General features: G+C 59.8%; 52 protein-coding genes and 2 pseudogenes (2 of these 54 cut by a window edge). 30 read left to right on the top strand and 24 right to left on the bottom strand.

The annotated features are described in order from the left end of the window. From FBZ99_RS19120 to FBZ99_RS19065, 11 genes are all read left to right on the top strand, one after another. Window positions 1–2,288 carry the 3' portion of a SpoIIE family protein phosphatase gene (locus FBZ99_RS19120; RefSeq protein WP_113353331.1) on the top strand. Its footprint begins 73 nt before the window's first position, so only the last 2,288 of its 2,361 coding nucleotides appear in the window; its start codon lies beyond the left edge, outside the window; its stop codon occupies window positions 2,286–2,288. 4 nt (window positions 2,289–2,292) lie between these two features. Beyond that, entirely contained in the window at window positions 2,293–2,847 is a 555-nt protein-coding gene (locus tag FBZ99_RS19115) for a slr1658 superfamily regulator (RefSeq protein ID WP_145634313.1), read from the top strand. An 18-nt stretch (window positions 2,848–2,865) separates the two neighbouring features. Next, window positions 2,866–3,204 carry a slr1659 superfamily regulator gene (locus tag FBZ99_RS19110; RefSeq protein ID WP_069615114.1) on the top strand — a complete coding sequence of 113 codons (339 nt, stop codon included), beginning with the start codon at window positions 2,866–2,868 and terminating at the stop codon, window positions 3,202–3,204. Window positions 3,205–3,783: 579 nt separating this feature from the next. Continuing rightward, window positions 3,784–4,797, top strand: coding sequence for a UDP-glucuronic acid decarboxylase family protein (locus FBZ99_RS19105; RefSeq protein ID WP_113353332.1), 1,014 nt, complete (start codon window positions 3,784–3,786; stop codon window positions 4,795–4,797). Next, on the top strand, window positions 4,797–5,783 hold the full coding sequence (gene galE / locus FBZ99_RS19100; protein WP_113353333.1) for a UDP-glucose 4-epimerase GalE: 987 nt from the start codon (window positions 4,797–4,799) through the stop codon (window positions 5,781–5,783). Before FBZ99_RS19105 ends, galE begins: the two co-directional genes overlap by 1 nt. Continuing rightward, a complete protein-coding gene (locus tag FBZ99_RS19095) occupies window positions 5,780–7,609 on the top strand; it encodes a glycosyltransferase family 2 protein (RefSeq protein WP_246661136.1) in 1,830 nt (609 codons plus the stop codon). The genes galE and FBZ99_RS19095 overlap by 4 nt, the downstream gene beginning before the upstream one ends. A 38-nt stretch (window positions 7,610–7,647) precedes the next feature. Next, window positions 7,648–9,066, top strand: a complete 1,419-nt coding sequence (locus FBZ99_RS19090) for a UDP-glucose dehydrogenase family protein (RefSeq protein ID WP_145634311.1) — start codon at window positions 7,648–7,650, stop codon at window positions 9,064–9,066. Further along, the gene (locus tag FBZ99_RS19085; protein WP_113353335.1) at window positions 9,063–9,602 is read left to right on the top strand and encodes a DUF995 domain-containing protein; all 540 of its coding nucleotides are present in this window, start codon (window positions 9,063–9,065) and stop codon (window positions 9,600–9,602) included. The genes FBZ99_RS19090 and FBZ99_RS19085 overlap by 4 nt, the downstream gene beginning before the upstream one ends. Before the next feature lie 17 nt (window positions 9,603–9,619). Next, window positions 9,620–10,567 carry a glycoside hydrolase family 26 protein gene (locus FBZ99_RS19080; RefSeq protein WP_113353336.1) on the top strand — a complete coding sequence of 316 codons (948 nt, stop codon included), beginning with the start codon at window positions 9,620–9,622 and terminating at the stop codon, window positions 10,565–10,567. A gap of 30 nt (window positions 10,568–10,597) precedes the next feature. Next, window positions 10,598–11,095 (top strand): DUF995 domain-containing protein, encoded by a 498-nt coding sequence (locus tag FBZ99_RS19075; protein ID WP_145634309.1) that lies wholly within the window; start codon window positions 10,598–10,600, stop codon window positions 11,093–11,095. A gap of 956 nt (window positions 11,096–12,051) precedes the next feature. Then, window positions 12,052–13,182 carry a helix-turn-helix domain-containing protein gene (locus tag FBZ99_RS19065; RefSeq protein WP_113353339.1) on the top strand — a complete coding sequence of 377 codons (1,131 nt, stop codon included), beginning with the start codon at window positions 12,052–12,054 and terminating at the stop codon, window positions 13,180–13,182. A gap of 146 nt (window positions 13,183–13,328) precedes the next feature. Here the strand turns inward: FBZ99_RS19065 and FBZ99_RS19060 are convergent, their stop codons facing one another. Next, the gene (locus FBZ99_RS19060) at window positions 13,329–14,336 is read right to left on the bottom strand and encodes a LacI family DNA-binding transcriptional regulator (protein ID WP_113353340.1); all 1,008 of its coding nucleotides are present in this window, start codon (window positions 14,334–14,336) and stop codon (window positions 13,329–13,331) included. A gap of 320 nt (window positions 14,337–14,656) precedes the next feature. Between FBZ99_RS19060 and FBZ99_RS19055 the strand changes: the two genes are divergently transcribed. From FBZ99_RS19055 to FBZ99_RS19045, 3 genes are all read left to right on the top strand, one after another. After that, window positions 14,657–15,643: a sugar ABC transporter substrate-binding protein gene (locus FBZ99_RS19055; RefSeq protein WP_113353341.1), complete on the top strand. Its 987-nt coding sequence runs from the start codon at window positions 14,657–14,659 to the stop codon at window positions 15,641–15,643. Between the two features lie 161 nt (window positions 15,644–15,804). Beyond that, window positions 15,805–17,331, top strand: coding sequence for a sugar ABC transporter ATP-binding protein (locus FBZ99_RS19050; RefSeq protein WP_371864841.1), 1,527 nt, complete (start codon window positions 15,805–15,807; stop codon window positions 17,329–17,331). Further along, window positions 17,315–18,337, top strand: a complete 1,023-nt coding sequence (locus FBZ99_RS19045; RefSeq protein ID WP_112338060.1) for an ABC transporter permease — start codon at window positions 17,315–17,317, stop codon at window positions 18,335–18,337. Before FBZ99_RS19050 ends, FBZ99_RS19045 begins: the two co-directional genes overlap by 17 nt. 44 nt (window positions 18,338–18,381) lie before the next feature. Here FBZ99_RS19045 and FBZ99_RS19040 read toward each other — a convergent pair whose 3' ends face one another. Together FBZ99_RS19040 and FBZ99_RS19035 are read right to left on the bottom strand one after the other, a co-directional pair. After that, complete coding sequence (locus tag FBZ99_RS19040) at window positions 18,382–21,408, bottom strand: alpha-mannosidase (protein ID WP_145634307.1); 3,027 nt, start codon at window positions 21,406–21,408, stop codon at window positions 18,382–18,384. Window positions 21,409–21,661: 253 nt separating this feature from the next. Further along, complete coding sequence (locus tag FBZ99_RS19035; RefSeq protein WP_113331799.1) at window positions 21,662–22,561, bottom strand: LysR family transcriptional regulator; 900 nt, start codon at window positions 22,559–22,561, stop codon at window positions 21,662–21,664. 110 nt (window positions 22,562–22,671) lie between these two features. Between FBZ99_RS19035 and FBZ99_RS19030 the strand changes: the two genes are divergently transcribed. The 4 genes from FBZ99_RS19030 (at window position 22,672) to FBZ99_RS19015 (ending at window position 26,405) form a co-directional block, all read left to right on the top strand. Next, window positions 22,672–23,754: a 4-oxalomesaconate tautomerase gene (locus tag FBZ99_RS19030; RefSeq protein ID WP_145634304.1), complete on the top strand. Its 1,083-nt coding sequence runs from the start codon at window positions 22,672–22,674 to the stop codon at window positions 23,752–23,754. Between the two features lie 47 nt (window positions 23,755–23,801). Next, window positions 23,802–24,803 carry an ABC transporter substrate-binding protein gene (locus FBZ99_RS19025; RefSeq protein ID WP_145634301.1) on the top strand — a complete coding sequence of 334 codons (1,002 nt, stop codon included), beginning with the start codon at window positions 23,802–23,804 and terminating at the stop codon, window positions 24,801–24,803. A 74-nt stretch (window positions 24,804–24,877) separates the two neighbouring features. After that, window positions 24,878–25,648 carry an ABC transporter ATP-binding protein gene (locus FBZ99_RS19020; RefSeq protein WP_173002534.1) on the top strand — a complete coding sequence of 257 codons (771 nt, stop codon included), beginning with the start codon at window positions 24,878–24,880 and terminating at the stop codon, window positions 25,646–25,648. Then, entirely contained in the window at window positions 25,632–26,405 is a 774-nt protein-coding gene (locus FBZ99_RS19015; RefSeq protein ID WP_113331803.1) for an ABC transporter permease, read from the top strand. Before FBZ99_RS19020 ends, FBZ99_RS19015 begins: the two co-directional genes overlap by 17 nt. Window positions 26,406–27,141: 736 nt before the next feature. Here FBZ99_RS19015 and FBZ99_RS19010 read toward each other — a convergent pair. Further along, complete coding sequence (locus FBZ99_RS19010; RefSeq protein WP_113420715.1) at window positions 27,142–27,498, bottom strand: avidin/streptavidin family protein; 357 nt, start codon at window positions 27,496–27,498, stop codon at window positions 27,142–27,144. A 125-nt stretch (window positions 27,499–27,623) separates the two neighbouring features. Next, window positions 27,624–27,821 carry a DUF2934 domain-containing protein gene (locus FBZ99_RS19005; RefSeq protein ID WP_113353347.1) on the bottom strand — a complete coding sequence of 66 codons (198 nt, stop codon included), beginning with the start codon at window positions 27,819–27,821 and terminating at the stop codon, window positions 27,624–27,626. A gap of 284 nt (window positions 27,822–28,105) precedes the next feature. Here FBZ99_RS19005 and FBZ99_RS19000 point away from each other — a divergent pair, with 284 nt between their 5' ends. From FBZ99_RS19000 to FBZ99_RS18990, 3 genes are read left to right on the top strand one after another with little or no spacing between them, the layout of a single operon-like run. Continuing rightward, on the top strand, window positions 28,106–28,537 hold the full coding sequence (locus FBZ99_RS19000; protein WP_113353581.1) for a CBS domain-containing protein: 432 nt from the start codon (window positions 28,106–28,108) through the stop codon (window positions 28,535–28,537). A gap of 27 nt (window positions 28,538–28,564) precedes the next feature. Beyond that, the gene (locus FBZ99_RS18995; RefSeq protein WP_113353348.1) at window positions 28,565–28,831 is read left to right on the top strand and encodes a hypothetical protein; all 267 of its coding nucleotides are present in this window, start codon (window positions 28,565–28,567) and stop codon (window positions 28,829–28,831) included. Window positions 28,832–28,887: 56 nt separating this feature from the next. Beyond that, window positions 28,888–29,823 carry an NADP-dependent oxidoreductase gene (locus FBZ99_RS18990; protein ID WP_246661135.1) on the top strand — a complete coding sequence of 312 codons (936 nt, stop codon included), beginning with the start codon at window positions 28,888–28,890 and terminating at the stop codon, window positions 29,821–29,823. A 358-nt stretch (window positions 29,824–30,181) separates the two neighbouring features. Here the strand turns inward: FBZ99_RS18990 and FBZ99_RS18985 are convergent, their stop codons facing one another. From FBZ99_RS18985 to FBZ99_RS18955, 7 genes are all read right to left on the bottom strand, one after another. Beyond that, window positions 30,182–31,039 carry a transporter substrate-binding domain-containing protein gene (locus tag FBZ99_RS18985; protein WP_113353349.1) on the bottom strand — a complete coding sequence of 286 codons (858 nt, stop codon included), beginning with the start codon at window positions 31,037–31,039 and terminating at the stop codon, window positions 30,182–30,184. Between the two features lie 32 nt (window positions 31,040–31,071). Continuing rightward, on the bottom strand, window positions 31,072–31,839 hold the full coding sequence (locus FBZ99_RS18980; protein WP_113353350.1) for an ABC transporter ATP-binding protein: 768 nt from the start codon (window positions 31,837–31,839) through the stop codon (window positions 31,072–31,074). Further along, window positions 31,836–32,576: an ABC transporter permease gene (locus FBZ99_RS18975; protein WP_113420714.1), complete on the bottom strand. Its 741-nt coding sequence runs from the start codon at window positions 32,574–32,576 to the stop codon at window positions 31,836–31,838. Before FBZ99_RS18975 ends, FBZ99_RS18980 begins: the two co-directional genes overlap by 4 nt. Continuing rightward, entirely contained in the window at window positions 32,576–33,295 is a 720-nt protein-coding gene (locus FBZ99_RS18970) for an ABC transporter permease (RefSeq protein WP_145634297.1), read from the bottom strand. Before FBZ99_RS18970 ends, FBZ99_RS18975 begins: the two co-directional genes overlap by 1 nt. An 81-nt stretch (window positions 33,296–33,376) precedes the next feature. After that, window positions 33,377–34,231, bottom strand: coding sequence for a transporter substrate-binding domain-containing protein (locus FBZ99_RS18965; RefSeq protein ID WP_145634295.1), 855 nt, complete (start codon window positions 34,229–34,231; stop codon window positions 33,377–33,379). 58 nt (window positions 34,232–34,289) lie between these two features. Then, window positions 34,290–35,966, bottom strand: a complete 1,677-nt coding sequence (locus FBZ99_RS18960; protein WP_113353352.1) for a M28 family peptidase — start codon at window positions 35,964–35,966, stop codon at window positions 34,290–34,292. Continuing rightward, complete coding sequence (locus FBZ99_RS18955; protein ID WP_113331780.1) at window positions 35,959–37,383, bottom strand: M20 family metallopeptidase; 1,425 nt, start codon at window positions 37,381–37,383, stop codon at window positions 35,959–35,961. The genes FBZ99_RS18960 and FBZ99_RS18955 overlap by 8 nt, the downstream gene beginning before the upstream one ends. Before the next feature lie 177 nt (window positions 37,384–37,560). Between FBZ99_RS18955 and FBZ99_RS18950 the strand changes: the two genes are divergently transcribed. Next, window positions 37,561–38,202, top strand: a complete 642-nt coding sequence (locus FBZ99_RS18950) for a GntR family transcriptional regulator (protein WP_113420712.1) — start codon at window positions 37,561–37,563, stop codon at window positions 38,200–38,202. 102 nt (window positions 38,203–38,304) lie between these two features. Here FBZ99_RS18950 and FBZ99_RS18945 read toward each other — a convergent pair whose 3' ends face one another. Next, on the bottom strand, window positions 38,305–39,480 hold the full coding sequence (locus tag FBZ99_RS18945; protein ID WP_113353355.1) for an MFS transporter: 1,176 nt from the start codon (window positions 39,478–39,480) through the stop codon (window positions 38,305–38,307). 105 nt (window positions 39,481–39,585) lie between these two features. Then, a pseudogene (locus tag FBZ99_RS33880) lies at window positions 39,586–39,693 on the bottom strand (IMP dehydrogenase); the annotation flags it as partial. A gap of 175 nt (window positions 39,694–39,868) precedes the next feature. Between FBZ99_RS33880 and FBZ99_RS18935 the strand changes: the two are divergent. Beyond that, window positions 39,869–40,762 (top strand): LysR family transcriptional regulator, encoded by an 894-nt coding sequence (locus FBZ99_RS18935; protein WP_145321310.1) that lies wholly within the window; start codon window positions 39,869–39,871, stop codon window positions 40,760–40,762. Window positions 40,763–41,014: 252 nt separating this feature from the next. Here FBZ99_RS18935 and FBZ99_RS18930 read toward each other — a convergent pair whose 3' ends face one another. The 3 genes from FBZ99_RS18930 to madL all read right to left on the bottom strand — a co-directional run bounded on the left by FBZ99_RS18930 (window position 41,015) and on the right by madL (window position 43,135). Then, window positions 41,015–41,683, bottom strand: coding sequence for a GntR family transcriptional regulator (locus FBZ99_RS18930; protein WP_145634293.1), 669 nt, complete (start codon window positions 41,681–41,683; stop codon window positions 41,015–41,017). 253 nt (window positions 41,684–41,936) lie between these two features. Further along, entirely contained in the window at window positions 41,937–42,701 is a 765-nt protein-coding gene (gene madM, locus FBZ99_RS18925; protein ID WP_145634291.1) for a malonate transporter subunit MadM, read from the bottom strand. Window positions 42,702–42,712: 11 nt separating this feature from the next. Further along, window positions 42,713–43,135 (bottom strand): malonate transporter subunit MadL, encoded by a 423-nt coding sequence (gene madL, locus FBZ99_RS18920; protein WP_145321305.1) that lies wholly within the window; start codon window positions 43,133–43,135, stop codon window positions 42,713–42,715. A 174-nt stretch (window positions 43,136–43,309) separates the two neighbouring features. Between madL and mdcA the strand changes: the two genes are divergently transcribed. From mdcA to FBZ99_RS18885, 7 genes are read left to right on the top strand one after another with little or no spacing between them, the layout of a single operon-like run. Further along, window positions 43,310–44,959 carry a malonate decarboxylase subunit alpha gene (gene mdcA / locus FBZ99_RS18915; protein ID WP_145634288.1) on the top strand — a complete coding sequence of 550 codons (1,650 nt, stop codon included), beginning with the start codon at window positions 43,310–43,312 and terminating at the stop codon, window positions 44,957–44,959. A gap of 9 nt (window positions 44,960–44,968) precedes the next feature. After that, window positions 44,969–45,280 carry a malonate decarboxylase acyl carrier protein gene (gene mdcC, locus FBZ99_RS18910; RefSeq protein ID WP_145634286.1) on the top strand — a complete coding sequence of 104 codons (312 nt, stop codon included), beginning with the start codon at window positions 44,969–44,971 and terminating at the stop codon, window positions 45,278–45,280. Beyond that, window positions 45,277–46,188: a biotin-independent malonate decarboxylase subunit beta gene (locus tag FBZ99_RS18905; protein WP_145634284.1), complete on the top strand. Its 912-nt coding sequence runs from the start codon at window positions 45,277–45,279 to the stop codon at window positions 46,186–46,188. Before mdcC ends, FBZ99_RS18905 begins: the two co-directional genes overlap by 4 nt. Beyond that, window positions 46,175–46,897 (top strand): biotin-independent malonate decarboxylase subunit gamma, encoded by a 723-nt coding sequence (locus FBZ99_RS18900; protein ID WP_145634282.1) that lies wholly within the window; start codon window positions 46,175–46,177, stop codon window positions 46,895–46,897. The genes FBZ99_RS18905 and FBZ99_RS18900 overlap by 14 nt, the downstream gene beginning before the upstream one ends. After that, a complete protein-coding gene (gene mdcG, locus FBZ99_RS18895) occupies window positions 46,890–47,531 on the top strand; it encodes a malonate decarboxylase holo-[acyl-carrier-protein] synthase (RefSeq protein WP_145321299.1) in 642 nt (213 codons plus the stop codon). The genes FBZ99_RS18900 and mdcG overlap by 8 nt, the downstream gene beginning before the upstream one ends. Then, the gene (gene mdcB, locus FBZ99_RS18890; RefSeq protein WP_145321297.1) at window positions 47,528–48,382 is read left to right on the top strand and encodes a triphosphoribosyl-dephospho-CoA synthase MdcB; all 855 of its coding nucleotides are present in this window, start codon (window positions 47,528–47,530) and stop codon (window positions 48,380–48,382) included. Before mdcG ends, mdcB begins: the two co-directional genes overlap by 4 nt. Beyond that, window positions 48,379–49,299 carry an ACP S-malonyltransferase gene (locus FBZ99_RS18885; RefSeq protein WP_145634278.1) on the top strand — a complete coding sequence of 307 codons (921 nt, stop codon included), beginning with the start codon at window positions 48,379–48,381 and terminating at the stop codon, window positions 49,297–49,299. Before mdcB ends, FBZ99_RS18885 begins: the two co-directional genes overlap by 4 nt. Before the next feature lie 98 nt (window positions 49,300–49,397). On the opposite strand, the gene FBZ99_RS18880 is transcribed toward FBZ99_RS18885, so the two are convergent. The 7 genes and pseudogenes from FBZ99_RS18880 to FBZ99_RS18850 all read right to left on the bottom strand — a co-directional run. Further along, entirely contained in the window at window positions 49,398–50,462 is a 1,065-nt protein-coding gene (locus FBZ99_RS18880) for an ABC transporter ATP-binding protein (RefSeq protein ID WP_113420705.1), read from the bottom strand. 81 nt (window positions 50,463–50,543) lie between these two features. Then, the gene (locus tag FBZ99_RS18875) at window positions 50,544–51,842 is read right to left on the bottom strand and encodes a D-tagatose-bisphosphate aldolase, class II, non-catalytic subunit (RefSeq protein WP_145321293.1); all 1,299 of its coding nucleotides are present in this window, start codon (window positions 51,840–51,842) and stop codon (window positions 50,544–50,546) included. Next, window positions 51,839–52,792 (bottom strand): SIS domain-containing protein, encoded by a 954-nt coding sequence (locus tag FBZ99_RS18870; protein WP_145634276.1) that lies wholly within the window; start codon window positions 52,790–52,792, stop codon window positions 51,839–51,841. The genes FBZ99_RS18875 and FBZ99_RS18870 overlap by 4 nt, the downstream gene beginning before the upstream one ends. Window positions 52,793–52,804: 12 nt before the next feature. Continuing rightward, window positions 52,805–53,661 (bottom strand): annotated as a pseudogene (locus FBZ99_RS18865) (carbohydrate ABC transporter permease). Then, window positions 53,661–54,578: a carbohydrate ABC transporter permease gene (locus tag FBZ99_RS18860; RefSeq protein WP_145321289.1), complete on the bottom strand. Its 918-nt coding sequence runs from the start codon at window positions 54,576–54,578 to the stop codon at window positions 53,661–53,663. The pseudogene FBZ99_RS18865 and the gene FBZ99_RS18860 overlap by 1 nt, the downstream one beginning before the upstream one ends. Next, window positions 54,575–55,831, bottom strand: a complete 1,257-nt coding sequence (locus FBZ99_RS18855; RefSeq protein ID WP_145634274.1) for an ABC transporter substrate-binding protein — start codon at window positions 55,829–55,831, stop codon at window positions 54,575–54,577. The genes FBZ99_RS18860 and FBZ99_RS18855 overlap by 4 nt, the downstream gene beginning before the upstream one ends. Further along, window positions 55,824–56,435, bottom strand: partial view of an N-acetylglucosamine kinase gene (locus FBZ99_RS18850; RefSeq protein WP_145634272.1) — the 3' portion only. The gene runs 387 nt beyond the window's last position; the window shows 612 of its 999 coding nt (coding positions 388–999); its start codon lies off the right edge, out of view; its stop codon occupies window positions 55,824–55,826. Before FBZ99_RS18850 ends, FBZ99_RS18855 begins: the two co-directional genes overlap by 8 nt.

Here is a 56,435-nt window from a genome sequence, read left to right as displayed (position 1 = left end):
GGGGTGCCGTTCTTTTCGACCTGCTCGTCAGCGGCGGCCTTGCGCTCTGGAACGTCCAGCGTCTTTCGCGCAACGCCACGACGGAAGTGGGACAAGGCCTGGAGAAGGCGAGCCAGGATTACATTCGCTCCTATGCGGATTCGACCGCCGCGGAGGTCGGCCTGCTGATCGACCAGGTCCATTCCGACGTGAAGGCGCTGGCGGGCGTGCTGCAGGGACAGATCGACAACCCCGCGCGAAGCGTGGATGTGGGGGCCGCCATGAGCAGGGCGTCCCCGGGTGCCGTAACGGTGTCCTACGACCCGGTTGGCCAGTGGTCACAGAACTTGCCCGGCACGCCCTCCGTCATCAGTGTCTGGGGGTACCTGCTCGATAAGGATCACCATCCCCTGCCCCAGGTACAGGCAGACATAGAGTGGAGCGCGGTGCTCGATCTGGTCGCCCCTTCATTGCTGCATAACGGCGCGTCGAAGCTGCAGATGTATTATATCGGCCCCAGGGAGCGTCCGATTTTCCGGACCGCTCCCTATACGACGCAGGCACAGACCTTCGACCGGCTCTATCCCGGCCATAACAGCGCCGATTTTTGGACATTCTTCTTTCCGGGCCTCTACGAATCCTGGCAGCAATGGGCTTCCAACCCGTCATCACGGCCGGTTGCCGATTACATCACCCAGACCGCTCCCTATACCGACGCCATCACCGGCAAGCTGATCGTCAGCTTTTTTCATCCGCTCTGGACGCCGGATCGGCATCAGGTGGCCGGTGCCGCTGGCGCTGATATCACGCTCACGCAACTTGCCGAAATCGTCGAGCATGTGAAAGTCGCCCAGACCGGCTTCGGCTTCCTTGCCATGTCGAATGGAAATGTCGTCGCGATCAATCCCGTGGGCGAGAAGGTCATCGGCTTGCGTGCCGCCAATGATGCCGCCGCCAAGGGCGTCACCGGCGTCGATCGATCCTTGCGCAACAGCACGCAAACGGCAATCACCACGCTGCCACTCGAGGCCGACGGCGTGATCCAGCATATTACCCTTAGCCAGCAGGGAGAGGATGTTCCCTACCTCGTGGTCGTCAAGCAATTGCACCCGACCAATCTTTGGGTGGATGGACCGGTGCAACGCGAGGTCATGTCGCTCGGGATAGTCGTGCCCGAGCGCGAGATCTACGCCTCGCTCATTGCCGCCAAGGATGAGATATCGCGGGCGACCAACCGCATCCTGCTTTATCAGATCATGGCGGTCCTTGTGTCGCTGATGATCGTCACAGCGGCGGTCTTCGCTGCTTCGAAACGCGTCACCAGCGGCATCAGCGCGCTGGCGAGCGCCGCCAAACGCATACAGGCGAAGGATTATTCGGTCCGGGTCGATATCTCGACCAGGGACGAGGTGGCTGAGGCCGGCATCGCATTCAACCGGATGGCGGAGGATATCAGCTTCCACACCGAAAACCTCGAAAAGCTCGTCTCGGACCGGACCAAGGAGATCGAGGCCGCCAAGGAAGAGATTTCCACCCTCAACAGCCAATTGAAGAACGAAAATCTGCGGCTGGGTGCCGAGCTCAATGTCGCCAAGCAAATCCAGCTCATGGTCCTGCCGCGGGCCAAGGAACTGACGGCGATCAAGCATCTGGAGATCGCCGCCTACATGCGCCCAGCCGACGAAGTCGGCGGCGATTACTATGATGTTCTGCAGAACGGAAACAACCTCAAGATCGGCATCGGCGACGTGACCGGCCACGGGCTGGAGAGCGGCGTGCTGATGCTAATGGTGCAATCGATCGCCCGCGCCCTGCAGGAAGCAGGCGAGATGGATCCGGCAAAATTCCTGACCGATCTCAACCGCGCCATCTTCAAGAACATCGAACGGACACGGACGGACAAGCATCTCACCTTGTCGTTCCTCGACTATGACGGCGAGAGATTGACCATATCCGGCCAGCACGAGGACATGATCATCATTCGCCAGGACGGCAAGGTGGAGCGGATAGATACAGGCGATCTCGGTCTTCCTGTTGGCCTCGAGCCCGACATAGCTCCCTTTATCGATACGCGGCAAGTATCCTTCGAGAAGGGCGACATGGTAGTCCTGCATACAGACGGTGTCACCGAAGCGGAGAATTCGAAGGGCGAACTGTTCGGCTTCGACAGGCTTTTGGAGGATGCCCGCCGGCTACATGGCGGGACTGCGGAAGAAGTCGTCGAGGGCATACTCGACGATTTGATGGCTTACATCGGGACCCATAAGATCCATGACGATATTACCCTTGTGGTGATGCGGCACAGGTGAGGAGATGACAACAGCAATTTTCGGCAAGGAACATCTGGTTTCGTTCGACGGCACCAATGCCCTTCGCATTCGCCTGTTCGACGGACCTCTTCACTTGGCGTGGCGCCATTCGGCCACGACATCCGACTTTATCGCGGAAACGATGGCGCTCGATTTCCGTGCTTCCGAGCGCCAATACAAGACGGTACGGCACGATATCGGTTATTTGACCAACGAGCTCATCGAAAACTCCATCAAGTTCCGCGCCACGGGCGAGATCCTGATCGAGGCGTTGAGGGATGACCATCATTTCAGGATGCGGATCGGAAACTTTATCGACCGCGACGCGACTGAACGCTTCCAGGAATTATTGCTGAGGGTTACGGCCGGCGATCCCGGCGATCTCCTGATAGAACAGATCGAGGCAAGCGTTCTTGCCGGCGACGATGCATCCGGGTTAGGACTGTTGACATTGATGAGCGACTACCAGGTCCAGTTGGCCTGGCATTTCGACGAGGATGGTCCGCACAAGCGGATCAAGCTGCAAACCTATGCCGCAATGGCGATTTCATCGGCGTGAACCAGCGAGAGGCCTTTTATGGAAATCAAAGAAGAAGCATTCCGCGTCTGGTCCGAAGGCAGCACCCTTTATTTTGACGGAACCATGCGTCTGGCGGGTCCCGACGCCTATGCACCGGTCTATGATCTGGCCAGGACGATCCTTCATGGGGGCGGAGGCAAGGCGACTTTCGATCTCACCGGTCTGCAATTCTTGAATTCTTCGGGCATCAACCTGCTTGCCAAACTGACGATAGAGGCGCGCAAGCATCCGGATGTTCATCTTACCGTCTGCGGCTCGTCGCAAATTCCCTGGCAGATGAAATCATTGCCAAATCTGAAAAAGCTGCATCCGCGCCTGGATCTGCGCCTGACCTAGCCATCAAGCGCCCGCGCCCCTATCCTTGCCGCTCCCTCGGGGTGTCAGAACGCTCATGGTTCGGGCATTCGCCCTTATGGAATTATCCGCTTACAAGATCTCAGATGAGCCACGGTGCTTTGTTGCTGTCGCGCAGGGCGCGGACACGAAAACTTGCTGGAGAAGAGGAGTATCGTGATACAACATATCGCGCGAATTTATTTGAAGCCGAATTTGGGTCGACTCTCCCTTACGCCTATCGGCTTCGCCATCTGGGACGGAGATAAATAACAATACTCATTGATATCTCTAAAATATCTTATAATACCAACGTATATCTGAATTCTATAGTAAAAACTACAATTTAAATCACACGCCCAATGTAAATTATTTTAAATTAATACATCAGCGCTGATAGCGACAAAAATGGACAGAATGTAAAACTTCTGCATTCCTTGATAACGACAGCATAGTTAAACGTTAGTAAACTATAGCCATAAATTGCAGAAATAATTCCCAGTTGTAAACAGCCTACAACAAGGCGGAAGTCTTACTTCGCCTTGATACTCGGCTGCGTGTCTAAAGTACCGGGAGGGTTTGATGGGCATAGCGTTCAAATCTGCAGGCATCACTCCAAAAAATACCAAGAGACGTACGATTCTTGTTGCGGGAGGCGCGGGGTTCCTCGGCTCGCACCTTTGCGACCGGCTTCTGCAGGATGGCCATGAAGTCATCTGCGTGGATGATTTTTCAACCGGGCGGATGGACAATTTGTGGCATCTTCTTCGCTATGACACGTTCAGCTTTATCCGCCATGACGTCATAGCGTCACTCGATCTGCCTGTCAGCGAGATCTACAATCTGGCCTGCCCGGCATCTCCGCCGCATTATCAGGCCGATCCGATCCATACGATGAAGACATGCGTTTTCGGCTCGCTCAACCTGCTGGAGCTAGCCGCTCATCACCAGGCGCGCATCTTCCAGGCCTCCACATCGGAGATCTATGGAGATCCCCAGGTACATCCGCAGCCTGAGAACTATTGGGGCAACGTCAATTCCTTCGGCCCCCGCTCGTGCTACGACGAAGGCAAGCGTTCCGCCGAAACGCTTTTCCGTGACTTTCACGCTAAGCACGGCGTCGACATCAGGATTGCCCGTATCTTCAACACCTATGGGCCGCGCATGCGCCCCGACGACGGCCGCGTCGTATCCAATTTCATCGTCCAGGCACTCAGGGGCCAGGACATCACGGTCTATGGCGATGGCTCCCAGACGCGCTCGTTCTGCTATGTCGCCGACCTGATCGATGGTTTCGTCCGCCTTATGGCCGACCAAACGGTCATCCATACGCCTGTTAATCTCGGTAATCCGGGGGAATTTACCGTGCGTGATCTTGCCGAACAGGTGATCGCGATCACCGGCTCCAGCTCAAAGATCGTCCATAAGCCCTTGCCGGTCGACGATCCGCGTCAGCGCCGGCCCGACATCAGCGTCGCGAAACGCGAACTGGGATGGGAACCGTCGGTCGCGCTAGCGGATGGGCTGAAGTCCACCATCGCCTACTTCGAACGGCAGCTGGTTCGTCCAAGCAGCGAGCTTTTCGAAGTTGCGTGATGGCCAGGCAAAAAATACTCGTCGTGGGTGGCGCCGGCTTCATCGGCAGCCACACCGCGAAACTCCTTCATCGCCAGGGCTTCGAGCCCGTCGTCTATGACAATCTCTCGACGGGCCACCTGACCTCCGTGCGCTGGGGGCCCTTCGTCCAAGGCGATATTCTCGACACGCCCCGCCTTGTTGAGGCGATCGATGGCCACAGGCCTGCGGCGGTCATACATTTCGCCGCCTCGGCCTATGTCGGCGAGTCGGTTGAAAATCCCGCGAAATACTACGCCAACAATGTCACCGGCACGCTGTCGGTTCTAGAGGCGTGCCGCCGCGCGCAAGCCAATAGGCTGATCTTTTCATCGAGCTGCGCGATATACGGAATTCCCGCCCATCTGCCGATCCGCGAATGCGAGACGCCTCGACCCATCAATCCCTATGGCAGAACGAAGCTGATTGCCGAACACATGCTCGCCGACTATTCAGCCGCATACGGACTTTCCTATGTGGCACTACGCTACTTTAACGCCTCGGGCGCCGATCCCGAACGGGAACTGGGCGAATGGCATGATCCCGAAACGCATCTCATTCCACGCGCGTTGCTGGCGGCGGCCGGCGCGATCGAAACCTTGGAAGTCTATGGAGACGATTACGACACGCCGGATGGTACCTGTGTGCGCGACTATATCCACGTGCTGGATCTCGCCAGGGCGCATGTCCTGGCAGTCGAGTATCTATTGGCTGGTGGTGACAATCTTGCCGTCAATCTGGGAACAGGGCACGGCACGTCGATCAAGGAGATCGTCGGGGAGATCGAACGCGTTTGCGGACGCAAGGTTCCCATCGCCATGCACGGGCAGCGACCGGGCGATCCGCCTGTCCTTTATGCCGCTTCCGAACTTGCCGCCGAGAAACTCGGCTTCCACGCTCTGCATTCGAATATCGAAACAATCATCCGGACCGCGGCTCCCTTCTTCGGACTGGAGATGCGAGGATGACATCGATCCGGACACGAGCTGAAGCAATGAAGGAAAGGGCGTTGATGACGCCGGTCCTGCGGGGTCGCCAGCGCGCGGAATATGTCGCTTGCGCCACGCTATGGCTCGCGGCGCTTGTCTATTTCTGGAGCTGGTGGTTTACACCCGCACACCATGTCGACCCGATGGGATCGGTCTTGCTGACCCTGGTGCTTGCCTGGGTGACGATCATTCCAGCCTATTTCATCATCGTCTTCTTTCGCGCCGAAAAGCCGACGGGGCAATTGCGGCTTCCCGCCGGCAGCCGCATCGCCATGGTCGTCACCAAGGCACCATCGGAGCCCTTCGCGGTGGTGGCCCGGACGTTGGATGCCATGCTGGCACAGAATGTGCCGCACGACACCTGGCTCGCGGATGAAGATCCGTCACCCTCGACGCTGGATTGGTGCCGCAAACATGGCGTCCAGGTATCCACCCGCAGGGGCCGCGAAGATTATCACCGCCAGACCTGGCCGCGGCGCACCCGCTGCAAGGAAGGCAATCTCGCCTTCTTCTACGATCACTACGGCTATGAAGGCTATGATTTCGTCGTGCAGCTCGATGCCGATCATGTGCCCGAGCAAGGCTATCTTTTTCAGATGCTTCGCCCCTTCGCCGATCCGGCGGTCGGCTATGTCTCCGCGCCGAGCATCTGCGATCGGAATGCCGGTGAAAGCTGGTCGGCACGCGGCCGTCTCTATGCGGAAGCCAGCATGCACGGATCGCTTCAGGTGGGGTTCAATCACGGGCTGTCGCCGCTTTGCATCGGCTCGCACTACGCCGTTCGCACCAAGGCCCTGAAGAGCATTGGCGGTCTAGGCCCAGAGCTGGCGGAAGACCACTCCACCACGCTGATGATGAATGCGCACGGCTGGCGTGGCATTCATGCGCTCGATGCCATTGCGCATGGCGATGGCCCGCGCACCTTTGCCGATCTCATCACCCAGGAGTTTCAGTGGTCGCGCAGCCTGATGATGATCCTGCTGCAATATTCGCCAAGCTTGATCAAGCGGCTGCCGCTGCGTCTCAAGATCCAGTTCCTGTTTTCGCAGCTCTGGTATTCTCTTTTCTCGCTCTTCATGGCGCTGATGTTCGTCATGCCCATCATCGCGCTTGTTAGAGGCAGGACCTTCGTCGATGTCTCCTATCCCGATTTTCTGCTGCACTTCGTGCCGCAATCCGTTCTGCTGATCCTGTTCGCTTATCGCTGGCGCAGTACGCATACGTTCAGGCCGGCCAATGCCAGGATCCTGAGCTGGGAGATGACATTGTTCCTGTTTGCCCGCTGGCCGTGGGCACTCGTGGGCGCTCTGGCTGCCATTCACGATCGGGCGACCGGATCGTTCGTGGATTTCCGCGTCACGCCGAAAGGCACATCGGAGGTCGATCCGCTGCCGTTCCGGGTCCTTGCACCCTATGGCTTTCTCTCTCTCGCCTCCATCTTGCCGGTGCTATCCGTCAGCGCGGAGGAGAGCAGCGGCTTTTATATCTTCGCAACGATGAATGCCGCCATCTACACTTTGCTGCTGCTGGTCATCATCGTCCAGCATGCGCGTGAAAACACGCTCGGCGCGAACAAGCGCTTTTATCGGCCAGCGCTCGCCAGCGCTCTGCTTGCTCTGACGGCGCTGCCATTTGTCGGCATCATGGAGCACGGCCGCGCCGGAGTACAATCACTGATTTGGGACACCGACGGCTACGTGCTGTTCGACAATCGCTTTTCGGTGGCGGGCGCCGGCATTGGCGGGCGTGGACTGCACAGAATGGTGCTCAATCCGCACTGGCACGTGAGTGACACGGACAATTGAGGTTCATGACGGGAAGGACGCTATTGGCGGGAACGCACATGAAGATAGCTGTTATTGGAACCGGATATGTGGGCTTGGTCAGCGGCACATGCTTCGCCGAATGGGGCAATCGTGTCGTCTGTGTGGACAAGAATGCCGATAAGATCGCCGCCCTTCGTCACGGCAGGATTCCGATCTACGAACCGGATCTCGACGAGCTGGTGGAACGAAACTATGCCGCGGGACGGCTGGACTTCACTTGCGACATCGCAAAGGCGGTCGAAGGAGCAGCCATCGTCTTCATAGCGATCGCTGCGCCCCCGCATCCAGGACAGGCGGATGTCGACCTTTCCTTCATTTACCAGGCAGCGCGCGAGCTCGCGGCGCTTATCTCGGCTGATAGTATCGTGGTGATAAGATCGACGGTGCCGGTCGGAACCGGCGACGCCGTGCACAGGATCATCAGCTCGGTCCGGACGCCTGGCACCTTCGCCGTCGCCTCCAATCCGGAATTTCTGCGCGAAGGCATTGCGGTGCAGGATTTTCTCGCTCCGGACCGCATCGTCCTGGGCGTGGAGGAGGAATGGGCCTGCAAACGGCTTGTCGAGCTCTATGATGTCCCGATCGAGCGCCAGAATACGCCCGTCATCATCACGATGCGTCGGACGGCTGAGCTGATCAAGCATGCCGCCAATGCCTTTCTCGCCACGAAGATCACCTTCATCAACGAACTTGCCGATCTTTGCGAGGAGATGGGCAGCGATGTCGGAGAGCTGGCGCTCGGTATGGGGCTCGACAAGCGCATCGGGGCAAGCCTCCTTGCCGCCGGCCCTGGCTATGGCGGCTCATGCTTCCCCAAAAGCGCGCTTGCGTTGTTGCAGACGGCGCAGGACCATGGCGTGGCGTTGCGTATCGTCGAGGAAACCCTTGCCGTCAACGAGATGCGCAAGCGGCGCATGGCACGGAAGGTCAGCAAGGCACTTGGCGGCGATATTGACGGCCTGACCATCGCCATTCTCGGCCTGACCTTCAGACCCGATACCGACGACATGCGCGACGCGCCCTCCGTGCCGCTCATCGAAACCCTGCAGCGCCTGGGTGCCCGCATCCGGGCATATGACCCCATCGGCATCGAGAATGCAGCAAAAGTCCTCAGCAGCGTCGATTTCCACGAGGATCTTTATGAATGCGCGAGAAACGCGGATGCCGTCGTCGTCATGACGGAATGGGACGCCATCCGAAAGATCGACCTGGCCCAGCTCAAGAAGAAACTGCGCCAGCCTGTTCTCATAGATCTGCGAAATGCGCTGGATGCGGAAGCCGCCCGCCGGATTGGCTTTCACGTCTGCTCCATAGGTAAGTCGGCAAGCACACATAGCAGCCTGCGCGATATCGCCAAACGACGAAACCGGCAGCGAGCCGTAAAGGCGGCAACCCCAAAGCTCGTTCCAATCCACGATACGGGAGAAGCAATATGAAGCCATTAAGGACACAGACCTCCCTGGTCCCCGCCGCATCGCTGGCATGTGCGATCGTGCTTGGACTTGCAGCGGGGAGCAATACGGCCTTGGCCGCAACGACCACCAAGGTGCCGGATGGAGCAAGACCCATGACGGCGGTTGAACTTTACATGCTCTATCACGACAAGAGCTGGCGCTGGCCTGATGGTGCTGGCCGAATGCAGGATACCGACCGTCGGTTTTCTGCCTGGGTCGACGGGACCAACGGACAATCCTGGGCTGAAGGCCGCTGGGCTGTGACGGACACCGGCCGTCTGTGTCTCGAGGCAACCTGGCACGCCACGAACGGCCAGTTTCCCGCCAAGACCTGCTTCATCCATCGCATTCTCGATGGAACGATCTATCAGAAACGCGAGACTGGCGGAGCATGGTTCGTGTTTCGCCATCCCGTCACCAAGAAAACCGACGAGGCGACAAACTTGATCGCCGATGATCTGGTCTCACAACGACTGGAGGCCTTGAAGACCTCTTTGACCGTCCACAAGACCGAATAGAGGAAGGAGGCAAAGCTATGAAAACTCTATCAAAGCTGACGACGGCCTTGCTTGCGGCTGGCGCCCTCTGCGGGGGCGTATACGCTGCCAGCAACGGCCTGGACGCGAAGGCCGAGACTCGGCCTCTCTTCAACGACAAGAGGCCGATCATCACACCCCAATCGCTGCCGGGGGGTGCCTATGATCCCAACGGGGACTTTTCCAGTGACCCCAATCCGAAGATCGAGCATCTTTTCCTGCCTTGGGAAGACGTCGATCTGTCGACGCTGAGTACGGCAGACGATTATGCCCGCAAGCGTGGGCGTTCGCTGCTGATCACCATCGAGCCCTGGTCATGGGCCCGCGACTGGCGCGTCACGCCTACCGATCTACTCAATGGAATTCTGGCGGGCCACTATGATTCCAACATGACGGCGATCTGCTCGGCGGCCGCGAAGCTCAATGCACCCGTCACCATTCGCTGGGCGCAGGAAATGGATGAGAAGAACGGGCAGTTCACCTGGGCCTACTGGAATGCGGAGGAGTATGTGAAGGCCTACAGGCACGCCGTCACCGTCTGCCGCAAGAGCCTTCCCTCGGCGAAGTATATGTGGTCGCCGATGGGCAAGGATGGGCTTGAAGCCTATTATCCCGGCGATTCATTCGTCGACGTCGTCGGGCTGTCGGTCTTCGGTTACCAGCCGTTCGATCAGCGCAAGCTCGGGCGAGATTCGACCTTCGTGGAAGCGACCAAACCCGGCTACGACCGTGTGAAACGCTTCAAGAAGCCGATCGTGATCGCGGAACTGGGCTACCAGGGCAACGAGGCCTATGTTCACGCGTGGGCCGAGGAAGCCAACAAGCCGCATTCCGAATTCCCTGACCTGAAAGCGGTGGTCTACTTCAACGACCGTGAAGTCTATCCCTGGCCGGATGGTCTGGGCAGGCCGGATTGGCGCGTCGCCACGCCGCCTCTCTTGAATTGACCGCGATGATGAAAGATTGAGGAGAAACCCATGTCTTGGTTCCGTTTCATCATCCTGAACGCCATGTTCGCGATGCTGCTGGCCGGCACCGCGAACGCGGCGACACAGCATCAAATCGATCGAATGACAGCGCGTGCGGCCCATCAAGCCATGCCAATGAGCGCCAAGGAACTGAAAAAGCTCTACTCGGGACGTTCCTGGATATGGAAGGACGGGGCCGGCTTCTTCTCGCGTCATCACCGTCGATTTACAGCCTGGTCGCATACGGGCGCTCAAAAATCCTACGCAAGGGGCATCTGGTATGCGACCGATCGCGGTAGGCTCTGCATGAGCGCTGTCTGGTACAGCAAGAAAAGTGCCGCACCCAACGTGTCCTGCTTCCTGCATCGCAAGAAGGCCGGGATCATCTATCAGAAACGAGCATCAGGCGGAGAATGGTATGTGTTCCGTCATAATCCGATCAAACATGATGACGAAGTTCTGAAACTGCGGCCGGGCGACTATGTTCGCAGACATCTGCCCGGTTGAAGTCGAATACTCACATAGGGGCTTTCTTTTGGATAGCGGGCGGCATGCGTCTCACCTGTTCCGTCGAACCGCCATCCGGGAAATGCCCCTATTCTTTGCCGCGCGCAGTGCGTGGCATCAGCCGGCTCAACTCAAAATGCGCTGCGATTGTAGCAATGCGACGTTCTTCCAAATCCACTTGGTGTGCAGATATAAGGAGAACCTTTGAAGTAATTCTCGGCGGAAACCGAAGTCGTCCTGGTAAGTGAACTTCCGCTATAGAAGACGACATTGTCCTTTTGATACTTCTTCATGTACAACTGCACAGTCTTATTCTTCACGTGCACATTCTCGGCAGCATTTGCAGTTTCATGCATGACCACCGAAGATGCAATCGCAAGTATTATCGATAAAGAGACGCCGACCTTTCGATTACCTGCGGATAGATTGCAAGAGTTCTTCCAAAAACTCATAAGTTTACTCTCCTTGACAAGTTTCCTTCGTGTATTTCAGCGGAAAATATTTAAGCAACTTCTATAAATATCTTGAAAATATTAATGAAATCTGCTTAATTTCCCCTTACAGCCTTCGGGGCGGGGACCTGCGACAATGCTGCCTGCGATGATAATAACTTGGCGCGACATTCGGCGGATGCACAGAGCCTCGGCTCAGACATCCACAGACTTCTTTGGTTTGCCGGCCAAGGCGCACCGCGAGGCAGAATTCTTTGCTCAAGACATGAAACGATCACTTTCCTTATGTCCGTCCGCCAACCGGCGGGCGCCCGGATGGACTGAAATTCAGGCTGTTTTGCGACAATTGGGAAAGATCGTAACCGGACAAGGCCTGTACTTTCCGCGCGCGACCCATTTTGGGCGTCGATCACCTATAGGGGCCAGTCCCCTCCATCCGCCCGCGGTAAGGATACCGCCGCGACTGCCAGCCGATTTGGCACGTTTTGTCGAAAGGCCGCCACGATGATGTGGAACAAGACCGAGACTACAGCCGGACAACCAGCTTTTGTCGAAAGGCGCCGGTGGCCCCGCATTTCCGAAGCTCCAATTTGCGGCAAGACCACGGATGTGCCAGAGCTCGTGTCACTGCCATTCTCCACGTCCCATGAGGCTCCCAGTCAGCAATTCCCGGCTTGGCAGAAGCATATGGCGCCGCTGATAGACGCGTATCTTCCCGAAAGCGGCCAGGCCGGAGAAGGTTTCGTGGCATCTCAAACCGTCTGGAATCTTGAAGGGGCGCTTCTCATCCAGCAGCAAACGCCAGCCTTCAGCTATGAACGCTCTCCGGAGAAACTACGCTTCAGCGCCATAGATCATTGGCAAATCACATTCCTGCGCACGGGCAAGACATGGACCAGCGTCAATGGACATGTGGTCGAAAACGAGCCCGGGATGATGGAAATCCGGGCACTTGGCTGCCCGTTTTATGGCCGCACCATAAGCGCGCAATCCGTTACCCTCATTCTACCTTGCGATTTGTTCGCCGATCATGGCGGACTGCCTGGAGCAAGCAACAACATCGTCCTGGGGGGCGCGCGCGTCAAGCTGCTGGCCGACTACATCGCTTTTCTCGAAGCGAACCTCAACCGTTTGACGAGGGATGATCTGCACAGTGTACGCAACCAGCTGCAAGAGATGATATTTCATAGCGTCACGCCGCTGGTGGATGGCCATGCGATCGGCGATCGCAGCTCCGAGATCGGACTGATGACGAAAGCGCGTCGCTTTATTCAGAGCAATCTCGGATCAGCGGAGCTCACGCCGGAAGCGTTGAGCCGTGAATTGGCAATCTCCCGAACCAGACTGTACGAATTGTTCCAGGCATCGGGTGGCGTGTTAAACTACGTGCGCAGAAGGCGCCTCCTGGCCGCACGCGCAGCACTAGCCGACCTGAACAATGGTCAGAAAATTGCAGATATCGCAAGTAATCTAGGCTTCGAATCGGCAGCCAACTTCAGCAGGGCCTTCACACATGAATTCGGCTACAGCCCAAGCGAAGTCCGCAGGCATAGCGGGGAATGCAAGGTAGAGCATCTACCACGCGTGACGAAGACATCCAGCTTCAGCGACTGGCTTAATACACTGGGTATTTGACGGGTACAAACAATGCAGTGGCAAGACAATTTCGACGCAGTTCGGACGCTGCTGAACACATGTCTCACGGACAATAGCGGATAAAGACATGCATGTAGTTCATCAATATTTAGGTGTAGTGTCATCCACAACCACGGCATCATCTTTTAATCCGGTTGTGGTGAGGACGTTGTTTCCCCCTGAGTAATCTCACAGGCCAGCAGGAGTGGTTTGCCGAGCGCCGGGGCATCCTGCTTGCCCAACAAAACGGCGACCGCCGCTGCCGCTATTTCCTGAATCGGCTGCTTCACTGTGGTCAGGCGTGGTATTGTCATGCTCGCGAGCGGAATACCATCAAAGCCGACGATGGAAAGGGCAGCCGGGATTGGGATCCCCAAATCATGGGCTGCACGCATGCAACCGATCGCCTGTTGGTCGGAACTTGCAAAGATGGCAGTTGGGCGCTCGTGGCGGGCGCGCGCGAGAAGATAGTTTCCAGCGGACCGCCCGCTTTCATAATCGAAAGCCGCTTCCGCGATCAGCGGCGCCGCGTTCTGCTCGCCATCGCCGGCCAACTTCATCGCATCGAGATAGCCCCGGAGGCGATCATTGGCTGGGACGGAGTCTTTGGGACCCGAAATGAAGCCGATGCGGCGATGGCCAAGCTTCACAAGATGCTCGACGCCGAGGCGCACGCCGCTGCGATGATCGGCGGCAATGCCGGAATATCCCGGCAGGAGGCGGTCGACGATGACGATTGGCAGGCCCCTCGGCGGCTTGAGCGCATGGAAATCATTGCTCGGAACAAGGATGATGCCGTCCACCTTCCGACTTGTCAGCTGACCGATGCGATCCGCTTCCTTGGCCGCGTGATCGAAAGAGGTCATGACGATGATGTTATAGCCATGCTTCGCCGCCGCTTGCTCCGCGGACTGGACGAGTTCCGAGAAGAAGGGATTGGTGAGATCGGGAATGATGATGCCGATGAGACGGCTGACCTTGCCGCGCATGCTTCTGGCAGAAGGATCGGGCGTATATCCGAGCTCTTCGATGATGCTTCTGACCCGTGCCCTCAATTCATCCGTCACGGAAGGATGGTCATTCAAAACCCTTGAGACGGTCCCGGTGGAAACCCCCGCCAGCTTGGCAACGTCTCGAATTCCAACCTTCGGCATAACGGAACCAATATCCCTTCATTTCACCTTCCGGACCATGGAGGCGCCTGAGCAGCCTCTCAGCTAATGGTCTCTGCCGCCTTAGTCAAAGGGCTTCATGTCAAGCCGATCCCCCACCGCAAAAGCAACGCCGGCTCGATGGAAACGGTTCATCATACCCATCTTCCGAGACCGGTAAAGCTCCAAATTCACCTGTTTTTCACCGCAAAATCGGTGCCTTGACAATTCCTGGCGGCATGATACCCAATATACGTGGAAACGGTTCATTGTCGCAGACAACTCAGGTGGAGCTGAGCTCAGGACCGTTCGGGAGGAAAGAAATGACCAATTCTAAAAAACGCGAATCCGTCTTGATCAACACCAAGCGGCGTACGGCGCTGAAACTGGGGCTTGCCGGCACCCTGGCGCTCGCGCTGTCCTGCGGCGTGTCGCCCGCCTTTGCCGCCAGCAAGCCGAAAGTCGGGCTGATCATGAAGTCTCTATCCAATGAGTTCTTCAAACAGATGAAGGCCGGCGCCGACAAATATGCGGCCGAAAACAAGGATAAGTTCGACTTCAAGGCCGTCGGCATGAAGGACGAACGGGACTTCGCGGCCCAGGTCGATGCGGTCGAGAACTTCGTGACGCAGAAATACGACATCATCGTCGTCGCGCCGGCCGATTCCAAGGCCATGGCCACGCCGCTCGCAAAGGCGGTGAAAGCTGGCGTGAAGGTCATCAACATCGACGTGCCGCTCGATGCCGATGCCAAGAAGGCGGCCGGTATCGATCTCGCCTTCTTCGGGCCGGATAACACGGCCGGCGCCAAGCTTGCAGGCGATGCGCTCGCCAAGGATCTTGGTCCCGGCGCGAAGGTGGTGATCCTCGAAGGCAATCCCGAGGCCGACAATGCCAAGGAGCGCAAGGCAGGCTTCATGGACTCCATCAAGAACGGCAAGCTCGAGCTTCTCGACAGCAAGACCGCGCATTGGGAGACGGAAGAAGCCAACACCGTGATGACGAATTTCCTCACCAAGTACAAGGATATTCAGGGCGTCATGGCCGCCAACGACTCCATGGCGCTTGGCGTGGTCAAGGCTCTCGACGCGTCAGGCCAGGCGGGCAAGATCAAGGTCGTCGGCTTCGACAATATTCCGTCCGTCAAACCGTTGCTCAAGGATGGCAAGATGCTGGCCACCGTCGAGCAGTACGGCGCGGAAATGGCGGCCATGGGCATCAAGTATGGCCTTCGCGAATATGCCGGCGAAAAATTCACCGGCTGGGTCAAGACGGATGTGACACTCGTCACCGCCAAGGATCTCAAATAGTCGATAAACCAGCCTTGCGGGTAAGGATGTGCTGGCATTTGCCGGCGCATCCGCTTTCCGATCGATCTTCTGGTCGGCCTTTTACCGCGAGGCGTTAGGCCCAGCGGAAGGCGGCGCGAGGAAGATCGCCATCTCCGATTCAAAACGGAAACGCTGATGAGGTGGACGTGCCAGAGACTGTAGATGACGCCATCCTGAAGTTGGAAGGAATAGGCAAGCGCTTCCCGGGCGTCGTGGCCCTGAAGGATGTCTCGATAGAGATCGGTCGCGGCAAGGGCCACATTCTTCTTGGCGAAAACGGCGCCGGCAAATCGACCCTGATCAATCTGCTTGGCGGCGTCTTCAAGCCGGATGATGGCCGCATCTTGTTTGACGGCAAAGCCTATCATCCGTCGTCTCCGCTGGAAGCGTTCCAGGCGGGCATCCGGGTCATTCACCAGGAGCTGCACCCACTTTCCAATCTTACCGTTGCCGAAAACCTGCTCTTTGAGCATCTACCGCGCCGATACGGCCTGGTAAATTATAAGCAAATGAATGCCAGGGCGACGGAACTGCTGGCGGAAGTCGGCCTCAACGTGGCGCCGACGACGCTTGCCAGCAGCTTGAGCGTCGCCCAGCTTCAGCTTCTCGAAATCGCCAAGGCGCTGTCCAATGAAAGCAAGCTTCTCGTCCTCGATGAGCCGACGGCGACCCTAACCTCGAAAGAAGTCGACCGCCTCTTTGAGATTCTGAAGCGACTGAAGGCGCGGGGTGTCACCACGCTTTACATATCGCACCGCCTCGAAGAGATCTTCGAGGTGGGCGATGACGTGACCATCCTGCGCGATGGGCAGCATGTGATGACGCGGCCGCTCGAAGGGCTTGGAATTCCAAAAATCGTCGAACTCATGGTCGGGCGCGAACTCGCGCAGCATGACGCCTTTCGCGGCGACAGCGCCATCTCCGGCGAGGCGCTCGGCGTCTCCGGCCTCAAAGTGACGAACCATAGCCCGGAGCTGTCATTTTCCGTCGCCAAGGGAGAGATCGTCGGCATTGCCGGGCTTGTCGGCAGCGGCCGCACCGAGGCGGTCCGGGCCATATTCGGCGCCGATATCAAGGCGGCCGGCGAAATCCGCATAGACGGCGAGCCGGTCGAGATTGCCTCGCCCAGGGACGCCGTAACCGCAGGACTATGTCTCGCGACCGAAGACCGCAAGATTCAAGGTCTCATGCTCGATATGAGCTGCGCGCAAAACAGCACCATCACCAATCTCGGTAAGATCTCCCGCAACGGATTGATTTTGCGCAAGGCGGAGGATGATTCCGCGCAGCGCCTCGTGCGTGAATTGCGGATAAAGACACCATCCATCCATCAGGCCGTCAGGACATTTTCGGGTGGCAACCAGCAGAAAGTCGTCATCGCCAAATGGCTGTTTCGCGGCCCCAAGGTGTTGATCTTCGACGAGCCGACCCGAGGCATCGATGTCGGCGCCAAGGCGGAGATCTACGAGCTCCTGTGGAAATTTGCCGCCGAGGGGAAAGGCGTCCTCGTCGTATCTTCGGACCTGCCGGAACTGATGAGCATTTGCCATCGCATCATCGTCTTCTCGGACGGCAAGATAGCCGGGGAAATACCCCGAGAGCAATTTGACGAGAGCAGGATCCTCTCGCTCGCTTACAAGGAGTACAGTCGTGTCCGGCAACATTGAAAAGACGACCGAGGCGAAAGAGGCCAGCGTCTGGGACAAGCTCATCCGGATCTCGATGAAAGAGGCCGGCGTCGCTATCGCCCTAGTCCTGATCTTGATCTTCTTCTCACTGACGGCGCCTTATTTCGCGACGCCGGAGAACTTCCTGAAGATCTTCGTGCAGATCGCTATCAACACCGTGCTTGCCGCCGGCATGACCTTCGTCATCCTCACGGGCGGCATCGATCTTTCCGTCGGATCGCTGCTGGCACTTTGCACGGTCATCGGCGCGACGATCATGATCGATCCGCGGTTTTCTCCGTGGCAGGCGATCGCTCTTGCATCGCTCGCCTCGATGGGGGCCGGCGCGATCCTGGGCGCCATCAATGGATGGATATGCGAGAAGTGGAAACTTCCATCCTTCATCGTCACGCTCGGCATGCTCAACGTCGCGAGCGGCCTTGCGCGTGTCGTCAGCGACAACTCCACCATCACCGGCCTGCCGCAGCCCTTCGTCGATTTCGGCAATCTGATTTTCTGGGGTGTTCTTCCCTCGATCTTCCTGATCGCGATCGTCGTCGTCCTCATCGGCTGGTTCGTGCTGCGCTACACCGTATTCGGACGTTTCGTCTTCGCGATCGGCACCAATGAGGAGGCGGTCCGCCTCTCGGGCCATGAACCGAAAAAATACAAGATAGCGGTCTTCACCATCTCCGGACTGACCGCCGGCATTGCCGCCATGGTCTATCTACTACGCCTCAATGTCGGCAGTCCGGTCGCCGGCATTGGCTATGAATTGAACGCCATCGCGGCCGTGATTATCGGAGGCACCAGCCTATCCGGCGGCAAGGGCTCGATCATCGGGACACTGGTTGGCGCCTGTATTCTGCAGGTGCTGTCGACGGGGTTGCAGCTCTTGGGCGCCGACGACAACATCAAGCCGATCGTCATCGGCGCCGTCATCGTGCTCGCAGTCATTCTCGACAGCTATCGCGGCCGGCTCATGCGGATCCTGGAGAGCCGCTGACAGGGCGGCTCTTTGGAGCAGGTAGGCGCCGAATTAATCTATCGTCAGGTCCGCTGCAACTTCCATGTCCGGATTTCGAACGGCATGATATCGGCTGGACCGGTGCGTTCGATCGGCTCCTCCAAAATGTTCAGCGACCCCGAAGCCTGCCATCCCGACGGCAGCGTCAGAGAGAGACGGCCGCGCCGACCGGCCGGTTCGTAAAGCCGCAGGATAAGGCCCTCGCCTTCCTCGGCCGGCTTCAGGCCTGAGAAGGCAACCGGCGTGCCTTCGATGTCAATTGGCGACAGGGTGCCTGCCGCAAGACCGCTTGCCTCCATGCTGACCAACGGCTGGTTGAGATCGATCGCCTCCGATAGAACTCCGCCTTCATACCAGGCGCCCTCATGCGGCATCAGCGCATAGGTGAAGCGCTGCTGGCCTTCGTCGGCGAGTGGGTCGGGATAGATCGGCGAGCGCACGAGGCTCATGCCGATGACATTGCCGCGGGCGCTATGACCGTATTTGGCATTATTGAGCAAGGCAACGCCGAAACCGGGCTCGCTCAGATCGACGAAGCGGTGTGCCGCCGCCTCGAACATCGCCTGCTCCCACGAGGTGTTGGTATGCGTCTGCCGCTCCACGACCCCGAAGGCGCATTCGAAAGTCGCTGTGCGCGACCGCACGGCGACCGGATTCAGGGTTCTGAGCAGCGTTCGCCGATCATGCCAATCGATGGTCGTCTCGATATCCAGTCTCCGGGCATTGGCCGTCAGAACATACAACTGGGTCACGGTCGAGTTGCGATATCGATAGACAACTTGGATCGCTGCACGATGCGGCCCCTCCTCGACCAAGGCAATGCTCTCCGGCTGTTCGAGCCGGATGCCTTTCTCGGCATAATCTGCGTCCACGTCCCAGGCGTCCCAGTTACGTGGCTTGTCGGCGGGATAGACCCAGAGCTGGTTGGCGGCCCCTTCGATCGCCTCCCGCCCCGTTGCCTTGTGAACAAGACTCGAGACGGCTCCGTCCTGACCGATGACGATAGACAAATGCTCGTTTTCGAGGTGATTGCTATCGGCTTTCAGAACCCCGGCCGGCCTTATCGCCTCGCGATCGAAGACCGCGACGGAAAGAGGCGCGATGGGATCAGCGGAGGCCAGAACCGTTCCATCAGACAGCAATGCGGTGAGTGGGCGCGCCGACAAAGACGGGTTAACGACGACAAGCGCATCGGCGACCCCGCCAAGAGGAAGATGGGCCGACAGCGTCTCCAGGGCACTTGCCTGCTCCGCCTTGGCCTTGCCGATTACGTCGTCAAGTTCCCGCTCGGCATCCACGTAGACCTCGCGAATACTCGATCCGGGAAGGATATCGTGAAACTCGTTTTTCAGAACGACGCGCCAATCGGCCTCAAGACTTTGAGGTTTGGCGGCGCCCAGCATATGGGCGAGCGAGGCCAGCGTCTCCGCCGTGATCAGGGCGCGTTCGGCCTGGCGATGCTTGCGCTTGACGCCGCTTTGCGTCGTCAGCGTTGCGCGATGGAGTTCGAGGTAGATTTCGCCATCCCAGACCGGAAGTTCCTTGTCCTTAGCGGTGAGGTGCGCCCTTTCGTAAAAACTCTTTACCGTCCCCCAGCGCGCCTTCGGGATCGCCGGGAAGTCGCGCAGCTGTACCTCACGCTCGACCATCTCCGGCGTGACGCCTCCACCGCCATCGCCGTAGCCGACGGCCAGCAACGAGGTGTCGTGCTGCGTCTTGCCGCGGAAATTCTTCCAGGTCGGCACGAAGCAATCCGGTTGCACGAAGCCGTTGTAGCCTTGCATGGGATTGTCGAATGTATGGGTCAACACCTTGCTGCCATCGAGCCCCTTCCACCAGAAGAGATCGGACGGAATGTGATTGGTTTCGCTCCAGTTCACCTTGATCGTGAAGAAGCTATCGATGCCCCCAAGCCGCAGGATTTGCGGCAAGGCACCTGAAAAGCCGAAACAATCCGGCAGCCAGCAGACGCTATGACGCAGGCCGAAATGCTTTTCGAAATAGCGCTGACCATAGAGAACCTGGCGCACGAGGCTCTCGCCGGTCGGCATGTTGGTATCCGGCTCGACCCACATGCCGCCGACGGTTTCCCATTTTCCCTCGGTAACTTTCTTCTTAATGCGCTCGAGCAGTTCCGGATCGTCCTCTTCCATCTGCGCATAATATTGGGCGGTCGATTGATTGAAGCGGAAATCGTCGGAGCGTTCCATCAGCGAAAGCGCTGTATTGAAGGTGCGGCGCATCTTGCGACGCGTCTCGCCATAGGGCCAAAGCCAGGCCAGATCGATATGGGCATGGCCCGTCAGCAGCAGCTCGCCATTTTGCGGGAAACGCGCCTGAAGCTCTTTCAGCTGGGCCAGCAGGCGATCATAAGCAGCGGCGGCGGAAGCGCTCTGCGCGTCGCTGAGACCGGCCGGATCGCCCTGAAGTTCCGGCAGCTCCCAGATCTTCTGCTGCATTGCCGCCCCTCCGGTGCGCGAGATATAGGCTGATGTCTCCGATGGCCAGTCGAGACTGCGCAGCGCCCGTTCGGCGGCATCGATCAGATGCGGCACGGCTTCATGGCCATCGAGAATATCGGCAGCCTCGCCGATCTGCTGCAGAAGAAGATGCAACCGGTGGACGGCCTCATCCAGCCAGATCAATCGCGCCTTGTTCAGCTTCGGCGCCCTATTGGGCTCGCCGAAGGGAAAACGCGCGACGCTCTCGGTTGTGATCTGGAAGTCGCCCCCCTTGATCGGAAACTCCTGGTGATAGGGGTCCAGACCGAAGGTCTCCGCTTCGCCATCAGGGTAACGCAGCGTCAGCAGGCTCTCGCCGCCAAGATCGAGCTGCAGGCGGGTTTGTTCAAGCGGCCAGTCCCGCGGCCCCGTTGCCTTGGCGGCAAAGCGAACCGTCCCTTCACGATGCGGCCAGTCCTGATGATGCGCAATCGGCTCCCCATCGAAGGTCCAGCCGTCGATCGCGAGACTTTTCCTGTCGCGCCAATGCGCAAGCTCCGTAGTGCGGACTTTCAGGCGATCAAGGCGTTGGGCAATAGTGAGGGACATTGGCGGATCCTATCGGGAAATCGGCAACTGACGACGGGGGAGAAAATAAATCAGCGCGAGTTGATCGCCGGCCCCGCGCCCCTCTCCCTCCCTGCGGATCGCATAGCCCAGGTTTAGATTAAGTAACTTTGTTTTGGCGTCAAGGCGTACGGAAATAAGTTGCAAGAGTTTTGTGTGCCTCGACCCGGACACGTTCGAACTGCACCGAGCCGCTACCAGCGCTTGACCTTAACACGCGGAATAGAGAAGTGCCCTAAATCTGTCGCCACGCCCCGATCAGCATGCGCATGAAATGCTCTGCAGCGGGGGACAAGGTGCCTCCGCGGCGGCGCACAATGCCGATGGTGCGCGAGATCTCGGGGTTTCTGATGGGACGCGTGATCAGGAAGGGATGTTCTCCCTGGGGGGTCGCCATTTTCGGCAGCACGGAAATCCCGAGCCCCGCCTCCACTAGGCCGAGCGATGTGGAAAGATGGGTCACTTCGTAAAACCAGTTGAGCTTGATGTTGGATCTGGCCAGAGCGGCATCGAGCAAAGTCCTGTTCGCGCTTGAGCGATGAACCGTAATGAGGGGATAAGGCTCGAGATCCTGCCATCGGACCTCTTTCTTTTCCGCTAGCGGATGGTCCCGCTTGGCCGCCAGGACAAACGGGTCTTCCGCTAGCCTCTCGAAGACCAGATCGCTGTCCGAGCTTCCCATGATATTGATTCCGAATTCGACTTCGCCGCGCGCCACAGCCTGAAGTGCTTCGGTCGCAGTCAGATCGAGGATCCGAAGCCGGATATTCGGATATTCATGGTTGAACTGGCGGATGACGGAAGGCAGGAAATAAAATGCTGCCGTCGGCAGGCATGCAATCGTTACCAGGCCTCCGCGCTTGGCTCCCAGTTCCCGCATCGAAAACAGCGAACCGTCGAATTCTTCGAGCATACGCTGCACCAGAGGCACGAGTTCGGTTCCAAGAGCGGTGGCCGCGACATGGCGCGTCGTCCTTTCCAGCAGCGGCGCGCCGATCGCCTGCTCCAGCTTTTGAATGCGGCGGCTGAGCGCCGGTTGCGACATGTTCAGCTGATCGGCCGCGCGATGAAAGCCCTGCAGCTCGACCACGGCGAGGAAGGCTCTAAGGTCAAGGATCTCACAATTGATGTTCATTTCGTATCAATGTCCTCGATTTTAACATTTCACATATCAATCATTAATTCCATAATAGCAATAACAAGCCGAATTAATACGATAATCACATCATATGGCGAGAAAAACGCATGAATGATTTACTCTCCATACCGTGTGTCCTGATGCGGGGTGGCACCTCGAAAGGCCCGTTCTTTCTGGCGTCGGACCTGCCACAGGACCCGGCCGAGCGGGATCAGGTGCTTTTGTCCGTGATGGGCTCGGGGCATCCGCTTCAGATCGATGGTATCGGAGGAGGAAATCCGGTCACCAGCAAAGTTGCCATCTGCGGACCGGGAACGGTGCCCGGTGCTGATGTGGACTATCTGTTCGCGCAGGTTCGTGTCGACAGGCAGATCGTCGATACCTCACCCAATTGCGGGAACATGTTGGCGGCTGTTGGGCCGTTCGCGATAGAGGCGGGGCTTGTGCCGGTCGCGGGAAACACCACCCTCGTCAAGATCTTCAACGTCAACACCGGCAAGATGATCGAAGCCGAGGTTCCGACGCCGAATGGTGCGGTCGCCTATCTCGGCGACGCGAGAATTGACGGCGTACCCGGTCAGGCCGCTCCGATCGCGCTCACGTTCAAGGATGCGGCGGGTGCGCGAACGGGTGAGCTTTTTCCAAGCGGCAAATCGACAGAGACGATCGCCGGCATCGATGTGACCTGTATCGATTGCGCGATGCCGATGCTCCTGATCGAGGCAGCCTCGCTTGGCGTGACCGGATACGAGAGCGCTGCCGAACTGAACAGCAATCATTCGTTGATCGAACGGCTGGAAGACCTTCGCATCCTCGCCGGCGAGAAAATGGGAATGGGTGACGTTCGCGGTCAAGTCACTCCGAAACCGGTCCTCATCTCTCCCGCCCGACAAGGCGGCGCATTGAACGTTCGCTACTTCATGCCGAACGAATGCCATCCGTCACTGGCGACGACAGGCGCTGTCGGGATCGCAACGGCCTGTGTAAGCGAAAACACCGTCGCATCCCGCCTTATCGGCGTTCAAACACCGCCTATCGTGCTTTCCATCGAACATCCCAGCGGCCATCTGGACGTGAAGTTGCAGTTGCGGGATGGGAAGCTCGTCGCCGGGATTCTTCGCACGGCGCGCAGGCTGTTCGAGGGCCATGTCTTTGCAAAGCCTGCCAAAACGCTGGTTTGTGCAGCATAATCAATCAACCTATGGTGCCGGGAGGGTGCCAAAATGGAGGAGATCAAATGAAAAAGCTTATTCTCGCACTCGCGGCAGCGGTAGCGCTGTCCGGAACGGCTTTGGCGGAACCTGTTCGCATAAGCGTCGGTTCCTACAACCTCAACAACCTGCCTTTCCCGGTCGCGCAGGGCTTGGGTCTTTATGAGAAAGAAGGGCTGGAGGTTACCGTTGAAAACTTCGCGTCAGGCGGATCGAAGACCTTGCAGGCCCTGGTTGCCGGCTCGACGGATGTCGCTGTCGGCTTTTACGACCATACGATTCAGATGCAGTCGCAGAACAAGCACGTTGTCGCCTTCGTGGAGCTTGGGCGCAATTCCGGGCTCGTTCTAGCTGGCGGCAAGGACGCGAAATTCGATCCGAAAAATCCGCAAACGATCAGGGGCGCCAAGATCGGAATCACCGCTCCGGGATCGTCCTCGGATTTCTTTATTCGCTACTATCTTCAGCGGCATAAGCTCTCGGCGAACGACGTTTCGATCATCGGCGTCGGATCGGGCGCCGCGGCAGTGGCGGCTCTTCAGCAGGGCAAGATCGACCTGCTCGTCAATTATGATCCCGCGGCGACGTTCGTTGTCGAGAAGGGCGTCGGAAAGATCCTGATCGACGCCCGCAATGACGATGGCGCCAAGGAAATCTATGGCGGCATCTATCCGACATCGGTCCTTTACGCCACGCAGGACTACATCTCCAAGAATCCGGAGACCATTCAGAAGGTCACCAATGCAACGGTAAAGGCGCTTCAATGGATGAAGACGCATAGCGCCGCGGAGATTGTCGAAAAGCTTCCGCCGGAATTCATTTCGGGCGACAAGGAGACGTATATCAAGGCAGTTGAAAACGCGCGGCAGATCTTTTCCACGGACGGGCTGCTCGACGAAAAGGATATCAAGACGCCTCTCGATGTTCTGACATCGTTCAACGACAAAGTCAAAGGTGCCAAGATCGACCTGTCCAAGACCTATACCAACGAATTTGTAGCTAAGGTGCCGGCGACGGCATCGAACTAAGGGAGGTTAAGATGTCCGTGACAGCCTTAAAGCCGGCAACACAGACACCTCATGCAGCGGCGTCGTCCAAGGCAATGGTGGCAATCGAAAATGTCACCATGTCCTTTGGCTCCTTCGTCGCGGTCCAGGATGTAAATCTGACGGTGGCCGATGGTGAATTCGTCGCCATCGTGGGGCCGACAGGCTGTGGCAAGAGCACGATCCTGAATGCGATCGCCGGCCTTCTCAAGCCGGCAAAGGGCTCGGTCTCGATTGATGGCGGCGTGGTCTCGGGCGTCCAGAATAACATCGGCTATCTATTTCAGCAGGACGCGCTATTCCCTTGGAAAACCGCGATCGAGAACGTGGAACTAGGCCCCTTGTTCCAAGGTGTCGGCGCTGGCGAGCGCCGGGAGCGGGCCCTCAAATGGCTGGCCAAGGTCGGTCTTAAAGGCTTTGAGGACCGCTATCCGCATCAGCTTTCCGGCGGCCAGCGTAAGCGTGTGCAAATGGCGCAGGCGCTGATAACGGGGCCGAAAGTCATCCTCATGGACGAGCCATTCTCCGCCTTGGACATTCATACCCGGCATCTCATGCAAAATGAACTGCTTCGCCTGTGGCAGGAAGAGCGGCGGGCTGTGGTTCTGATTACGCATGATCTCGAGGAAGCGATTGCCCTGGGGGATCGTGTCGTGGTTCTGGCGTCAGGTCCCCGGTCGCGCGTCATCGACAGTTTCCCTGTCGATCTGGAGCGTCCTCGCGATGTCGCGGAGATCAAGCTCGATCCCCGTTTTACTGACCTCTATCGCAATATTTGGGCTTCCCTGCGCGGTGAAGTGGAGAAAAGCTATGAACGCCATGACTGAGAGACTTACCCAACTGGCATTGCTGCTGGTGATCGTCGGCGGTTGGGAGATCGGCGTGAACCTCGGCGTGGTCGATGTCTTCTTCTTTCCCTCGCCCGTCGATATCATAAAGCAGGTGTTCGCATGGGTTGCCGATCCCAGCTTCTTCAAGCATGTGACCATTACCTTGACCGAAACAGTGCTCGGCTACGTTATCGGCACGGCTCTCGGCGTGGCCGCAGGCGTATGGCTCGGCCTGTCGCGCTCGGCTGCCCGGATCCTCGATCCATTCATCAAAGGCCTGAACGCCATTCCGCGCGTGGTCCTTGCTCCGATCTTTGTCCTTTGGCTCGGTCTGGGGCTCTGGTCCAAGGTGGCGCTCGCCGTCACGCTCGTATTCTTCGTAACCTTTTTCAACGCGATGCAGGGCGTGCGTGAAGTCAACCCCGTCGTGCTGTCGAATGCCCGCATCCTCGGCGCGAAGAAGTCCGAGCTGCTGCGTCACGTCTATTTCCCGGCCGCGGCGAGCTGGATTCTATCTTCGCTTCGAACATCCGTGGGGTTCGCGGTCGTCGGCGCCATCATCGGTGAATATCTGGGTGCGTCGGCTGGCCTGGGATACCTCATCGCGCAGGCGGAAGGTAACTTCGATGCCGTCGGCGTCTTCGCGGGCATCTTCATCCTGGCGGTGTTCGTCCTATTGATCGATCTCGTCCTGGATTTCGTCGAAGCTCGCCTGATCAAGTGGCGTCCCCGCGCGGCGGAACGGACCACCTAATTGCGCCACGGTCGGAGAGAGAAGGAAACCGGCGAGCATCTATCCGCACATGTTCGCGGTTCGCCGCAACGAAGCCGGATACGGAAATCGGCAAGAGGGTCTCTGAGACGATTGTCAGCGTCGGAAAAGACCGAGGCTTGGCGAACATCGGACTTTATTGCTCGCTCTCTCCAACTGAAGGCTGATTGCGCATTACACGCGGAACGGCTTTGTTTCCGTCGGACTCCATTGATGGGCGGCAAAATGATGAAGCTCGTGGGCGCCCATTCCGGACAACGGTCCGAGCAGTTTCTGGCAGGGTTCGCAAGCCACTGAGATGGCGTATGGCTCCGAATTCATCCCGCCTTTAAAGCGCGTCGGTGAGCTTCTATCGCCAGCCCGTCGTTTAGGGCAAGCGCTGATACGGAGAACCAACCGCGAGGATTGTATTGCAGGCGTGGGAAAAGGGTCCTTACTCGTAAAAGACCGCAAATGTGGGCCGGAGTCCGATGCCACAGGCTACAAAGGCCGATTGGATACATGATCGAGCCGGCGCCCGGCCAGCGAGCGATAAGTCGCGCAATCGATGGCTCATAGAAGAAAATCGAAATACAACGACCTCTTGCTGCGGCTGAATTAAGCTCAGGCTCTAAGCCGTGGGCGGGTCGGACTGGAGGGAGGATAGCGCATCAACTCCCTTCGCTCTTGGGATGCTGATACGCAACGTCCGGCTGGAACCGACACTCCACGGCGCTCGCTAGGATATCTGTTCGAACGTATCGGCGTTGGTTTGCACGGAATGAGCCCAACCGAGCTCTCGCGCCCGACCGGATTGCTCGGGCTTCCTGCTGGTCACAACATGCCAGATCGTCTGGAGCTTTTTCTCTCGCAACATTCCGGTGAACGAGCAGATGGAGGTCGAACCTTCGCCCGCCATTCCAAAAGCGAAATTTATGCAATCATCGAACCAAACGCCAGCCACCGGCAACTCGGAGCCAAAAAAGACACTGTCTTGCAGCGCGGTCTTGAATGTCCCTCTGATTAAACCATCCTGCTCGTCGGTGATCTTGACCGTCGAGCCATATTGATTGCGCCAAATTCCAGTCCAGCTCATGATGGATGTCTCCTTGACGTTTTTGTGGGCGGCAAGTCGATCAGGCGTTGCGGGCCTGTTCCGGACGTCTGGTCAACCGAATTCCTCGACAATCCTCACACAGACGCCGGCAGACTTACGGAGCGTTATTCACGAATAGGACGCCCGTAGGCTGCTTTTTTCCCTTTGCCTTTAGAGACCGGAGATGTTTCGGCTTCGCGTTCCGTCTCTTGGTGCTGCTCTTCGGCCCGTTGCCAATGATCGAGATCGCGTCCGTCGGGCCGCCCTTCTTCCTCCCAGATCCTATAAGCTCGCTCGCGGCGCTTGGCTTCATCATCATCCATTGACTTGCTCCTTGATGTTGAATGCGGATTTCTAAAAGCTTGGACAGCGTCGGCGATCTAATCGACCAGGAAATCGAAAGTTCCCTCTGGATAATTTATTGCGGAGAAGCGCGTGCAGGTTGAGCGCGCGGTGGTGGCTCGCCGAAGATGGCGCAAGCTCAGGAGGCATGGCTGAAAGTTCCGCTTTGGCAGTCGGCGATGCATTTTTCAGCTGCTTTTGCTCCGATGAAGGAACTCTGGATGCCCACGCGAGTTGGGGTCTCTCTTTCAAGGAGGACAGAGACATGCAAGTGAACGCAGCAATGACGCGCGACGTGCGCGTCGCAAATCCTAATCATTCCATTCGCGACGCCGCGGTCATGATGGCCGATCTGGATGCCGGCGTTCTTCCTGTCGGCGAGAACGACAAGCTCGTGGGCATGATCACGGATCGCGACATTACAGTCCGCGCTGTCGCACGCGGCAAGGGACCCGACACCAGGATCAGTGACGTGATGTCGGCAGAAGTTAAATACTGCTTCGAAGACGATGATGTCGACGACGTGATGACAAACCTGGGGAACATCCAGGTGCGGCGGCTGCCGGTGCTCAACCGAGACAAGCGGCTGGTCGGCATACTCTCGCTCGGAGATCTCGCTGTTTCCATGGCTGATGGGTCCGCCGGTCCCGCGCTCGCCGAAATCTCCAGACCCGGTGGAGCGCATTCGCAGACCTGAACCAGCAATTATCGAAGGAACGACGCCATGTCCGCATCGAAAACAACCACGGACCATGAAACAATCCGTAAATGGGTGGAAGCAAGAGACGGCCGTCCATCACGTGTGAAAAGCGCCGGCGGCAATGGCGGCCTTTTGCGGATCGATTTTGGTGAGCCCGAGCAAAACTTCGAAGAAATCGGCTGGGACGAATTCTTCCGGATCTTCGACGATAACAAGTTGGCGTTCCTCCATCAGGAAGAGACGGAGGACGGTCGCGAAAGTCGCTTCAATAAATTCATCAATCGGTCGTGATGTCGGCGGCGGTCTTACGCCGGCGACAGCCATAATTCCTGGAAAGGCGGTTTAACATGCCCAAGATGATGGCCATTAGAATGCATGAGTTCGGCGATGCCGATGTCTTGCGGCTTGACCAGATCGAACGGCCCTCCCCCGGTGAAAACGAGATTTTGGTCAGGGTCGCGGCGGCAAGTGTCAATCCTGTCGATTGGAAGATCCGCAAGGGTGGCTATCCCGCGGTCAAGCAAGATGACCTGCCGATCGTTCCCGGACGCGATCTCGCGGGCACTGTCGAGGCTCTTGGTCGCAAAGCAACCGGCTTTGCCAGCGGCGATCGCGTAATCGCGTTCCTCGACACGAAGCGGGGCGGCTACGAGGAATATGTCGCCGTTCCGGCTGCGTTGCTCACGAAAATGCCATCCTCGATCAGTTTCGAGGAAGCCGCGGCCATTCCGCTCGCCGCCATGACCGCATGGCAGGGATTGTTTGATCATGGCCGCCTTCGAAGCGAGCAGCGGGTTCTGATCCATGGAGGGGGTGGAGGCGTGGGCCATTTCGCGATCCAGTTCGCGAAGGCCAAGGGAGCTTGGGTCGCAACGACTGTTTCGGGGCTGGACATCGATCTTGCGCGGCGCCTTGGAGCGGATCAGGTCATCGACTACAAGTCCGAACGTTTCGAGGATATGCTCGATCCCGTCGATATTGTCTTCGACCTTGTCGGGGGTGAAACACAAAAGCGCTCGTTCGAAGTTATCAAGAACGGAGGCGTTCTGGTGTCGACACTAGGCGAGCCGGAACGACCGGACACCGCATCCGGTAATATTCGGGTTGCCGGCTATATGGCCACGCCGAATGCGGGCCAGCTTCATGAAATCGTCGATCTGATAGAACAAGGGCAGGTCAAAGTCCTGCTTCACAAGGTTTTTCCGCTTGATATGGCCGCAGACGCTCAACGAACCCTGGAAAGCGAGCACGTCCAAGGAAAAATCGTTCTGAGCGTGGACTGATCGGCGAAGATAGATGGATTGCCGACACCGGACTTATTTCAACCGATCGGAAGGGTGATGGTAGACCAAGCTGTCCGGTGTGGTTGCACAGCAGTCGTGCAATTCTGGAATTCCATTCCGTCAATGCAAGGACGATCGAGAACGCCTAGCTCGATCCGACTGCAATAACGCCGCCTGACGGCCAAATAATCGCCTTGGCACCCAGGCAAATCTCGCCGACGCGCCTGAGCCGGCCATCCAGATCATCCCGATGACCTGCGCGTCATCGGGATGACAGGTTTGAAAGAGCATTTCGCTGCGGTTGCCCGGCACGATCAAAGGCATGCAGCGGGGGCGACCGTTTAGCCTCGCTCTGGATTTACTTCGGGGTCACGTCGAAGCCGAACCATTTCTGAGACAGCTTCGCGATCGTACCGTCGGCTTTTGCCGCCGCGATCGCATCGTTGAACATCGCCTTCAGCTGGGTGTCGTCCTTGCGCAGACCGACGGAACTGCCCCGGCCGAGGAGGCCGCCTTGGAAGCGCGGTCCGGTCACGGTCATATCTTCATTGCCGGGTTTTGCCGCGGCCGTCGACAGATAGGCCATCGACGCCATGATGAGATCGACGCGGCCGGCCTTCAGGTCGAGGTCATGCTGCTCGGTGGTCTTGTATTCGCGAATATCGGCGACGCCCTTCAGATATTTGTCGAGGAAGGTTGCCGCGATCGATGCAGTCTGCACGCCGATCGTCTTGCCCTTGAGCATCGGTTCGAGTTCCTTCAGCGCCTTGACCGCGCCGGCTTCATCCGTCGCGAGGGAAAACACCTGGCCCTTCATGGGAAGATCGGCAAGCGGGGAATCCTTCAGGGTTGCGAACGTCTGGCCGGTGGTGCCGTAGGAATCGCTAAAGGCAATGACCTCCTCCCGCTTGGCGGTCGCCGACATGCCGGAAATGATCGCGTCGAATTTACCCGCATTGAGTGCCGGGATCATGCCGTCGAAGGGCTGGATGACGGTCGTGCATTCGACTTTCATGTGATCGCAGAGATATTTGATCAGTTCGATCTCATATCCGTCCAGGCTGCCGTCCGCCTTGGTGAAATTCCATGGACGAAAAGCGCCTTCGGTCGCGATGGTGACATGCGTCCACTTTTTGTCCTCGGCGCGCACGACGCTCGCCGTCGCGAACGTGGCGACCATTATGAGCGCGGTTAGAAGTCCGGTCAGGTATTTCATGATCGAGTTCCCCATTGTGATTGAACTTGAAATTATTGGCTGATGAACTGGCGGAAGCGCTCGGAACGTGAACCGGCAAAGACATCCTGCGGCTTGCCGTCTTCCTCGACGACGCCCTTGTGCAGGAAGATGACGCGGCTCGAGACATCGCGCGCAAAGCCCATCTCATGCGTAACGACGAGCATGGTGCGTCCCTCCTCGGCGAGCGCGCGCATGACCCTCAGGACCTCGCCCACGAGCTCGGGGTCGAGCGCCGATGTCGGTTCATCGAACAGCATGACCTTCGGATGCATGGCGAGGGCGCGCGCGATGGCCGCGCGCTGTTGCTGGCCCCCCGAAAGATGAGCCGGGTAGAAATTGCGCTTGTCGGCGATGCCGACCTTGGCGAGCAGCGCTTCCGCTTCCTCGATGCATTCGGCGCGCGAACGGCCCTGGACGTGGACGGGCGCCTCGATCACGTTCTCGAGCACCGTCTTGTGGGACCAGAGATTGAAGCTCTGGAACACCATGCCGAGTTGGGAACGGATGCGATCGACCTGCCTTCCATCGGCTGGACGATGGGCGCCGCGGGCTGTGCGCTGCATGCGGATCGTTTCGCCCGCCACGGTCACCTCACCGGAATCGGGCGTCTCCAGCAAATTGATGCATCGCAGGAATGTCGATTTTCCGGAGCCTGAAGAACCGAGAATCGAGACGACGTCGCCTTCCAGCGCATCGAGCGAGATACCCTTGAGCACCTCGATCGGTCCAAAGCTCTTGTGCATGTCGCGCACGCTGAGTGCGATTGGCGTGGCAGTCATCGCGGATCTCCTACGGGGGCCGCCCCGGCGGCGGTATCGTGCGTCACCGGCACGGGCGGGCGCAGATGCGGGCTCAGCCGATACTCGGCAAACTGGATGAGGCGTGTCAGCACGAAGTTGATCACCAGGTAGATGGCACCTGAAACGACGAAGACCTCGATAGCGCGGTAGGTCTCCGAAATGATCTTCGCCGCGACGCCCGTGACTTCCATCAGCGTGATGATCGAGGCAAGCGATGTCGCCTTCACCATCGAGATCATCTCGTTGCCGTAGCCCGGCAGCGCCTGGCGGATGGCAAGCGGCAGGATGATGCGCCGGAACATCATGAGGCGATGCATGCCGCAGGCGCGCGCAGCCTCCACCTGCCCATGCGGCACCGAGAGCAGACCGCCGCGGATGATTTCACTGGCGTAGGCCGCGGTATTTAGTGTCAGCGCCAGGACGGCGCACCAATAGGGATCGCGCAGAAATGGCCAGAAAATGCTGTGACGGATGACGGGGAACTGGCCGAGACCGTAGTAGATCAGGAAGATCTGGACGAGCAACGGCGTGCCGCGAAAGACGAAAACGTAGAGCCGGGCAAACCAGTCGAGGACGGTGACGCCCGATAGGCGAGCAAGCGCCAGAAGCAATGCGAGGATGGCGCCGAGGCAGATCGACGTCACCGCGAGTTCGATCGTCAACGGGATCGCCGCGACAAGGCTCACGAAAGTCTCTTCAAGGAATTGCCAATCCATCAGCGTTTCCTCACACCGCGCGACAGATGGCGCTCTGCTTGCTGGATGATCAGGCTGGATAGGGTCGAGATCATCAGATAGATCACCCCTGCGATCAGGTAGAAATCGAACGGCAGTCCCGTCGAGCCCGCGCCGACCTGCGCCTGACGCAGCAATTCGGCGACGCCAGTGATCGAGACCAGCGCCGACTCCTTGAGAACAACCTGCCAGACGTTACCGAGCCCCGGCAGCGCATGACGCAAGGTCAGCGGCGCGATAATCCGGCGCATGCGCAGCCAGCGCGGCATTCCGCAGGCGATGGCGGCCTCGATCTCACCGGGATGCACGGCCTTGAACCCGCCGCGCAGCACCTCCGTGAACTGCGCACCGGACGTGACGCCGACGGCCAGGGAACCGGCGAGGAAACCCGGAAAACCGAGGAAGCCCTCCGCTCCGAACATCTTAACGATGGCCGTGACGACCGCGCTGCCGCCGAAGTAAAAGAGATAGATGACCAGCAGATCGGGGATGCCGCGAAGAACCGTCGTATAGGCATCCGCCGTGGCGCGTGCAATCCGGTTGCCGGCGATCTTGCCCCACGCGCCGAGCGTTCCGATGCAGGCGCCGACTGCATAGCCGGAAATCGCGACAAGAATGGTCATCCAGGCGCCGGCCAGGAGAGCATGACCCCAGCCATCCGGACCGAAGCCAGCAAGCTCGAATAGGGTTGGCTGGTTCATCCGCTTGACCTGAAAGAATGGATGTGCGCAGGGGAAGTCATGGTCTTAGCCTCGGCCGGGAACGGTGGATGCGGGACGCGCTCAATTAGCCTCGAAGGTCGGCGTCAGGTCGATCTTGCTCCATTTTTCCGAGAGCTGCTTGATCGTGCCATCCTTGGCCGCTTGCTTGATGGCATCGTCGAATTTCGCCTTCAGATCGGTCTCGCCCTTGCGCATGCCGAGAGCGACCTCCGTTGCCAACATCGCACCCTTCACCAGGGGGCCGGACATCATCAGATCGTCGTTGCCGGGTTTGGCGAGTACGGAGGTTTCATAGACGCCGCTGTCGAAGCCGGCATCGATGCGGCCTGCCTTGAGATCAAGATCGCGCTCTCCGGAGCTCTTATAGGCACGCACCGTCACATCGGATCCGAAATAGGAATTGATCAGCTGCTCCTGGCTGGTCGACTGGACGACACCGACCGTCTTGCCCTTCAAGGCCTTGCCGATCTCCGCGATCACCGGATCCGCTTTCGCCTTGTCGTTGAGATTGAGCCGCTCACCCGTCATCGGGAGAGGTGAAACCGATCCATCCTTCACGAGCAGGAAGCTTGCGACACCGCTCGCATAGGGTACGGTGAAATCGACCACCTGTTTGCGCTTATCGTTGATGCCGAGCGTCATCACCAGATCGAATTTGCCGGCATTCAGGCTTGGGATCATCGCGTTCCATTCGCCGGCGATCAACTCGCAATCGACCTTGGCGCGCTTGCAGAGATCGTTGATGAGATCGACGTCGAAGCCGGCAAGCTTGCCGCTTGAATCCATCAGGTTCCACGGCGGGAACGCGCCTTCGATGCCGACCTTCACCTGCGTCCAGTCTTTGGCGCCGGCGGTCAGCGGAGCAAGGGAGGCAATCATGCCGAATACGGCGGCAAGCATTTTTCTGTTTTTCATCTTCGTTCCCCTTTTCGGCCGCCTAAGCGGCCTTTTGTCAGATCCGGTATTCTCGGCGTCAGTTCTCCAGAGCCGCTCTCAGGGCGGCATTGGCCTCCCGCAGCGCGTAAGCGATGCGATTTCTCGTCTGACGCGCGTGAACGACGTAGAAAGCGGTATCCTGCGCGCCCTCATCCAGTCTCGCCAGCGAGCGCAGCCCTTCCAGAGAGGGCCAGGCGACGTGCGGCAGCGCGGAATCAGGATGGAAGCGTTCGCCGCTCGTATAGTTCAGCGGCACCAGATGCCGCCCGGCATGCATCAGCGAGGCATCGATCCGCGCCGCTCGTTCCGGCTTGGGATCCCTCACCTGCAGAAGCGAATTTGCGTTGACGCGCAAGTCTTCTATGGCCCGGGACAAGCCGGAGATATCGAGACGGCCGGCAAGCGCTGCCTGCAATTGCCCAATCTGCTCGTCGAGGGAGGCGGCATATTGAGTGTAATCCAGCGGCAGGACGGGCAAAGTCAGCAGCCGCCAGAGAACTTCGAGAACAATCGCCGTGTCCCGGCAAAGATTGTCCGGATCGATATGTTCGGCGGTGTCGTGCGGCGTATGCCACCACCATCCAAGCGCCGTCAGCATCTTGACGGGTCCCGGCGGCTGATGGCTGAGGCTGCCGAACATCGAGGGAATACCGATGCCCCAGAAGGACTGATCCGCGGCGCGGCCATGACGCCTGCCGGCGTGTTTCTGTCCGGTCACACGCTCGATCACATCCGCAGCCAAGGGCCTGAGTTCGTCGATCACACCGGAATTGGTGAGGACGGTAGCACCCTCGCCGCCGGTGGAATCGACATTGACATGGACGGCGCAGCGGCGATCGAGTTCGTCGAAATACTCGTCGGCGTACCAAGCTGAGCCGGAGTAGCGGCCATGGGAATGACCGGACCAGAAGCATATGCGCAAGCCCCTGCGCCATTCCGAGGCACGAAGCGCGAGCAGGCGCGCCGCCTCGAGCATCGTCGCATTGGCGCCGCCATTGTCCATGACCCCGAAATGCCAGGTGTCATGATGGCCGGAAAACAGGACGAAAGGTCCATCGTCGCCTTTCGGTTGAAGCTCGGCAACAAGCAACGGCGTCTTGCGCCAACCCGTGTCCACCTCCGCGCAAAGCGTTGCAGTCACCGCCTCTCCGCGCGCAAGCCTTTCACGCAGGCGGCCGCCATCATCCTTAGCGATCGAGCAGATGACGGTCGTCGGCAGCCTGTCGCGCGTGTGTTGCGACGGGCTGCCCCAGACCGGGGAGACGCACATCTCATAGAGATGCTCGTTCGGACTGATGTGAAGTTCGCCGAGCGCGCCGAAAGCACTCGCAAGCGCGGCCACTTCTTCGGTCGCGATACCATCGACCAGGACGATCTTGCCGGCGATATCCTTGCCGGCGAAATCGGCTTCGGTTCCCTCGCCGACATGGATGAGATTGCCGGTTACTCCCGCGGCTGGTGTCGAGATCGACATGGAATGCGTGATGCAACGAAGGTTCTCGCCATCGATCTCAACCGTGGCGGCACGTGGCAAGCTGATGAAGGCATCGTGCGACAGAAGCCGCGTGCGATAGCCAAAGCCGTCCATCTCAGCCTGGAGATAGCGGAAGCTTTCCAGCTCTTCGGCCGTGCCCGAAAGCTTTACTCGGCGCGCGAATTCGCCGATATGCGCCATCAAGCGCGCGCGATCGGGCTTCAGACCGGCCTCAGCCATTGGCCTTCTCCGGCAGCGGCGGCTCGACATCGTCCGGGATCGGGTTGACGAAGGGCGTACCTTCGAGGCGTGCTTTGTGATCTTCCTTGGCGGCCGCGATGAGCGCGGGATTGCGGATGAGTTCGACGGCCGTGCTCGCCATCACCTTGGCGGCATGTTCGGTGCCCTTGTGAGCGACAGGCAGCTTGCCCTGCGCGACGAGCTGCCAGGAGTGGCCGGGCGTGCCGATCGCATAGGTGGCGCCGCGCATCTGCACGGTCGGGACGACCCAGCTGACCGTTCCGACATCGGTCGAGCCGACCAGGGTGCCATCGCCGGCGTTCAACGGAAAGATTTCCTCACAGAGCGCCTGGCCCTTCTTCGGCTTCAATGCAAATCGGCCGTAGGAAGCGGCAATATCCTCCGCGCTGAAGGTCTGCTGAAACTTCAGCGCGGTCTCGCGATCCGCGTCGTCAAACACGGGCGGCCCGAGCCGATTCAGCTGCGCGAACATGCATTCCTCGAGCGGTGTATTGCCAACGAGATTGGCGTCGCCGCTGATGATCTCGCTGCGAACCGTCGTCTCTGTCATCAAGGCGGCACCCTCGGCCACCTTCTTGACCCGGGCGACCAGCGAAAGGAGTTCCGGCAGGGTCCGCGCCCGCACGAGATAACGCACGGTGGCGCGCGCCTGCACGACATTGGGGGCCGCGCCGCCGGTATCGGTGACGGCATAGTGGATGCGCGCCGTCGACGGCATGTGTTCGCGCATGTAGTTGACACCGACATTCATCAGCTCGACCGCATCCAGCGCGCTGCGGCCAAGATGAGGCGTGGCAGAAGCGTGCGAGGCACGGCCGGAAAAATGGAAATTGATCTCGTTGCAGGCGAGCGAAATGGGATTGTTGACGCCGGCGAAGGCCGCCGGATGCCAGGAGATCGCGATATCGACATCATCGAAAACGCCAGCACGAACCATGAAGCCCTTGGAGGATCCACCCTCCTCGGCCGGGCAACCGTAATAGCGCACCCTGCCCTTCAGGCCGTTTTCTGCGAGGAAATCCTTGACCGCGGCCGCCGCGAGCATCGAGCCGGCGCCCAGCATGTTATGGCCGCAGCCATGGCCATTGCCGCCATCGACCAGAGGCCGCTCTTCCGCGACACCGGCTTCCTGGCTCAATCCGGGCAGCGCATCGAACTCGCCGAGGATCGCGATGACCGGACCATCCTCGCCCGCTTCGCCCATGACAGCCGTCGGCAGGCCGGCGATGCCGCGCTCGACACGAAACCCCTGACGCCCAAGCATCGCGGCATGTTCTTCGGCGGATCTGTATTCCAGGTAGTTCGTTTCAGGAATGTCCCAGATCCGATCGCTAAGCGCGAAGAATTCCGCGCTTTTCCTTTCGACAATGTCCCAGACCGCATCGGAATTTTGCATGGACTTGCCATCCGCCTCATATAATGGATACTAAATTGGTACCAATTTATGTGCCAATAAGAACGGATGCGCAAGAGATGAGCATGAATATTTTTTTGGCAGCCATAGCGCGCGCCGTGTTGAAAAATGTGGACCTATGATAGTCATCGCCAACTTGGGAAGGTCTGGGAGAGCTGCATGAACTCGCTGGAAGCTGAAGCGGCGGCGCGGTCGCACGGAGGAGAGGCGCCCGACGTGACCGAGCTCATTCTCCAGGACATCCTCGCGGGCAGGCTCCCACCGGGAACATGGCTGAAGCAGATCGATCTGGAGCGTCGGTACAGTTGTACGAGGCCGCAGGTGCGACGGGCGCTCGACCGCCTCGTGCAGAAGCGGCTTGTCGAGCACATTCCCAATCGCGGCTATCACGTGCACGAGCAGGACGGGCGCCGCGCCCAGGAAGTAAGCGATATCCGCGTGATCCTCGAAGTGGCGATCAGCGATCGCATCGTCGCCAATGCCGGCGATGCGGATATTGCCAATTTGCGCGCGCTGGCTTCGCGCTTCGATGATCTGGTGCTCAATGGCACCATGCTCGAGCTTTACGAAGCCAATCTCGCTTTTCACCGCTACCTGCTGGTACTTGCAGGAAATCAGGAGCTTGTCGAACTCATCACCGAAATCCGGCAACGCACCTCATCGGCACCGGTCTCGCAATGGCGAACCCGAGCCCGCATCGAGCAGTCCGGCCGCGAGCACCAGCAGATGATCGACGCAATAGAGAAGCGCGACGTCGATATGCTCAAGGAACTGACCCGCAGGCATATTTTGCAGACATGATTAATATCGACCACAGCCTGGGGCATGCCCTGCGAGGCTATCGGCCGGGGCCGCGACCCCATTTCACATCGCGGGCCTATCCGCGCCTGGATCTGTCCCAGATCATTCGGACCGTCTTGCCGTGAACGCAATGATGGCGGCCGCCAGAAACAGAACACCGCTATAGGCGAATGGGCTCCACCACCCGACGCCGTCGAACAGCAGCCCGCCTGTGAAGGCACCGGCGGTGATTGCCGCCTGGATCAGCGCCACCAGCAGCCCGCCGCCGGCCTCGAGTTTGTCTGGGATGGCCCGGGTCATCCATGTGTTCCAGGCAACAGGAATGGGCGTGGCGAAGAACCCGAACAGGCAGAGGAGCGCGGCGACCGCAATACCCGAAGGTGCGAGCGGGATCAGCAGCAGAGCGATCGCGGCGAGCGCCGCGGGGAATCCGGCGAGGACGGCATCCAGATGCGCTCGCAGCAGGAAGCCGATCAAGGACGTGCCTAGCAGGCCGAACACGCCGATGCCGAGGAGCACGACCGACAGCTCGTTCACATCAAGCCTCGTCACATCTCCAAGGAGCGGTCGAAGATAGGTCGACAGCGCGAATTGGCCCATGAAGAAGAAGGACATGGCGGCCATGCTGATTGCCAAGACGCGGTTTCGCAGCAACCCGAGCGGACCGCCCCCGTCATTCTTCGAACCGCCGGGTATTCGCGGCAAGGCGAAGATTTGCCAGACGAAGGCGATGATGCCGACCGGAACGACGATGAAGAAGGCACCGCGCCAGCCTATCAATCCGCCGAGAAAGCTTCCCAACGGCTGAGCGATGACCGTGGCCAAAGCAGTACCGCCCTGCAGCATGGCGAGGGCCTTTGGAATGTCCTGTTCGGCAGCGATGCGCGCGACGATAGAGGTGGACAGCGACCAGAAACCGCCGATCGCGATGCCGATCAGCGCGCGGCCGAGCATGAAGACGAGATAGTTGGGCGCGAATGTGATCGCCAGACCCGAGAGCACCATCACGATCGTATAGGACAGGACCACCGTTCGCCGATCCAGCCGCCACAGCACCGTGTTGCTGAACAGGCTGGTGACGACCGCGAAAAATCCGGAAACGGAAATCGCCTGCCCCGCCTGCCCCGCGGTAATGCCAAGCTCCTCTGCGATCGGGGTTAGCAGGCTGACGGGAAGAAACTCGGAAGCGACGAGGGTAAAGGTCATCAGCGTCATGCAGATGATCGCGGCCCATGGGCTGGCCGCACGCTCGACGGCGCGGTCATAGGTGGTTTCCATAACAATTGTCCAAAGTTGCCTGAACGCGCTGTTCAGCGGAAAGTCTTGATGGTGGCAGGGGCGCTCGTCGCGGCGATGAATTGCCTTTTCTTCATGGCCTGCTCCTCACATCCCGAGCAGTGCCCTGATGGCCCGGCACTCATCCATGGCCTTGTAACCATGCGCGACATCGGCAAGCGGAACCGCCAGATCGAAGACCTTTCCGGGATTGATGAAGGATTGTCGCGAGCATGGCCCGGTCTCCCGTCGGGGCGCGTTGCGCCTGTCCGTTTCGCATTCGGGAGAATACATAGCATCGCTCGATAAATCGGATTAGACGGGGTAATTTGCATGAAGCTATCGAAAATTGATATTAATTCGGCCCGCGATTATGGGATAGGACAAGCTCATGCCACGGGAAAATTTCAACGAACTGCTGGTGTTCCTGGCCGTCGCTGAGGAACGGAGCTTCACGAAAGCGGCCGCAAAGCTGGGCACATCCCAATCGACGCTCAGTCATGCGGTGAAGAAACTTGAAGAACGTCTTGGCATGCGCCTGCTGGCGCGCACGACGAGAAGCGTTGGACTGACGGAGGCGGGCGAACGGCTCCAACAGTCCCTGTCGCCTCGCATCGCCGAGATCGAAGCGGACATCGAAGCCTTGACCGTCTATCGGGAACGCCCGGCAGGAACCGTCAGGATCACGCTTTCCAACCACGCCATGGAAAGTGTCGTGTGGCCGAAATTGTCGTCCATCCTTGCCGATTACCCTGATATCAAGCTTGAACTCAGCGTCGATGGCAGCTTCCGCAACATCGTCGAGGACGGGTTCGATGCCGGCGTCAGGCTTGGCGAAAGCCTCGAGAAGGACATGATCGCGGTACGCATCGGCCCCGACTGGAGGCTGGTGGCGGTCGGCTCGCCAGAGTACTTTAGAACCCGATCAGCACCGCTGACCCCACAGGAGCTGATGCGTCACAACTGCATTCGTCGACGCCTCGGCCGCATCGGCGGTCTCTATGCCTGGGAGTTCGAAAAGGACGGAGAGGAGATCCGGGTCAGGGTCGAGGGCCAGCTCACGTTTAATACCGATCGCGAGATGATATCGGCCGCTCTCGACGGACACGGAATTGCCTACGTTCCGGAAAGCTATGTCGAGCACCATCTGGAGGCGGGGCGACTTCAACTTGTCCTCGACGACTGGTGTCCGAAATTCGCGGGCTACTACCTCTATTATCCCAGCCGCCGACAGAATCTTCGCGCATTCTCCGTCGTCATCGATGCCCTTCGCGAAAGAGGCTGAAGTCAAACACCAACGATCCGACCAAGGCGCTGTTATCGGTGCCGGAGGGCGGTCAGGCCAATCGAGAAGCCGCAGCGGACTTGGGAGGCGGCTCGGATGCTGCTCAGCCCGCTAAAATCAATCAGCCGCAGCGGCAGCAATTCCTGTGATTGATCCGAGCTTTAGGGCGGGATCAGATTGGGATAGGTTGTAGCCTGCCGGATGCATCCTGAGATCCGGACAGCTTGCGCGACGGTGGAATCGTTCGGCTGTTCATTCCGCTGCCTCGTCGATTTCCATGTAGCGCGCCAATGCCAAGGCCGCATTCAGCATATGTTCGCGCACGACTAGGGCCGCTTCCGTCGCATCGCCCCGGATCATGGCGCGCAGGATCGCCTCGTGCTCAAGGAATGAAGCCGTCAATCGCTTCGGTTGCCGCAGCTGAGTCCTGCGGAATGGCAGCAGTCTTGCCCGCAGCCTCATCAATTCATCAAACAGAAACTCGTTATGCGCACCGCGATATAGCGTTTCGTGGAAGGACAAATTGAGCTTGTCATACTGTTCAAAGTCGTCTGCCTTCGCCGCGAGTTCGGAACGCTCATGAATTTCGGTCAGAACCGCGCGCTCCACGCCCGTTATCCGATGGGTCGCCAGACGGACGCACATGCATTCCATCTCGGCGGTTACTTCGAACATCTCCATCAGCCGCGGCAAGGTCAGCGGCAGGACGGTTGCGCCTCGCCGCGGACGAATCTCAACGAGCCCGATCGCCTCCAACTGACGTAAAGCATCCCTTACCGGCGTGCGGGAAGCGCCGAAGCGGCTGCTGAGCGTTGCCTCGTCCAGGCTTGTGCCGGGCCTTATGGCGCCGGAGGAAATCTCATCCATCAGCACCAGTTTAATGCGCTGACCGATCGATCCAGCTTCGTCAAATTCCGTCATGTCAAACCTTGTTTCCGATTTGGCGGGCAACCATTCAGTTTTACATCATCCAATTCGACAGATAGCAATCGATATGAAGCATGGTGCCGCATTCGGCCCGTTTTGCCTGCTGGCGAGGAGGCCATCGACGACGGCTGGATCGGCAAGCATCGGGGTATAGCCGGGCGCCCAAATCGTACCGGCGATCCCGTGCAGGATGCGGCATCTAAAAGCCTTTTTCTGCACCGGTTCGACCGGCTTTCCCCATTTTGTTTCAGCCCCCTGCAATCGCCCTGACGGCGAGATAAAGGATCGAAGGCGCTACAAGGCAGCCCAGCCCCGTGTGAAACGTCGCCGTCAGCGCGCCATAGGGGACGAGACGGCGATCGGTCGCCGCCAGGCCGCCGGACACGCCGCTGACGGTTCCCATCAGGCCGCCGAACATCATGGCGCTGCGGGGATTGTCGAGACCGATCGCCTTGGCGACGATCGGGGTTCCGACCATGACAAGGACCGCCTTGAAAACACCGGTCGCAATCGACAGCGCGATCACGGCCGAGCTTGCGCCCAGAGCGGCACCCGTCACAGGTCCCACGATGTAGGTAACGGCACCGGCGCCGATCGTCGTTATGGATACCGCATCCGTATAGCCGAAAGCGACGGCGAGCAACGAGCCGACAATGAACGGAAGAACCGTGCCGAGGCCAAGGGCAAGCGCACCGACAGCGCCAGCCTTGCGTGCTTGGCCGACATCGACCTCGAAGGCCGTGGCGACGATGGCGAAATCGCGCAGCATGGCTCCGCCCATGAGGCCGATGCCACTAAGGATTGGAATATCCACCACCCCTTTTTCGCCTCCGGTCCACAGACCAGCCGCGAAGGCGGCGGCGAGCCCCAGAACGATCGCGATGGCCGAGCCGTGGACGCGGCCGAACAGGACATGTTTCGAAATGGCGTTCGACAGCCACATGACCAATCCGACGATGGCGAATGCGGTAAGCAGGCTGTTGGCGGTCAAGCCGTGTTTCAAGATCTCCATGGCGGCCTCCCTCAGATCGGATTGCCGGAGGTGGCAAGCTCACCCCTGGCCCTCGCTTCGATTTCGTCCATCGTTTCGCCTCTCTCGCCGATGCGACTCATCAGGGCGACGGTCGCAAAACAAACGAAAACCGTCACGATACCGGCGATCAGCACCAGCGGACCGCTGCGCGCGGCCACCAACACGTTTTGCTGCGCTGCCATGGCGACGACGATCGGGATGTAGAGAGCGCCCCAGAACTCGACACCGAGTTTGAGCGGCAGCGTCAACAAGCCCCGCCTACTCAGCCAAAGCCGCGTGGCGATAAGCAGGATCATGGCAATGCCGACACCGCCGACATTCGCCTTCACGCCAAGCGCTACCCCCAGGAGATCACCGAGGACGCTTCCCAAGAGGGTGCAAAGGGCAAGCATCGCGACACCAGAGATCATCATGAGCGATCCTCCCCGCATGCGCTTCGATAGAAATACGAGTTCACCATTTTTCCTCCTCCTATGCATACGGATAGACCGCACGACGATTTTAAAATACACTTTGTTGCAGTTTTCGCAATTGTGTGTACATTATATTTCCGGAAACACGCTCTTGCGCATACATAGGGCTATCAAATGCTTGATTGGAATACGAAAGGTCGCGACAGGCTGGCGCGTCTCGAGGCCGGCCAGCGTTTCTCTGCCGGCAAGCTCGTCGACCCGCAGCAGCTCGTCGCTTTCCTGGAAGCGATCCTGAAGCCTGGAGATCGCGTTTGCCTCGAGGGCGACAACCAGAAGCAGGCGGACCTTTTGGCCAAGGCGCTGTCCAAGGTCGATGTCGCCAAGATACACGACCTGCATATGGTACAGTCGGGTGTGGTCCTGCCGGAGCATCTCGACATTTTCGAAAGCGGCATCGCCCGAAGGCTCGATTTTTCCTATTCCGGCCCGCAGTCGGCTCGCATCGCGCGCATGATGTTCGGCGGTCAGATCGAACTGGGTGCGGTCCATACCTATCTGGAACTCTTCGCCCGCTATTTTATTGATCTGACGCCAAAGGTGGCGCTCATCGCCGCCGTCAGCGCGGACAGAGAGGGAAATCTCTATACCGGGCCGAATACGGAAGATACGCCAACGGTCGTGGAGGCGACGAGCTTCGGCAAGGGGCTGGTCGTCGCGCAGGTGGGCGAGATCGTCGACCGCGTGCCGCGCGTCGACATTCCCGCCGACCAGGTTCATTTCGTCGTGGATGCCAAGCGACCCTTCTATGTGGAGCCGCTGTTCACCCGCGATCCGGCGGCGATTACCGAAACGCAAATCCTGACCGCCATGCTGGCGATCAAGGGGCTCTATATGCCCTATGGCGTGCGCCGCCTGAACCATGGCATCGGCTTCAATACGGCGGCCATCGAGCTGCTGCTGCCGACTTACGGTGAGCGGCTGGGATTGAAGGGCAAGGTCTGCACGCATTGGGCACTGAACCCTCATCCCACCTTGATCCCCGCCATCGAAGCCGGATGGGTGGAGCAGATCCATTCCTTCGGCTCCGAAGTGGGTATGGAAGACTATATGCGGGCTCGCCCCGACATTTTTTTCACCGGGCCTGACGGCTCGCTACGTTCTAACCGTGCCTTTTGCCAGACCGCCGGACTCTATGCCTGCGACATGTTCATCGGCTCGACCTTGCAGATCGACCTTGCCGGCAACAGTTCGACCGTGACCGGCAGCAGGGTCGCGGGTTTCGGCGGCGCCCCCAATATGGGATCGGACGCACGGGGCCGGCGCCATCCGAGCGAAGCCTGGCTGCGCGCCGGCCGGGAAGCCTATCCCTCCGCTGCGACCCCTGCCCTGCGCCGGGGCCGCAAACTGGTCGTCCAGATCGGCGAAACCTTCGGCGATGGCATGGTGCCGATGTTCGTCGAGCGTCTGGCCGCCCTGGATCTGGCCGACAAGCTACAGCTCGATCTGGCTCCCGTGATGGTTTACGGTGACGACGTGACCCATATCGTGACCGAAGAGGGGATCGCCAATCTGCTGTTGTGTCGCGACAGGGACGAGCGGGAACAGGCGGTCCGCGGCGTGGCCGGTTACACCGAAGTCGGTCGCGCCCGAGACCGCAAGATGGTGGAGCACCTGCGTCAGCGCAAAGTCATCCAGCGTCCCGAAGACCTTGGAATTGATCCCCTGGATGCCGATCGCAGTCTGCTGGCCGCGCATTCCATCAAGGATCTGATGCTCGCCTCTGGCGGCCTCTACAGGCCGCCTTCCCGGTTCCGCAATTGGTAGGCCGTCCCTATGGAAAATCTGCTTTACGAATTGAAATCGACGCAGACTGGCGGGACCCGCGCCCTCGCCTTGGTGGGCGTCGTCGCGTCGGGCAACCTCGAAGTATTGCTTGAACGACGGGAGGCGCCGGACCGTTGCGTCATCGAGATCGCGACGCCGGCCCATGGTTTCGCCGAGCTGTGGGCAGCGGTTACCGAAGATTTCGCGGCACGCTCCGCCGCCGGCGGCCTGCGCATCACGATCAATGACGGCGGCGCCCGGCCGGATATGGTGGCGCTGCGCCTGGCCCAGGGTGTACGGCTGATGGAGAAGCCAGAATGACCGATCCTCGCACGCCGCGCCGAAGCTGGTATGAAGACTCCGCCCGTGGCCGGCTGCTGCATCTGCTCGATGCCGACAGCTTCACCGAATTCCTAGGCCCGGAACGGCGGGAGACGAGCCCTCACCTCTCACTCTTCGATTTGCCCCGGCAGTTCGACGATGGCATCATCGTCGGAGCCGGCCGCATCGATGGTCGCCCGGTACTAGTAGCCGCCCAGGAAGGGCGCTTCATGGGCGGTGCCATTGGCGAGGTGCACGGCGCCAAGCTGACTGGCCTGCTGCATGCCTCGGCTAAGATGCGGCGGGATATCGTCATTCTCTTCGACACGGGCGGCGTGCGCCTCCAAGAAGCCAATGCCGGTGAATTGGCAATCTCCGAGATCATGCGCGCCGTGCTGGAGGCGCGATCCGAGGGCGCGCGCGTCATCGGTCTTCTTGGCGGCCGGGCGGGCTGCTATGGCGGCGGCAGCCTGATCGCCGGCTGCTGCTCGGCGCTCATCATCTCCGAGCAGGGTCGCCTATCCGTGTCCGGGCCGGAGGTCATCGAGACGAACAGGGGCGTGGAAGAATTCGACTCGCGGGATCGGGCGCTCGTCTGGCGAACCATGGGCGGCAAGCATCGCTACCTGATCGGCGGAGCCGATATCTTCGTCGAGGACGATATCGCCGCCTTCCGCGCCGGTGCGATTGCCGCGCTGCAACGGCCGGCCACTTTAGACCCGACGGTACTGCAAGCGGAACAGACGCGGCTCGAACATCGATTGCGCCAATTCGGCGATGCCCATGATGCTACCGAGATATGGGCGCGGCTGCAGATCGAGGACTCCGGGCAAATACCGGAGCGGGACATCGGGACTTTCCTCACCACGGCCAATATCCATCGGGAGAGCGCCGATGCAGCTCGCTGACATCCTGTCCTCACTCTTTCCCGCCGGCCACGAGATAACCCTGGCGGATGGGCTTGTTACCGGCTGGGGGCGGTTGGACCGACAAAACCGGATCGACCTGATCGGCATTGCCGACAAGACCTATCCGGGCGTCGATGAAGCGATAGCGCTGGCCGGGCATATCCTGTCAGTCGCCCGGCGGCCGGACAGTTCACCCCTGTTATTCCTGGTCGACTCCGGCAGTCAACGCATGAGCCGGCGTGACGAACTGCTGGGTCTCAGCGAGGCGCTGGCGCATTTGGCAAAGGCGCTGTGGCAAGCTGAGCATGCGGGACACCGTACGGTCGGCCTTCTCTATGGCGGCAGTGCTGCCGGCGCCTTCATTGCCACCGCGCTGGCTTGCGGATCGCTGGCAGCCCTGCCCACCGCCTGGCCCGAAGTCATGGACCTGCCATCCATGGCCCGGGTAACCAAGCTGCCGCTTGCCACGCTGAAAGAAAAGGCGGCGACAACGCCCGTCTTCGCGCCCGGCCTCGATAATCTTCTCGCAACCGGCGCCATAGCGGAAGTGTGGGATCCGGCGTCCTCCTTGAACGCCCAGCTCGCCGCGCTTCTCGCCAAGCCCATTTCGCGCGATCCGCGCGCGCAATGGGGCGCGGATCGCGGCGGTCGGCCGAAGGCCGCCATGATCGCGGCCGAAATAGAACGGCTGGCTTTGCTCCATGGTTGATGTCGCCGCCCTCCGCCGTCACGATCTTGTCTATGTGCGCTCCGAAGCATGGCTGGGCTTGCTGCAGGGCCGAGTCCAGGGCGAAATGGAGCCCGATCTGCTGGCATGGGCGGAATTGGGACGACCGGCAATCTTCCGTCGTCGGACCAGCGGCGACGCGACGGATATCATACCCTTGGGGCTGCCCCTTCCTCCAGGCATGGGGCGAAAACGGCTCGCTCTCGCATGCCCGCCAGCTGCCGTCATGCAGACGGCAGCTCCTCCTCTATTGAGGGATGCGCTACCCGCGGCGCCGGCGCAATGGTGTCAGGCCATTGGCGCGCTTCTGGAGGCAGCCCCCTCTTGTCGCTGTTTCGGAAGTCTGGCTTGGCAATACCTGACCGGCCTTTCCTATCTGGCCGATACTTCCGATCTCGATCTTCTGGTCGAGTGTCGCTCGGACGCAGATGCAAGGCGAGTGACGGCTTTACTGACCGATGTTGCCGAACACGCGCCCATGCGGATCGACGCGGAATTGATCACGCCCTACGGCACGGCCGTTCAGTGGCGGGAATGGCTGTCGGAAAACCCGGAACTCCTGGTTAAATCCCATACTGGATCGGCCCTTATTGCGCGGGAGGCGCTCTTCGCATGACGTTTCCATTGCTGACCGAACCATGTCCCGTCGCCGTCAAGCATCGCGATCCCGCGCTGATTGGACGGCATGCCGCCCAAGCGCTCGTCCTGGAGGTGGAAACCTGGCCCAAGCCCGGATTGGTCAGCCACATCGACAACGGCGCTCACGCCGACATGGACGCGGATCTTCTGCGCCTGAGCGCTCGGACGCTGGAGCCGTTCTTCGTCGCGCTTGCGGAGGCGGGCGCGATGAACGCCGGCATGGATCGCCTGCGGCAAATCGGCATTGAGGCGGAAAAGGCAATGAGGGATGCGACCGGCGGAGTAAACACCCATCGCGGCGCCATCTTCGGCCTTGGCCTTCTGGCGGCGGCGGCCGGCCTGGCGGCGAACCGCGCCTGGCAGGCGCCGCTCGGCACCCTTGTCGCACAGCGTTGGGGACGTGACATCCTTAACCATGCGCCGGAGCACGACACTCACGGCAGCGTGGTGGCGCGACGCTACCAGGTCGGCGGCGCGCGGGCCGAGGCTGCCGCCGGCATGCCATCCGTCTACGATGTCGCCCGCCCCGCGCTTGCCGAAGGGCGGCGCCTGGCCATGGGTAACGAGGAAGCCGCGAGGGTTCATGCCTGCATGGCCCTGATCGCGGTGGTCGACGACAGCAATCTGCTTTATCGTGCCGGCCCGGAAGGGTTGAATTTCGCGCGTGACAAGACCAGCGCCTTCCTGGCGGACGGCGGGGTCGGACGCGCGAGTTGGCGATGGGATGCCAAGGCCGTTCACGAGGCGTTCGTGGCGCGCAACCTCAGCCCGGGCGGTTGCGCCGATCTCCTTGCGATGGCATTGTTTACCGAGGTGTTGGAATCGTGACCCTCGCGCTGCTGTGTTCGGGCCAAGGCCACCAGAGCCGGGAAATGTTCCGGCTGCTGGCAGCGGAACCCGACGCGCAGCTCATCTTCGAGGCCGCGGCCGCGGTGCTTGGGGCGCATCCAACGGACTTCTGCCGGACCGCACCCGAAGCCGCGTTGCATGCGAACCGCGAAGGTCAGATCCTGTGCGTGATACGTGCGCTTGCGATTGCTCGCGTCCTTTTTCCGGCCGGAGCGCCAAGCGAAACAATGGTGGCTGGCTACAGCGTCGGTGAAATGGCGGCGTGGGGGGTGGCTGGGATCTGGTCACCCATGGACACTTTGAGGCTGGTCGATCAGCGGGCGCGGGAAATGGACGCCGCCGGCGGCCCAGATGACGGACTTGGCTATGTGCGTGGTTTGCCAATGGCGGCGGTGCGGGAGCTTGCCGATCGTTTCGGCTGCGCAATCGCCATCGTGAACCCCGATCTCCTGTTCATCCTCGGCGGCGCCAGACAATCGATCGATGCGCTATGCACCGCCGCGCTTGAAGAAGGCGCGGCACGCGCCGCGCCGATGCCAGTGCATATCGCCTCCCATACACCGCGGCTCGCCGGTGCGGTGGCACCGTTTGATAAAGCCCTTGCCTCGGCAGCTGTCAACCGCCCGGCGCTGCGCCTCATGACCGCCACCAGTGCCACGATTGTCGTCGATCCGCAACGCGCCCGCGGAGGGCTTGCGCGGCAACTGGCCGAAAGGATCGATTGGGCAGGCGTGATCGAAGCCATGGCCGAACGTGGCGTGACGACGATCCTCGAACTGGGGCCGGGTCGAGCCCTGGCGGAGATGGCAGCTCTTGCGCTACCCGGGAAAAGAGTACGTGCGGTCGACGAGTTTCATAGCCTCATAGGGATCAAAGCCTGGCTGGCTGCCGACTGAAACCAAGGTCTTCCCGCTACCGACTTGTATTACCTGTCCTCGGATGCCGCGATGCAACCGATCTTCAGGCCGGTGGCGGCGAGCAATGGCGAATGAGCTTACTCCAGCCGCCGGCCGGTCGCCGCGTCGAAAAGATGCAGCCTTCCAAGATCAGGTATCAACGAAAGACGGCCGCCAGCCTGCGTGGCCACCCGCTCGCGCAGCGCTATGACGAGATCGTCGGACCCGATACGGCAAACAATCAGGGTCTCCGCTCCGGTCGGCTCCACCACCACGACTTCCGCATCGATGCCGCCCTCGCCCATGGCAATGTTTTCGGGCCGCATGCCGTAGACAACCTCCGCGCCACGCTTGACGTCGAGCCCTGCGGGCAATGGAAGGCGCGCTCCGCCATCGGCGAGGAATTCCAGCGGGCCAGCGCTGCTGATCTTGCCGCGAATGAGATTCATCCCCGGGGAGCCGATGAAGCCAGCAACGAACAGGTTGGCGGGTCGGTCGTACAGTTCCAGAGGCGAGCCGATCTGCTCGACATAGCCGTCGCGCATGACGACGATCCGGTCCGCCATCGTCATGGCTTCGATCTGGTCATGGGTGACGTAGATCGTGGTCGTGCGTAAACGTTGGTGTAGTTGCTTGATTTCCGAGCGCATCTGCACGCGCAGCTTGGCGTCCAGATTGGACAGCGGTTCGTCGAAGAGAAATACCTGTGGCTGACGCACGATCGCGCGGCCCATGGCAACGCGTTGGCGCTGACCGCCGGACAGATTGCGCGGATAGCGCTCGAGCAGGTTTTCCAAGCCGAGGATCTGCGCCGCATCGCGCACGCGCTGCCGGATCTCTTCCTTCGGCGCCTTGGCCAGCCGAAGCGAAAAGCCCATGTTCGCCGCGACGGTCATATGCGGATAAAGCGCGTAGGATTGGAACACCATGGCGATGTCGCGGCTCTTGGCTTCGACATCGTTGACCACCCGACCGCCGATCGCGACCTCACCGCCACTGATCTCCTCCAGTCCGGCGATCATGCGAAGAAGCGTCGATTTTCCGCAGCCCGAAGGGCCGACAAGAATGACGAATTCGCCATCCTCGATATCGATATCCACTCCATGCAGAACTTCGAAGTGACCGTAGCTCTTGCGGACACTCGTCACGCTGACCGATGCCATTATGATCTCCAGTTAGAAAAGCGTGTGTCTGATCGCCAACGCCTTTGCCGACCGCCATGGCCGGAAAGCGCGCTAGGGCGACTATGCGAGCGTGGCCGCGGAATAGGGTTCCAGGGCCGCATCGATAGCGGCGATGCAGAGATCGCGCGCCCGAGGCGGAACCCTCCTTGCGACCACTGCCGGATAGACCCGGCCGAGATACTGGCTGATGAGCGTTTCCGGAATATCGCCTTCGAAGCGCGCGAACAGGGTCTCGACTGCCGCGGCCGCCTTCTCGTTCGGCCAATAGTAGCGGATGCGATCGCTATAGCTGAAATGGCGCTGCAGGCGCTGTTCCTCGGTCGAGCCCCCATAATGGGAATTCCAATGACCTGGATTTTCGAGCATGAGGGCCTCCATTGTCGTATAGATCGCATCAGGCGGAGCCCTTCCGGCGAGAACCGATGCGATGGCATCGAGGCCATAGAGCGCCTCCCGCAAGGCAAAGGTCAGGCCCGGGCCGACCTTGAGGATCGCAAAACCGCCCTGCACGAGGGCGGCGAGCGCGTCCCGGGGCTGATAGTCCGTGGAATGCGCCTCAAAGAGCAAGCCGGGCATTTGGTCGAGAGCGCCAATCAAGCCATCCGCGCGATCGGGTCTGTAAAGGACGACATTGGCATTGCCGAACTCGACGCCGGGCTGGACGACGATGGCGATCACCCGCTCCAGGGCGCTTTCGACACCGGCCTTGGCGAAGGCGGCACGATGCACCGCCAGCGTGTTTATCGCCGCCTCTGCTCGCGTCACCTCAAGCTCGTCGAGGGCGTGGGTGGCGCCGCCCGGCGGCGGGACCTCGGTTCCGATAATATAGACCGGTGGTCGGAGGCCGGAGCGACGAGCGGCCTCTTCCGCCACGCGGGCGAGCCGCGCGGCACGCTCCGCCGTCAGTTCGTCGGCCAAGGCGACGGGCTCGCCCGCGCAGCCCATCGAGGTATCGAGATGGATCTTTTCGAAGCCCGCCTCGATATAGGTGGCAATCATCGCTTCGGCCTTCGCCATTGCTTCCTCCGCGGGAAGCTTCCTCCACGGGTTCGGCCCAAGATGGTCGCCGCCCAGGATGAGGCGATCGATGGGAAGGCCGACCGCGACGGCGATTTCCTCGACGAAACGGCGGAAATCGCGGGGTGTCATCCCGGTATAGCCGCCGTCCTGATTGACCTGATTGCAGGTCGCTTCGATCAGCGCGACCGCCCCTTCCGAAGCCGCACGCTTGAGCGCCGCCTCGATAACGAGCGGATGCGCGGAGCAAACGGAGGTGATGCCGTGCGGCAGTGTCTTGACGCGATCGCCGAGAAGCTTCTTCAGCGCGATGCCGCGATTGTGCTCGAAGGAGGCGTTCATCCGAGCATCACAACCTTGGTCAGATGACGGGGCGATACCGTATCGACACCCTTCGACTGTGCTGCCCTTTCTCCAAGGATCTGCAGAGCCGGCAGCACGTAGAGGCTCACGAGTGCCGGATCGCAATCGACAGTCAGTTCCAGATCGCCTGGACCGCCAAAGCCGATGACAGTCGCTCCCTTTTGCCGCAACTCCTCGATCAGCAGGGCTTCCGCGACCTTCTGATCGGCGCTGTAAAGCATGACAACAGCGGTATTTTCATCGACGAGGCTGATCGGACCATGGCGGTATTCGAGCGGATGGAAGCCCTGGGTGACGATCTGGCTCATTTCCATCAGCTTCAGCGCCCCCTCCAAGGCAATGCCGTAGAGCGATCCGCTGCCGAGGAAGACGAAATGCGAGCGACCTTTGATGATCTTCGGAAGAGCCGCGTCGAGCTGATCAGCCAGGCGGCGTGCCGATTGGGCCATCGATGGCGGGATCTCCATGCCGACCATCTGCATGCCCAGAAGCAGCATCAGGCTCGCCGAAACCGTCATGACGATGCCCTCATCGCCGTGGGTCGCCGCTTCGATCAGCCGGTCGCAGTTCTTGGCAAGCGAGCTTTCGGGCTCGACCGTTATGGCGGTGACGAAAACGCCGGCCTTGCGGCTTGCCTTGGCGGCGGCAACGGTTTCCGTCGTTTCGCCGCTGCGCGAAAGGGCCACCAGATGGGCCTTCCGCCAACGTGGCCAGACGGCGGCTGGCCGGTTCAGCCATTCCGCACCCGGTACGGCAATCGCCGGATAGCCGGCAAGATTGGCGTGAGCCGCAAGCGATAAAGCAAGATTGTAGGATGTGCCGCAGCCCAGAAAAACCGTCAGTTCGGCATCATGCGGGGCGGAGACCGGTCCGATCGCCTTTTCCCAATAAGGGAATTGTTCGAAGATCACCTTTTCCGTCGTATTCATATCAGCTCCGATTTACTTGACCGATCCTGCCAGCAGACCGCTGACGAGGTATCGATTGAGAAAGATGACGACCAGGGCGGGAATGATGATGGCGATCGATCCGCTTGCCGTGATCAGCCCATAGTCGATGAAGTTCTTGGTGACGAATTCCGGGATCAGCACCGTCAGGGGCTTCGTCGCCTGCGGCGAGAAGATGAGCGGGACGAGATACTGCCCCCATGCGCCAAGAAAGGTTAGGATGGCCGCCGCCGTCAGGCCGGGACCGGCAAGCGGCAGGACGATGTTGAAGAAGATGTAGAGCCTGCCCGCGCCATCGAGCTGTGCCGCCTCCTCAAGCGCGATCGGCAATGCCTCGAAGACGCTGCGCAGCAACCACGGGACAAAGGCAGATAGGCCGACACATAGATCAATGCCACGCCGACATAGGTGTCGACCAAATGAAGGCTGATCATGATCCGGTAAAGTGGGATCAGCACCGCGTAGCCGGGGATTGCCAGTGTCGCGACCACAGCTGCAAACAAAAAACCACGACCAGGAAACTGGATCCGCGTGAAGGCATAGGCGCCGAGGGCCGATATCGCCACGCAAAGAAGCGTCGCGGCCACCGAGGTGACGATGCTGTTGATCAGTGCCGCGCGAAACTGCGACCAGACCTGAACTCCGCCGATCCTGGCAATATCGATGCCGAAGAGGCGCGAGAAATGGTCCAGCGTGAAATGCTGCGGAAAGAAATGGATCGGTCTAGCCGAAAAGTCCTCGGTCGGAGTGATGGAGCTTGCAAGCGTCCAGTAGATCGGCCCGAGCGACCAGATCAGGAGAACCGCGACACCGGCCCAGATCAGCAAACGATAGGAAAGGCTCTGTTTCATCAATCAAACCTGGTGTTGCGATAGACCCGCAGGACATAGACGAGCGAAACCAGCAGCGAGACCAACGTGATCACGAGAGACAAGGCCATGCCGTAAGAGAAACGCAGGTTCTGGAAGGTCTCGAGATAGATCTGGACGAGAACCGGTCGCGTCTCGAGGCTGGAACCCGCCAAGACCCAGGCCTCATCGAAGAGGTTGAATGCATTGACGGTCGCGTTGGTCATGGCAACGGCAATGGCGCTGCGCACCAGCGGAAGCGTGACCAAGGCGAACATCTGCGTGCGCGTTGCACCATCGATGCGCGCGGCCTCATAGAGATGAGCGGGAATGCTCTGCATGGCGGCCAGCACGATGACGACGGTGAGGGGCATCATGCGCCAGACGTGAACCACCGTGACGGCGATGATGGCGCTGGTGCGATCGTTGAACCAGACGTGGTTTTCAAATGGCAACCCCACGGCCGATAGAATGCCATTCAGCAATCCCGCGCCGGGCTGATAGATCCAGAGCCAGATCACCGCGTTGACGACACCGGGCAACGCCCAGGGCAGGACGACAGCCGCGAGCAGCCATTGCCGTCCAACCTTGACCTGATTGATGAGAGCGGCAGCCAGCACGCCGAACACCGTTTCAGCGATGACCGCAAGCACGACATAGAGAAATGTGTTGATCCATGTCGTACCAAGCGCCGCGTCGGAGAACATGCGGGTGTAGTTCTCCAGCCCGACGAAAGGTGTTCCCGCCTGCATCGGATTGACCCTGTGCAGGCTGTCCCACACCGTTCTTCCGATCGGGTAGAAAACAAGGGCCGCCATCGTGATCAGGATCGGCGAGACAAGCAGGATACCCAGCATGGTGTCGGCCTTGACGCCGGCACCACGCCTGCTCCTGCCATCGGCAGAGACTGCGATTGTCATTGCGCCGATGCCTGCTTTGCCGCTTCGGCGATGTTCTGCATGGCCTGATCGACGGTGACCTGGCCCTTCGCCGCGCTATTGATGGCTGTATTTACCGCGCTGGAGAATTCCGGATACCAAGGAGGCGTACCCTGCGGGAACAGCGGCTCGACGGTCTTCGATTGCGCGACCAGCGTATCGCCACTCAGCAGCTGGCTGGCGGCGTTGAGCTCGGACAATGCCGAGGTGCGGGTCGGCAATGCGCCATTGGCCGCGTTCTTCTTCTGGAAGTCCTTGCTGGTGAACCATTTGACGAAGGCGATGGCGGCGTCCCTATTTTGTGAAACGCGGGGAATCGCGAGTGCTTCGGGAAGGCCGAAGCTGCGGGTCTCGCCGCTTGCCGTCGGCACCAGGATCGCCTCGATCTGACCGGCCACTTTCGACTGCTTGGGATCGTTCATCTGACCGATCCTGCCCGGCTCGCCCGAGATCATGATGCTCGTGACGCCCTGGGCAAACATGCTCTCATTGATCTGGCTGTCCTTGAGGCCGGTCGACGCCGGATCGACGAGCCCCTCCTTCAGCAGCATCAGCTCGAAGGCGAGTGCCTTGTAGCCGGCCGAATCCTTCGAGACGAAAAGCGGCTTGAAATCCTTGTCGAACAGTTCGCCGCCGAAGGCCTTGGTTAGCAGGTACCAGCTTGTGGACGCGCCTTCGGTCGCCGAAAGCGGCAGGCCGATCGGATAGGTCGCGATCTTCTTTTCCTTGATCTGCTTGGCGGCGGCGACAAGTTCGTCGAGTGTCCTCGGCATTGTCGTGATGCCCGCGTCGGCGAAATGCTTCTTGTTGATCAGCATGACGCGGAAGTCGTTGGTATAGGGCACGCCGAGCAGATTGCCGTTGACCGTGAAGATCTTGGAGACACCGATATCCTTGACCGTATCGGCGTCGATCACGTCGTTGAGCGGCAGATACCAGTCCGCGGCGCTGAACTGGCCGGTCCATGACCAATCGAATTCGGTGACATCGGCCGGCGCTGTTCCCGCGATCAGCGAGGTGACGAGCTTGGGGCGGATATCGTCCCACGAGAGTGTCTGCATATTGACGTGAATGCCGGTCTCGGCTTCGAAGTCGCCGGGAATGTTGGGCGCCTGTGGCGAAGGCATCAGCACTGTGATCGATTGACCGGCAAGCGGTTTCGCATCCTGAGCGAGAGCCGGAACGGCGGCAACGAGCGCCGCCAGAGCGACGAATGGCAAAGTAAATTTACGCATGTTCCCTTCTTTCCTTGTTATTGAGGTCTGCTTCACCTGAATGCACCGCCGCGGTCTTTGCCGTTGCGGCGATTTGCGTGATCCAGCCGTCATCCACCGGCCAGTCGAGGAGTCGGGCGGCCGCCAGGAGGGCGCCGCCGATGGGAGGAAGCTTCGGGCTCACGGCCGGGCGACCGATGCGCCGCTCGAGCGCGGTTAGCAGGGCGCGGCTTGCAAATGTTCCGCCGGCATGGGTCCAGTCTGCCGACGGATCGCAATGCGGCGCTATGGCGTCGATATGCTTTGCCAGTTCGGATGCGGCCTGATCGATCAGTCGTTTGGCTGCTGCGTCACCAGCGCGCGCAACGCGATCGACGAGAACTGAGAGGGCAGCGATCTCGGCGCGAGGGTTTTCGAGTTCGCTCACCCATCCTCCCAGCGCATTGACCGGGTCGATGCTGTCGAGGCTCAGGAATTCGAACATGGCCTTCGCCAGCGTGGTCGGACCTGCCCGCCCGTCGAGACTCTGACTGACGAGGCTGAGAGCTGCCCGCCCGATCCAATAGCTGCTGCCCTCGTCGCCGATGACATCGCCCCATCCGCCGACGCGCGCAGATGCGCCAGC

The organism is Rhizobium sp. ERR 1071 (genome assembly GCF_007828675.1).
GTDB classification, from domain to species: domain Bacteria; phylum Pseudomonadota; class Alphaproteobacteria; order Rhizobiales; family Rhizobiaceae; genus Rhizobium; species Rhizobium dioscoreae.
The sequence above is the reverse complement of the archived record's forward strand: the minus strand, read 5'-3'. Positions and strand labels throughout refer to the sequence as shown.

Bases quoted from the DNA above. Each gene is read 5' to 3' on its own strand.
- FBZ99_RS19115 (WP_145634313.1), top strand. From the start codon at position 2,293: ATGACAACAGCAATTTTCGGCAAGGAACATCTGGTTTCGTTCGACGGC.
- FBZ99_RS19110 (WP_069615114.1), top strand. From the start codon at position 2,866: ATGGAAATCAAAGAAGAAGCATTCCGCGTCTGGTCCGAAGGCAGCACC.
- FBZ99_RS19105 (WP_113353332.1), top strand. From the start codon at position 3,784: ATGGGCATAGCGTTCAAATCTGCAGGCATCACTCCAAAAAATACCAAG.
- galE (WP_113353333.1), top strand. From the start codon at position 4,797: ATGGCCAGGCAAAAAATACTCGTCGTGGGTGGCGCCGGCTTCATCGGC.
- FBZ99_RS19095 (WP_246661136.1), top strand. From the start codon at position 5,780: ATGACATCGATCCGGACACGAGCTGAAGCAATGAAGGAAAGGGCGTTG.
- FBZ99_RS19090 (WP_145634311.1), top strand. From the start codon at position 7,648: ATGAAGATAGCTGTTATTGGAACCGGATATGTGGGCTTGGTCAGCGGC.
- FBZ99_RS19085 (WP_113353335.1), top strand. From the start codon at position 9,063: ATGAAGCCATTAAGGACACAGACCTCCCTGGTCCCCGCCGCATCGCTG.
- FBZ99_RS19080 (WP_113353336.1), top strand. From the start codon at position 9,620: ATGAAAACTCTATCAAAGCTGACGACGGCCTTGCTTGCGGCTGGCGCC.
- FBZ99_RS19075 (WP_145634309.1), top strand. From the start codon at position 10,598: ATGTCTTGGTTCCGTTTCATCATCCTGAACGCCATGTTCGCGATGCTG.
- FBZ99_RS19065 (WP_113353339.1), top strand. From the start codon at position 12,052: ATGATGTGGAACAAGACCGAGACTACAGCCGGACAACCAGCTTTTGTC.
- FBZ99_RS19060 (WP_113353340.1), bottom strand. From the start codon at position 14,336: ATGCCGAAGGTTGGAATTCGAGACGTTGCCAAGCTGGCGGGGGTTTCC.
- FBZ99_RS19055 (WP_113353341.1), top strand. From the start codon at position 14,657: ATGACCAATTCTAAAAAACGCGAATCCGTCTTGATCAACACCAAGCGG.
- FBZ99_RS19040 (WP_145634307.1), bottom strand. From the start codon at position 21,408: ATGTCCCTCACTATTGCCCAACGCCTTGATCGCCTGAAAGTCCGCACT.
- FBZ99_RS19035 (WP_113331799.1), bottom strand. From the start codon at position 22,561: ATGAACATCAATTGTGAGATCCTTGACCTTAGAGCCTTCCTCGCCGTG.
- FBZ99_RS19030 (WP_145634304.1), top strand. From the start codon at position 22,672: ATGAATGATTTACTCTCCATACCGTGTGTCCTGATGCGGGGTGGCACC.
- FBZ99_RS19025 (WP_145634301.1), top strand. From the start codon at position 23,802: ATGAAAAAGCTTATTCTCGCACTCGCGGCAGCGGTAGCGCTGTCCGGA.
- FBZ99_RS19020 (WP_173002534.1), top strand. From the start codon at position 24,878: ATGGTGGCAATCGAAAATGTCACCATGTCCTTTGGCTCCTTCGTCGCG.
- FBZ99_RS19015 (WP_113331803.1), top strand. From the start codon at position 25,632: ATGAACGCCATGACTGAGAGACTTACCCAACTGGCATTGCTGCTGGTG.
- FBZ99_RS19010 (WP_113420715.1), bottom strand. From the start codon at position 27,498: ATGAGCTGGACTGGAATTTGGCGCAATCAATATGGCTCGACGGTCAAG.
- FBZ99_RS19005 (WP_113353347.1), bottom strand. From the start codon at position 27,821: ATGGATGATGATGAAGCCAAGCGCCGCGAGCGAGCTTATAGGATCTGG.
- FBZ99_RS19000 (WP_113353581.1), top strand. From the start codon at position 28,106: ATGCAAGTGAACGCAGCAATGACGCGCGACGTGCGCGTCGCAAATCCT.
- FBZ99_RS18995 (WP_113353348.1), top strand. From the start codon at position 28,565: ATGTCCGCATCGAAAACAACCACGGACCATGAAACAATCCGTAAATGG.
- FBZ99_RS18990 (WP_246661135.1), top strand. From the start codon at position 28,888: ATGCCCAAGATGATGGCCATTAGAATGCATGAGTTCGGCGATGCCGAT.
- FBZ99_RS18985 (WP_113353349.1), bottom strand. From the start codon at position 31,039: ATGAAATACCTGACCGGACTTCTAACCGCGCTCATAATGGTCGCCACG.
- FBZ99_RS18980 (WP_113353350.1), bottom strand. From the start codon at position 31,839: ATGACTGCCACGCCAATCGCACTCAGCGTGCGCGACATGCACAAGAGC.
- FBZ99_RS18975 (WP_113420714.1), bottom strand. From the start codon at position 32,576: ATGGATTGGCAATTCCTTGAAGAGACTTTCGTGAGCCTTGTCGCGGCG.
- FBZ99_RS18970 (WP_145634297.1), bottom strand. From the start codon at position 33,295: ATGAACCAGCCAACCCTATTCGAGCTTGCTGGCTTCGGTCCGGATGGC.
- FBZ99_RS18965 (WP_145634295.1), bottom strand. From the start codon at position 34,231: ATGAAAAACAGAAAAATGCTTGCCGCCGTATTCGGCATGATTGCCTCC.
- FBZ99_RS18960 (WP_113353352.1), bottom strand. From the start codon at position 35,966: ATGGCTGAGGCCGGTCTGAAGCCCGATCGCGCGCGCTTGATGGCGCAT.
- FBZ99_RS18955 (WP_113331780.1), bottom strand. From the start codon at position 37,383: ATGCAAAATTCCGATGCGGTCTGGGACATTGTCGAAAGGAAAAGCGCG.
- FBZ99_RS18950 (WP_113420712.1), top strand. From the start codon at position 37,561: ATGAACTCGCTGGAAGCTGAAGCGGCGGCGCGGTCGCACGGAGGAGAG.
- FBZ99_RS18945 (WP_113353355.1), bottom strand. From the start codon at position 39,480: ATGGAAACCACCTATGACCGCGCCGTCGAGCGTGCGGCCAGCCCATGG.
- FBZ99_RS18935 (WP_145321310.1), top strand. From the start codon at position 39,869: ATGCCACGGGAAAATTTCAACGAACTGCTGGTGTTCCTGGCCGTCGCT.
- FBZ99_RS18930 (WP_145634293.1), bottom strand. From the start codon at position 41,683: ATGACGGAATTTGACGAAGCTGGATCGATCGGTCAGCGCATTAAACTG.
- madM (WP_145634291.1), bottom strand. From the start codon at position 42,701: ATGGAGATCTTGAAACACGGCTTGACCGCCAACAGCCTGCTTACCGCA.
- madL (WP_145321305.1), bottom strand. From the start codon at position 43,135: ATGATGATCTCTGGTGTCGCGATGCTTGCCCTTTGCACCCTCTTGGGA.
- mdcA (WP_145634288.1), top strand. From the start codon at position 43,310: ATGCTTGATTGGAATACGAAAGGTCGCGACAGGCTGGCGCGTCTCGAG.
- mdcC (WP_145634286.1), top strand. From the start codon at position 44,969: ATGGAAAATCTGCTTTACGAATTGAAATCGACGCAGACTGGCGGGACC.
- FBZ99_RS18905 (WP_145634284.1), top strand. From the start codon at position 45,277: ATGACCGATCCTCGCACGCCGCGCCGAAGCTGGTATGAAGACTCCGCC.
- FBZ99_RS18900 (WP_145634282.1), top strand. From the start codon at position 46,175: ATGCAGCTCGCTGACATCCTGTCCTCACTCTTTCCCGCCGGCCACGAG.
- mdcG (WP_145321299.1), top strand. From the start codon at position 46,890: ATGGTTGATGTCGCCGCCCTCCGCCGTCACGATCTTGTCTATGTGCGC.
- mdcB (WP_145321297.1), top strand. From the start codon at position 47,528: ATGACGTTTCCATTGCTGACCGAACCATGTCCCGTCGCCGTCAAGCAT.
- FBZ99_RS18880 (WP_113420705.1), bottom strand. From the start codon at position 50,462: ATGGCATCGGTCAGCGTGACGAGTGTCCGCAAGAGCTACGGTCACTTC.
- FBZ99_RS18875 (WP_145321293.1), bottom strand. From the start codon at position 51,842: ATGAACGCCTCCTTCGAGCACAATCGCGGCATCGCGCTGAAGAAGCTT.
- FBZ99_RS18870 (WP_145634276.1), bottom strand. From the start codon at position 52,792: ATGAATACGACGGAAAAGGTGATCTTCGAACAATTCCCTTATTGGGAA.
- FBZ99_RS18860 (WP_145321289.1), bottom strand. From the start codon at position 54,578: ATGACAATCGCAGTCTCTGCCGATGGCAGGAGCAGGCGTGGTGCCGGC.
- FBZ99_RS18855 (WP_145634274.1), bottom strand. From the start codon at position 55,831: ATGCGTAAATTTACTTTGCCATTCGTCGCTCTGGCGGCGCTCGTTGCC.